The organism is Hyphococcus sp. D3-15 (assembly GCF_055809375.1).
Genome location: NZ_CM147910.1, coordinates 2,519,658 through 2,575,364, shown reverse-complemented (window position 1 = coordinate 2,575,364; position 55,707 = coordinate 2,519,658). Strand labels below are relative to the sequence as shown.

The 55,707-nt window shown below is 59.3% G+C and carries 52 protein-coding genes, 3 tRNA genes and 2 pseudogenes (2 of these 57 running past the window's edge); 35 read left to right on the top strand and 22 right to left on the bottom strand.

Annotated features, from left to right (window positions below):
- The 7 genes from AC0L8G_RS12710 to AC0L8G_RS12680 all read left to right on the top strand — a co-directional run.
- On the top strand, window positions 1-2,096 hold the 3' portion of the coding sequence (locus AC0L8G_RS12710; RefSeq protein WP_473384556.1) for a mechanosensitive ion channel domain-containing protein. 322 nt of this gene lie to the left of the window's left edge; only the last 2,096 of its 2,418 coding nucleotides appear in the window; its start codon lies off the left edge, out of view; it ends in the stop codon at window positions 2,094-2,096.
- 158 nt (window positions 2,097-2,254) lie between these two features.
- Complete coding sequence (locus tag AC0L8G_RS12705) at window positions 2,255-4,627, top strand: TonB-dependent receptor (protein ID WP_473384555.1); 2,373 nt, start codon at window positions 2,255-2,257, stop codon at window positions 4,625-4,627.
- A gap of 83 nt (window positions 4,628-4,710) precedes the next feature.
- Entirely contained in the window at window positions 4,711-5,136 is a 426-nt protein-coding gene (locus AC0L8G_RS12700) for an LIC_13387 family protein (RefSeq protein ID WP_473384554.1), read from the top strand.
- Window positions 5,137-5,150: 14 nt separating this feature from the next.
- Complete coding sequence (locus AC0L8G_RS12695; RefSeq protein WP_473384553.1) at window positions 5,151-5,831, top strand: fumarylacetoacetate hydrolase family protein; 681 nt, start codon at window positions 5,151-5,153, stop codon at window positions 5,829-5,831.
- Window positions 5,828-6,757, top strand: coding sequence for a DMT family transporter (locus AC0L8G_RS12690; protein WP_473384552.1), 930 nt, complete (start codon window positions 5,828-5,830; stop codon window positions 6,755-6,757). Before AC0L8G_RS12695 ends, AC0L8G_RS12690 begins: the two co-directional genes overlap by 4 nt.
- Before the next feature lie 3 nt (window positions 6,758-6,760).
- Window positions 6,761-7,231 carry a GAF domain-containing protein gene (locus AC0L8G_RS12685; RefSeq protein ID WP_473384551.1) on the top strand — a complete coding sequence of 157 codons (471 nt, stop codon included), beginning with the start codon at window positions 6,761-6,763 and terminating at the stop codon, window positions 7,229-7,231.
- 173 nt (window positions 7,232-7,404) lie between these two features.
- A complete protein-coding gene (locus AC0L8G_RS12680; RefSeq protein ID WP_473384550.1) occupies window positions 7,405-8,718 on the top strand; it encodes a serine hydrolase domain-containing protein in 1,314 nt (437 codons plus the stop codon).
- A gap of 6 nt (window positions 8,719-8,724) precedes the next feature.
- On the opposite strand, the gene AC0L8G_RS12675 is transcribed toward AC0L8G_RS12680, so the two are convergent.
- A complete protein-coding gene (locus AC0L8G_RS12675; RefSeq protein WP_473384549.1) occupies window positions 8,725-9,267 on the bottom strand; it encodes a PH domain-containing protein in 543 nt (180 codons plus the stop codon).
- A 189-nt stretch (window positions 9,268-9,456) separates the two neighbouring features.
- Here AC0L8G_RS12675 and ettA point away from each other — a divergent pair, with 189 nt between their 5' ends.
- Window positions 9,457-11,124: an energy-dependent translational throttle protein EttA gene (gene ettA, locus AC0L8G_RS12670; protein ID WP_473384548.1), complete on the top strand. Its 1,668-nt coding sequence runs from the start codon at window positions 9,457-9,459 to the stop codon at window positions 11,122-11,124.
- Between the two features lie 12 nt (window positions 11,125-11,136).
- Here the strand turns inward: ettA and AC0L8G_RS12665 are convergent, their stop codons facing one another.
- From AC0L8G_RS12665 to AC0L8G_RS12655, 3 genes are read right to left on the bottom strand one after another with little or no spacing between them, the layout of a single operon-like run.
- Window positions 11,137-11,709 carry a TadE/TadG family type IV pilus assembly protein gene (locus AC0L8G_RS12665; protein WP_473384547.1) on the bottom strand — a complete coding sequence of 191 codons (573 nt, stop codon included), beginning with the start codon at window positions 11,707-11,709 and terminating at the stop codon, window positions 11,137-11,139.
- A 9-nt stretch (window positions 11,710-11,718) separates the two neighbouring features.
- On the bottom strand, window positions 11,719-12,309 hold the full coding sequence (locus tag AC0L8G_RS12660; RefSeq protein ID WP_473384546.1) for a TadE/TadG family type IV pilus assembly protein: 591 nt from the start codon (window positions 12,307-12,309) through the stop codon (window positions 11,719-11,721).
- A gap of 8 nt (window positions 12,310-12,317) precedes the next feature.
- Window positions 12,318-14,402 (bottom strand): TadE/TadG family type IV pilus assembly protein, encoded by a 2,085-nt coding sequence (locus tag AC0L8G_RS12655; RefSeq protein WP_473384545.1) that lies wholly within the window; start codon window positions 14,400-14,402, stop codon window positions 12,318-12,320.
- A 335-nt stretch (window positions 14,403-14,737) separates the two neighbouring features.
- Here AC0L8G_RS12655 and AC0L8G_RS12650 point away from each other — a divergent pair, with 335 nt between their 5' ends.
- The 3 genes from AC0L8G_RS12650 (at window position 14,738) to AC0L8G_RS12640 (ending at window position 18,035) form a co-directional block, all read left to right on the top strand.
- Entirely contained in the window at window positions 14,738-16,018 is a 1,281-nt protein-coding gene (locus AC0L8G_RS12650) for a Xaa-Pro dipeptidase (protein ID WP_473384544.1), read from the top strand.
- 69 nt (window positions 16,019-16,087) lie between these two features.
- Entirely contained in the window at window positions 16,088-16,870 is a 783-nt protein-coding gene (locus AC0L8G_RS12645) for a glycine-rich domain-containing protein (RefSeq protein ID WP_473384543.1), read from the top strand.
- Window positions 16,871-17,027: 157 nt separating this feature from the next.
- Entirely contained in the window at window positions 17,028-18,035 is a 1,008-nt protein-coding gene (locus AC0L8G_RS12640) for a hypothetical protein (RefSeq protein ID WP_473384542.1), read from the top strand.
- Window positions 18,036-18,038: 3 nt separating this feature from the next.
- On the opposite strand, the gene AC0L8G_RS12635 is transcribed toward AC0L8G_RS12640, so the two are convergent.
- Window positions 18,039-19,088, bottom strand: a complete 1,050-nt coding sequence (locus AC0L8G_RS12635) for a methyltransferase domain-containing protein (protein ID WP_473384541.1) — start codon at window positions 19,086-19,088, stop codon at window positions 18,039-18,041.
- A 174-nt stretch (window positions 19,089-19,262) separates the two neighbouring features.
- Between AC0L8G_RS12635 and AC0L8G_RS12630 the strand changes: the two genes are divergently transcribed.
- The 5 genes and pseudogenes from AC0L8G_RS12630 to AC0L8G_RS12610 all read left to right on the top strand — a co-directional run bounded on the left by AC0L8G_RS12630 (window position 19,263) and on the right by AC0L8G_RS12610 (window position 26,466).
- A complete protein-coding gene (locus AC0L8G_RS12630) occupies window positions 19,263-20,201 on the top strand; it encodes an oxygenase MpaB family protein (protein ID WP_473384540.1) in 939 nt (312 codons plus the stop codon).
- A gap of 163 nt (window positions 20,202-20,364) precedes the next feature.
- On the top strand, window positions 20,365-23,034 hold the full coding sequence (locus AC0L8G_RS12625; protein WP_473384539.1) for a hybrid sensor histidine kinase/response regulator: 2,670 nt from the start codon (window positions 20,365-20,367) through the stop codon (window positions 23,032-23,034).
- 86 nt (window positions 23,035-23,120) lie between these two features.
- On the top strand, window positions 23,121-23,726 hold the full coding sequence (locus AC0L8G_RS12620; protein WP_473384538.1) for an isopropylmalate isomerase: 606 nt from the start codon (window positions 23,121-23,123) through the stop codon (window positions 23,724-23,726).
- Window positions 23,723-23,815 (top strand): annotated as a pseudogene (locus AC0L8G_RS12615) (hypothetical protein); the annotation flags it as partial. The gene AC0L8G_RS12620 and the pseudogene AC0L8G_RS12615, both read left to right, overlap by 4 nt.
- Window positions 23,816-23,919: 104 nt before the next feature.
- Window positions 23,920-26,466, top strand: a complete 2,547-nt coding sequence (locus AC0L8G_RS12610; protein WP_473384537.1) for an AIR synthase-related protein — start codon at window positions 23,920-23,922, stop codon at window positions 26,464-26,466.
- Between the two features lie 82 nt (window positions 26,467-26,548).
- On the opposite strand, the gene AC0L8G_RS12605 is transcribed toward AC0L8G_RS12610, so the two are convergent.
- Entirely contained in the window at window positions 26,549-27,262 is a 714-nt protein-coding gene (locus AC0L8G_RS12605) for a VPLPA-CTERM sorting domain-containing protein (RefSeq protein ID WP_473384536.1), read from the bottom strand.
- Window positions 27,263-27,457: 195 nt separating this feature from the next.
- Here AC0L8G_RS12605 and AC0L8G_RS12600 point away from each other — a divergent pair, with 195 nt between their 5' ends.
- Both AC0L8G_RS12600 and AC0L8G_RS12595 read left to right on the top strand, forming a co-directional pair.
- Window positions 27,458-28,975 (top strand): M1 family aminopeptidase/hydrolase, encoded by a 1,518-nt coding sequence (locus tag AC0L8G_RS12600; RefSeq protein WP_473384535.1) that lies wholly within the window; start codon window positions 27,458-27,460, stop codon window positions 28,973-28,975.
- On the top strand, window positions 28,947-29,408 hold the full coding sequence (locus AC0L8G_RS12595) for a leukotriene A4 hydrolase C-terminal domain-containing protein (RefSeq protein ID WP_473384534.1): 462 nt from the start codon (window positions 28,947-28,949) through the stop codon (window positions 29,406-29,408). Before AC0L8G_RS12600 ends, AC0L8G_RS12595 begins: the two co-directional genes overlap by 29 nt.
- Before the next feature lie 3 nt (window positions 29,409-29,411).
- Here AC0L8G_RS12595 and AC0L8G_RS12590 read toward each other — a convergent pair whose 3' ends face one another.
- Complete coding sequence (locus AC0L8G_RS12590) at window positions 29,412-30,503, bottom strand: strictosidine synthase family protein (RefSeq protein ID WP_473384533.1); 1,092 nt, start codon at window positions 30,501-30,503, stop codon at window positions 29,412-29,414.
- A 139-nt stretch (window positions 30,504-30,642) separates the two neighbouring features.
- Here AC0L8G_RS12590 and AC0L8G_RS12585 point away from each other — a divergent pair, with 139 nt between their 5' ends.
- Genes AC0L8G_RS12585 through grxD form a run of 3 tightly spaced genes read left to right on the top strand, consistent with a single transcriptional unit; the run spans window position 30,643 to window position 32,879 of the window.
- Complete coding sequence (locus AC0L8G_RS12585) at window positions 30,643-31,605, top strand: 2-hydroxyacid dehydrogenase (RefSeq protein ID WP_473384532.1); 963 nt, start codon at window positions 30,643-30,645, stop codon at window positions 31,603-31,605.
- 24 nt (window positions 31,606-31,629) lie between these two features.
- Window positions 31,630-32,520 (top strand): Rossmann-fold NAD(P)-binding domain-containing protein, encoded by an 891-nt coding sequence (locus AC0L8G_RS12580; protein WP_473384531.1) that lies wholly within the window; start codon window positions 31,630-31,632, stop codon window positions 32,518-32,520.
- Between the two features lie 29 nt (window positions 32,521-32,549).
- Complete coding sequence (grxD, locus tag AC0L8G_RS12575) at window positions 32,550-32,879, top strand: Grx4 family monothiol glutaredoxin (RefSeq protein ID WP_473384530.1); 330 nt, start codon at window positions 32,550-32,552, stop codon at window positions 32,877-32,879.
- Between the two features lie 13 nt (window positions 32,880-32,892).
- Here grxD and AC0L8G_RS12570 read toward each other — a convergent pair whose 3' ends face one another.
- The 3 genes from AC0L8G_RS12570 to AC0L8G_RS12560 are packed head-to-tail and all read right to left on the bottom strand — an operon-like array spanning window position 32,893 to window position 35,760.
- The gene (locus AC0L8G_RS12570) at window positions 32,893-33,093 is read right to left on the bottom strand and encodes a hypothetical protein (protein WP_473384529.1); all 201 of its coding nucleotides are present in this window, start codon (window positions 33,091-33,093) and stop codon (window positions 32,893-32,895) included.
- 57 nt (window positions 33,094-33,150) lie between these two features.
- Window positions 33,151-33,963: an arylamine N-acetyltransferase family protein gene (locus tag AC0L8G_RS12565; protein WP_473384528.1), complete on the bottom strand. Its 813-nt coding sequence runs from the start codon at window positions 33,961-33,963 to the stop codon at window positions 33,151-33,153.
- Between the two features lie 9 nt (window positions 33,964-33,972).
- Window positions 33,973-35,760, bottom strand: a complete 1,788-nt coding sequence (locus AC0L8G_RS12560; RefSeq protein ID WP_473384527.1) for a PHA/PHB synthase family protein — start codon at window positions 35,758-35,760, stop codon at window positions 33,973-33,975.
- Between the two features lie 255 nt (window positions 35,761-36,015).
- Here AC0L8G_RS12560 and AC0L8G_RS12555 point away from each other — a divergent pair, with 255 nt between their 5' ends.
- From AC0L8G_RS12555 to AC0L8G_RS12535, 5 genes and pseudogenes are all read left to right on the top strand, one after another.
- Window positions 36,016-36,447, top strand: coding sequence for a hypothetical protein (locus AC0L8G_RS12555; RefSeq protein ID WP_473384526.1), 432 nt, complete (start codon window positions 36,016-36,018; stop codon window positions 36,445-36,447).
- A gap of 21 nt (window positions 36,448-36,468) precedes the next feature.
- A complete protein-coding gene (gene glpX, locus AC0L8G_RS12550; RefSeq protein ID WP_473384525.1) occupies window positions 36,469-37,428 on the top strand; it encodes a class II fructose-bisphosphatase in 960 nt (319 codons plus the stop codon).
- 11 nt (window positions 37,429-37,439) lie between these two features.
- The gene (locus AC0L8G_RS12545) at window positions 37,440-37,694 is read left to right on the top strand and encodes a DUF3297 family protein (protein ID WP_473384524.1); all 255 of its coding nucleotides are present in this window, start codon (window positions 37,440-37,442) and stop codon (window positions 37,692-37,694) included.
- Between the two features lie 71 nt (window positions 37,695-37,765).
- A pseudogene (locus tag AC0L8G_RS12540) lies at window positions 37,766-37,945 on the top strand (Ada metal-binding domain-containing protein); the annotation flags it as partial.
- Window positions 37,946-38,023: 78 nt separating this feature from the next.
- The gene (locus tag AC0L8G_RS12535) at window positions 38,024-38,728 is read left to right on the top strand and encodes a 2OG-Fe(II) oxygenase (protein ID WP_473388864.1); all 705 of its coding nucleotides are present in this window, start codon (window positions 38,024-38,026) and stop codon (window positions 38,726-38,728) included.
- A 7-nt stretch (window positions 38,729-38,735) separates the two neighbouring features.
- Here AC0L8G_RS12535 and AC0L8G_RS12530 read toward each other — a convergent pair whose 3' ends face one another.
- Window positions 38,736-39,803, bottom strand: a complete 1,068-nt coding sequence (locus tag AC0L8G_RS12530; protein ID WP_473384523.1) for a hybrid sensor histidine kinase/response regulator — start codon at window positions 39,801-39,803, stop codon at window positions 38,736-38,738.
- A gap of 60 nt (window positions 39,804-39,863) precedes the next feature.
- The gene (locus tag AC0L8G_RS12525) at window positions 39,864-41,231 is read right to left on the bottom strand and encodes a sensor histidine kinase (RefSeq protein ID WP_473384522.1); all 1,368 of its coding nucleotides are present in this window, start codon (window positions 41,229-41,231) and stop codon (window positions 39,864-39,866) included.
- Between the two features lie 248 nt (window positions 41,232-41,479).
- Between AC0L8G_RS12525 and recJ the strand changes: the two genes are divergently transcribed.
- From recJ to AC0L8G_RS12500, 5 genes are all read left to right on the top strand, one after another.
- A complete protein-coding gene (recJ, locus tag AC0L8G_RS12520; RefSeq protein WP_473384521.1) occupies window positions 41,480-43,288 on the top strand; it encodes a single-stranded-DNA-specific exonuclease RecJ in 1,809 nt (602 codons plus the stop codon).
- A gap of 98 nt (window positions 43,289-43,386) precedes the next feature.
- A tRNA-Glu gene (locus tag AC0L8G_RS12515) sits at window positions 43,387-43,461 on the top strand.
- Window positions 43,462-43,633: 172 nt separating this feature from the next.
- Window positions 43,634-44,083 carry a YbjN domain-containing protein gene (locus AC0L8G_RS12510; RefSeq protein ID WP_473384520.1) on the top strand — a complete coding sequence of 150 codons (450 nt, stop codon included), beginning with the start codon at window positions 43,634-43,636 and terminating at the stop codon, window positions 44,081-44,083.
- A 201-nt stretch (window positions 44,084-44,284) separates the two neighbouring features.
- Window positions 44,285-44,830, top strand: a complete 546-nt coding sequence (locus tag AC0L8G_RS12505) for a cold-shock protein (RefSeq protein ID WP_473384519.1) — start codon at window positions 44,285-44,287, stop codon at window positions 44,828-44,830.
- A gap of 137 nt (window positions 44,831-44,967) precedes the next feature.
- Complete coding sequence (locus AC0L8G_RS12500; protein WP_473384518.1) at window positions 44,968-46,008, top strand: carbon-nitrogen hydrolase family protein; 1,041 nt, start codon at window positions 44,968-44,970, stop codon at window positions 46,006-46,008.
- 2 nt (window positions 46,009-46,010) lie between these two features.
- On the opposite strand, the gene AC0L8G_RS12495 is transcribed toward AC0L8G_RS12500, so the two are convergent.
- From AC0L8G_RS12495 to sseA, 7 genes are all read right to left on the bottom strand, one after another.
- Window positions 46,011-46,087, bottom strand: a tRNA-Arg gene (locus AC0L8G_RS12495).
- A gap of 100 nt (window positions 46,088-46,187) precedes the next feature.
- A complete protein-coding gene (locus tag AC0L8G_RS12490) occupies window positions 46,188-46,496 on the bottom strand; it encodes an ETC complex I subunit (RefSeq protein ID WP_473384517.1) in 309 nt (102 codons plus the stop codon).
- A gap of 32 nt (window positions 46,497-46,528) precedes the next feature.
- Window positions 46,529-46,605, bottom strand: a tRNA-Pro gene (locus tag AC0L8G_RS12485).
- An 82-nt stretch (window positions 46,606-46,687) separates the two neighbouring features.
- A complete protein-coding gene (locus tag AC0L8G_RS12480; protein WP_473384516.1) occupies window positions 46,688-47,005 on the bottom strand; it encodes a peptidase associated/transthyretin-like domain-containing protein in 318 nt (105 codons plus the stop codon).
- A 20-nt stretch (window positions 47,006-47,025) separates the two neighbouring features.
- A complete protein-coding gene (metC, locus tag AC0L8G_RS12475; protein ID WP_473384515.1) occupies window positions 47,026-48,189 on the bottom strand; it encodes a cystathionine beta-lyase in 1,164 nt (387 codons plus the stop codon).
- Window positions 48,190-48,230: 41 nt separating this feature from the next.
- Window positions 48,231-48,806, bottom strand: a complete 576-nt coding sequence (locus tag AC0L8G_RS12470) for a GNAT family N-acetyltransferase (protein WP_473384514.1) — start codon at window positions 48,804-48,806, stop codon at window positions 48,231-48,233.
- On the bottom strand, window positions 48,769-49,632 hold the full coding sequence (gene sseA, locus AC0L8G_RS12465) for a 3-mercaptopyruvate sulfurtransferase (protein WP_473384513.1): 864 nt from the start codon (window positions 49,630-49,632) through the stop codon (window positions 48,769-48,771). Before sseA ends, AC0L8G_RS12470 begins: the two co-directional genes overlap by 38 nt.
- A gap of 268 nt (window positions 49,633-49,900) precedes the next feature.
- On the opposite strand from sseA, the gene AC0L8G_RS12460 reads away from it, so the two are divergent.
- Together AC0L8G_RS12460 and AC0L8G_RS12455 are read left to right on the top strand one after the other, a co-directional pair.
- Window positions 49,901-50,113, top strand: a complete 213-nt coding sequence (locus tag AC0L8G_RS12460; RefSeq protein WP_473384512.1) for a type II toxin-antitoxin system RelE/ParE family toxin — start codon at window positions 49,901-49,903, stop codon at window positions 50,111-50,113.
- 29 nt (window positions 50,114-50,142) lie between these two features.
- Window positions 50,143-50,433 carry a HigA family addiction module antitoxin gene (locus AC0L8G_RS12455; RefSeq protein ID WP_473384511.1) on the top strand — a complete coding sequence of 97 codons (291 nt, stop codon included), beginning with the start codon at window positions 50,143-50,145 and terminating at the stop codon, window positions 50,431-50,433.
- A 14-nt stretch (window positions 50,434-50,447) separates the two neighbouring features.
- Here the strand turns inward: AC0L8G_RS12455 and AC0L8G_RS12450 are convergent, their stop codons facing one another.
- Together AC0L8G_RS12450 and mazG are read right to left on the bottom strand one after the other, a co-directional pair.
- Window positions 50,448-51,449 carry a cysteine synthase A gene (locus AC0L8G_RS12450; protein WP_473384510.1) on the bottom strand — a complete coding sequence of 334 codons (1,002 nt, stop codon included), beginning with the start codon at window positions 51,447-51,449 and terminating at the stop codon, window positions 50,448-50,450.
- A gap of 200 nt (window positions 51,450-51,649) precedes the next feature.
- Window positions 51,650-52,477 carry a nucleoside triphosphate pyrophosphohydrolase gene (mazG, locus tag AC0L8G_RS12445; protein ID WP_473384509.1) on the bottom strand — a complete coding sequence of 276 codons (828 nt, stop codon included), beginning with the start codon at window positions 52,475-52,477 and terminating at the stop codon, window positions 51,650-51,652.
- Between the two features lie 177 nt (window positions 52,478-52,654).
- Here mazG and AC0L8G_RS12440 point away from each other — a divergent pair, with 177 nt between their 5' ends.
- Together AC0L8G_RS12440 and AC0L8G_RS12435 are read left to right on the top strand one after the other, a co-directional pair.
- Complete coding sequence (locus AC0L8G_RS12440; RefSeq protein ID WP_473384508.1) at window positions 52,655-53,581, top strand: branched-chain amino acid transaminase; 927 nt, start codon at window positions 52,655-52,657, stop codon at window positions 53,579-53,581.
- Window positions 53,582-53,787: 206 nt separating this feature from the next.
- Window positions 53,788-54,801, top strand: a complete 1,014-nt coding sequence (locus tag AC0L8G_RS12435; RefSeq protein WP_473384507.1) for a hypothetical protein — start codon at window positions 53,788-53,790, stop codon at window positions 54,799-54,801.
- Between the two features lie 61 nt (window positions 54,802-54,862).
- Here the strand turns inward: AC0L8G_RS12435 and AC0L8G_RS12430 are convergent, their stop codons facing one another.
- A protein-coding gene (locus tag AC0L8G_RS12430) for an alkaline phosphatase family protein (protein WP_473384506.1) crosses the window boundary here: on the bottom strand, window positions 54,863-55,707 show its 3' portion. Its footprint extends 697 nt past the window's final position; the window shows 845 of its 1,542 coding nt (coding positions 698-1,542); the start codon falls outside the window, past its right edge — the gene reads right to left on this strand; its stop codon occupies window positions 54,863-54,865.

Below are 55,707 nucleotides of genomic sequence, written 5' to 3'. Positions count from 1 at the left end.
TCGTGGCCGAGCAGCGCGAACAGTTCACAACGGAACTGGCGCGGCTTACCGGCGTGAGAACCAGAGTTCTCGCCAATATCTACGAAGCCGGCGAATTGCTGACGAAATTATCCGGCGCGCAATTGGGCGCGCTTTATCGCTCGCTCGGCGAGCGCGGGGCGACGCCGCTTGATCCGGCGCAGTGGCGGGCGGCAAGCGCGTCTGCGGGCGCGGTATCGGGCCGGATTGGCAAATATTTTTCCGGCTGGGGCGACAAACGCAGCAGCGATGGTTCTCTCAGCCGCACGCTGATCATCATATTGGCGGCGCTTGTTCTGTCCTTGCTGATTTTCGGTCCGGTGAATCGCTGGGTCGCCAAGACCTTTTCGGCGGAGCTTGAAAAACGCAAACCCAATGCCTCACGGCGCGTCGTCGCGGCGGGGTTGAAAATGGCGGCGCGCACGGCGCCCGGCATTCTCGGCGGCCTGATCATTATCGAAACCCTGCGCGCCCAAGGCGTGCTGACCGATCAGGGTGAAACGGCGGCCCGGGCGTTCTGGATCGGCATTCTCTCCATCCTTCTGGTTTCCGGATTCACCACAGGGTTTTTCGCCCCTTCCTCGCCGCAATGGCGGATCGCGCCGATTGACGCCGGGCGCGGCCGGGCGGTGAGCCGGATCGCCATGGCGATCGCAATTGTATTTTCACTGAAGATGCTGCTCACCGCGATCGGCGTCGCCGCCAAGGCGGACGCCGCACTGATCAGCCTTGTGCAATCGCTTGGCGCCATCGCCATCGGCGCGGCGATCATCGCGCTTTGCCGCAGCCGCTTATGGCGCGTCGATGACAATGCGCAAGCGGGCGCGGGCTGGCGCATTTTCCGCCGGTGCGGGCGCGTTGTCGGGGGCGCGATCATTGTTGCCGCCTTGGCGGGCTACGGCCTGTTAGCGGATTTCGTCGCGACGCGGGTGGTGTTCCTGACCCTGGTTTTCGGGGTCGTCTGGCTGTTGCGCGCCATGCTGGCGGAATTCGCGCTGCGTTTTCGCGCCACCCTGAGCGGCGAGGGCGCGGAGGAAAACGAAACAGAGTCCGACAATTTCCGCTTCTGGTCGCGGCTGGTGATCAATCTGTGTCTGGCGATCATGATCCTGCCGGCGGTCCTGGTATTGTTCGGCGTTCCCGTCACCACGGTGCGCGATCTCGCCGGGCAGGCGCTGTTCGGCTTCAATATTGGCGGCGTGCATATTCCTTCGCTGGCGAAGCTGGTGTCTGCGGTTGTGGTTTTTGTCTTCATCATGGGCGCCACGAAGCTGGTGCAGGGCGGCATGCAGCGCGGGCCGCTGGCCCATTCCAGCGCCGATATCGGCGTTCAAAACTCGCTGATCACGCTGCTCGGCTATGCGGGCCTGATCATCGCGCTGTTCGCATCGATCTCCGCACTCGGCTTTGACCTCGGCAATCTGGCGCTGATCGCGGGCGCGCTTTCCGTCGGCATCGGTTTCGGCCTGCAATCCATAGTCAATAATTTCGTTTCAGGGCTCATCCTTTTGTTTGAGCGGCCGATCAAAGTTGGCGACTGGATCGTGACGACCTCCGGCGAAGGCACGGTCAAAAAAATCAGCGTCCGCTCGACGGAGATCGAGACCTTTGACCGGTCCTCCATCATTGTGCCGAATTCGGAGCTGATTTCCTCGACGGTCACCAACTGGACGCACAAGGACAAGATCGGACGCATTCGCGTGACGGTCGGCGTGGCCTATCATTCCGATCCGGACCAGGTGCGCGACATTCTTTTGAAATGCGCCGCCGATCATCCGCTGATCGTCGCCTATCCCGAACCCTTTGTAACCTGGACCGATTTCGGCGCCTCCTCACTCGATTTCGAACTTCGCGCATTCCTGAACGATATTTCGAAAGGGATATTGGTGCGCACTGATTTGCGTTTCGCCATCTTCAAGGCGTTCGCCGAAGCGGGCGTGGAAATTCCGTTCCCGCAGCAGGATGTCTATATCAAATCCTTGCCCGATGGCGCGGCGCATAAAATGACCGTTGGAAAACCGGACGGCGAAACCGCGCGGCGGACCATCGACGAGGCGGATCTCAGTTCCGAAAAATAATATGAACCGCTTTTGATATGGTTCTGGCGCCACACTGCGCCGGTTCCTGCTCATGCATGTGCGCCTTCATCAAAGCGCAACAGTTCTGTCACGCAGCCGTTTCAATTCACCCCTAGGGAATGCCGCATTGCAACATTTGTTCTGGGGACTTTTCCATTATGCACCGCGTGTTCCTTTGCTCTGCCGCCATCGCCGCCCTCATCACAGGGGCGAACGCCCAAACCAATGATGACCCGATCCGCGATGAAATCGTCGTCTATACGCAAAAGCGCGAGCAGTCGGTGCAGGATGTGCCGATCGCGGTCACGGCCTATAGCGAAGAGCAGCTAAAGCGCCTCGGCGTTCAGCAATTCGACGATCTGGCTGACTTCGTTCCGGGCCTTGAAGTGCAGGAGCAGAGCCCGAACAACCCCGGCTTCGTCATTCGCGGCATCACCTCGGACTCCGGCGCGGCGAATATCGAACCGCGCGTTTCGGTGTTTCAGGATGGCGTGTCGATCTCGCGGTCGCGCGGTTCCTTTGTGGAATTGTTCGATTCCTCCGTCGAAGTCGCGAAAGGCCCGCAATCGACCCTGTTCGGACGGTCGGCGCTGATTGGCGCCATCAATATCATTCAGAACAAGCCGACTTATGAGCTCGCTGCGGAAATTCGCGGCGGCTACGGCAATCTCGATTATCAGCTTGTCGACGGCTATGTGAACATTCCGCTGGCCCAGGATCTCGCGGCGTTTCGCGGTTCCTTTCGCTATAAAAAGCGCGACGGCTATGTCGAAAACGCCGCCGGCGGCGCTGACTTCAACGGCTTTGAACTTGCGGCGGTGCGCGCTGCATTGCGGTTTGATCCCACCGAAACCCTGCGCGCCGACGTGATTTTCAATTTCCAGAACGACAACAATAGCGGCACATCCTTCAAGTCCGGCACGTTCATTCCATCCGGCGGCGACATCGCGCCCTGGGCGCCGGCTGAGCTTAATACCTTTGGCGACTTCCTGCACGGCGAAGAGCTTGGGGTGGAGCGTCAGGTGTGGGGCTTCACCAGCCTCATCGACTGGGCGGTGTCTGATGCGGTGACGATCAATTCCGTGACCGGCTACAGAACATTCGACTCTGTTGAAGTGTTTGACCCGGATGGCTTTGCAACGCCGCTCTTCGTTTTCGCCGAAGATGCAACGGGCGACCAATTCAGCCAGGAAGTCCGGGTGCACTATGATGATGGCGGCCTTGTCAGCGGCTTTTTCGGCGCATCTTACTTCAGTGAAAATGGCGAGCAGAAAGTGCCGCTGCAATTCGATGAACGCGCCGTGCAGGCGCTGCTTGGCGGGTTCTTGTTCACCGACGTGCCCGGCGCGCCGCAGCCGACCCTGCCGATCGGACTTTTCCCTGACTTTAACGCAGATCCCTCATCGCCGCTTTTCTTGAGCCCGTTAAAGCCAATTCACGCGGAGCAGTTTTCGAATTTCGGCGAGACGGATGCGGTCGAACTCTTTGCGGATGTCACCTTACGCCCCACGGATCGGCTCGAGCTGATTTTCGGCGCGCGCTATTCGTCGGAAGACAAGCGCATCGGCTATAATGCGGGCCTCCTGAACGGGCCGAGCGCGCTCACCGGGGCAGGGCTGTTCATCGGCGCCTCGGCGTTCAACAATTTTGATACAGTCTATGTGGACGGCGATTTCGACGGCTTCACCTGGCGCGCAGTCGCCAGTTACGAAGTCAGCGATGAACTGAATGTCTACTTCAACTATGGCCGCGGCCGCCGCCCGGATGTGCTGGAATTCAATAACGACACGGCGAGCCTCGGCGTGAATGTGGATGAATTCGTCACCCTGCCGGCTGAGACCGTCGACTCCTATGAAGGCGGCTTGAAAGCGCGTCTCTTTGATGGGGCGCTTTCCGTCGACGCCTCCGGGTATTACTACGCCTACACGAATTTCCAGTCTTCAATCGTGACCGGCGCGGGCATGTTCGAGACGATCAATGCGGGCAGCGCCGACGCGATTGGCGCGGAGACGGCGATTGTCCTGCAACCGACCGAGTGGGCGCGGCTGTTCGGCACATATTCCTACAACAAGTCGCGCTTCGATGATGTGGGCGAGGACGGCGCGCCGCAAGCCTTTGCCGGCAACCAGTTCCGCTTGAGCCCGGATCATTCCTTTTCCGTGGGCGGCACGTTCTGGGCGGAAACGGCCTATGGGACATTCGCATTGACGCCGTCCTATGTTTATCGCTCGAAGATTTTCTTCGACGATAATAACGACCTACAATTCAACCCGCGCATTCCCGCCGGCTCGGCGCCGCTTCAGCCGATCGATTTCTTCCAGGATGAGTTCCAGGACGCCTACGGCATTTTCGATATGCGCCTGCGCTTTGACTCCGAAGATGATCGCTGGAGCGCCGAAGTCTTTGTCGAGAATCTGTTCGACAAGGAATACATCATCGACGCCGGGAATACGGGCGACGGGTTCGGCATTCCGACCTTCATCGCCGGCGCACCGCGCATCTTTGGCGGCTACCTGACGATCCGCTACTGATTGACGCGCCCGCCGCCATCGGGCGTTTGTGACGGCGGAGAAACAGCTTACCCTCCTTCCGGAAACGGGAGGAGGGTTCTTTTATGACAGCGCAATGGCTCACCGCGACGGGTGCGTTTCTGTTCCTGCTGCTCGGCGCCCTGCATTTGCGAATGACGGCGGCGGACCTTAAAAATCCAAGATACTTTACGCCGGCCAACAAGGAGCTGCTCCTCGAATTGCAGGCGACGCGGATCAGTTTTCGCAAGGACGTCAAGAATTTCTGGCTGTCCTATCTCGGCTTTCATTTCAGCCACAGCGTCGGCGTGATGTTCTACGCCTTGACGGTGCTCTATTGCGCCCTGGTCCGGCCGGATATCCTTAGCGATGTCGTGGTTCGCGTCGCCATTGTCGGCTTCGGCGCGTCTTACGTTCTGATGTCCCGGGCGTTCTGGTTCATTGTGCCGCTCGCCGGTTCCGCGCTGGGCGTAACGCTGATCGCTGTGGGCATGGCGATGCTTCACCCCTGATTTACGGTTTTCCCATGAATTATGTCATCGATCCTCCTGAGCAACCTTCCGTAAAAGTCGCGGGCGGCGGCCTGTTTCCGGTCCGGCGGATTTTCTGCATCGGCAGAAATTACGCAGATCATGTGCGCGAAATGGGCGGAGATCCGAAGGCCGATCCGCCGGTCTTCTTCACCAAGCCCGCAGACGCCGTCGTTCCCGATGGCGCCGTGGTTGCCTATGCTCAGGCGACGGATGACCTGCATTTTGAAGGCGAGCTGGTTGTCGCGCTGAAATCTGGCGGACAGAATCTCGATGGGCCTGCGGCGCGCGCTGCGATTTACGGCTATGCGGCGGGCTGCGATTTGACCCGCCGTGACCATCAGGCGAGGGCGAAGAAGGCCGGCGCGCCATGGGACACCGCCAAAGCGTTCGACCAGTCCGCGCCGCTTGGCGAAATAACGCCCGCTGGCGAGGTTGATCTTGCGGGGGCCAATCTCAAGACCATCGTCAATGGCGAGACGCGCCAGGACGCGCCGCTGGCCAATATGATCTGGTCGGTAGAAGACATCCTCGTCGCGCTGTCGCAGCAATTCGAATTGCGCGCCGGGGATCTTGTTTTCACCGGCACGCCCGAAGGCGTCGGCCCGGTGAGCCGCGGCGACGCCGTGGAAATCATCATCGGCCCGTGCCGTCTTCATTTCCGGATTGGCGCATGAGCGTCGCCTCATCGAATGCGAAATTTGCGATCAGCCCCAGAGTGCAGGGCCATCTCGCCGTTGCGCTCTACGCGCTCCTGATTTCCGCTTCATTTTTCATTGGCAAGCGCGCCGCGCCGCATATCGATCCGGCCGCGCTGAATGCTGTCCGCTATATGATCGCCATCCCCGTCATGGGCGCACTTGCTGTCATGTTCACGCCAGCGCCGGCGCGGCCGGATATCTGGAAGCCAAAGGCGGTCTGGCGGTTTCCGATCCTCGGCGGCCTGATGGCGTTCTACTTCATCTTGATGTTTGTCGCCCTGCGCCTGACGAGTTCCATTTCAACCGGCGCGGTGTTGACGCTCATGCCGCTGATGACGGCGATATTGAGTTATTTCATTCTGCGCCAGAAAGCGGGCGTCACCGTTCTCGGCAGTCTTACGCTGGCGGCGCTCGGCTCGGTCTGGGTGATCTTTCGCGGCGACATCAATGCGATCTTGTCCTTTGCGATCGGCAAGGGCGAGTTGATTTTTTTCGTCGCGGTTATCGCCCATGCGCTCCACAATCCGCTGGTCAAGCGGTTCAATCGTGGCGAGTCGACGATTGTATTTTCATTCTGGTCTGCGGTCGGCGCCGGGCTTTGTCTTTTAGTATTCGGCGCGCCGGCGCTTCTTTCGACGGATTGGGCGCATTTGCCGCCAATCGTCTGGCTCTGCATTGTCTATTTGGGAACAGCCACGACGGCAGGCGCATATTTTCTGCTGCAATTCGCGCTGCTTCGAATTCCGGCGGCGAAAGCGAACGCCTATATGCTGTTGACGCCGAGCTATGTGATCATACTTGAAGGTCTCGCCGGGTCCGGCTGGGTCAGCCTGCCGGTCATGGCTGGCGCGCTTGTGACCGTTCTCGGCCTTGCAATTCTTATTGCTTCGCCAGAAGTATAAAACATGAGCGCAGAATTCAAACAAAGCCGCTATAGCGAGGTCGCAAAGGAAATCGCCGCCGTCATCGAGGGCGAGACGAATCTCGTTGCGCGGATGGCCACGGTGTCAAACCTTCTCCACCATGCCTTTGATCACTATTTCTGGACCGGGTTTTACATGGTCGATCCGCAAAAGCCTGACGAGTTGGTGATCGGCCCCTATCAAGGGTCTATGGGCTGTTTGCGCATCGCTTTCGGCAGGGGCGTTTGCGGTGCGGCTGCGGCCACCCGCGAAACGCAACTGGTGCAGGATGTGCACGCCTTTCCGGGGCATATTGCCTGCGACGCGCGCTCGGAATCGGAAATCGTCGTGCCGGTCCTTGACGCTGCTGGCGCCCTGATCGCGGTGTTCGATGTGGACAGCGATAAAAAGGCGATGTTCGACGAGGTCGACCGCGAAAATCTCGAAGCCATCATGGCGGCCTCATTCAGCTAGGATCGCGTCGATAACGCCGGTAGCCCCACATGGGCTAGCCTAGCCAGCACATTCCATTGCGCAGTTTCGGCGCCTTTGCGTTCCCTCTATGTGCCGATAGTTCGTCAGGCGGTCTTGCAGCGGCGAGGCTAACGGGGCCAACATGGCGGCACAAAAAAATTGCGGAGGGGCCCATGACTGATTTGAAAACCACAAAACCCGTTCAGGCGTTATTTCTTGCGCTGGCTGGCGCTGTCGCGCTTGGCGCCTGCTCTCAGGAAATCGCCCGCTCTGCGCCAAAGCCGGTCATTGAGCGTGAGGCGATCTCCACGTCAGAGCTGGAGCGGATCGACACCATCCTTCAGTCGGAAGTCGATGCGGGCATTCGCGCGGGGTTCGTCGCGGCGGTCATGACGCGCGACGGCGTTGCGTACAAAAAAGCTTTTGGCAATGCCGGACCCGAAGGCGCCGCCGCCATGACAACCGATACGCGGTTCCGCATGGCGAGCATGACCAAACCTATCGTTTCGGTCGCCGCGATGCAGCTCGTCGATCGCGGCGTGATCCGGCTCAACGATCCGGTGTCGCGTTTCATTCCCGCCTATGGCGACCCGCAAGTCATTGTCGATCAAAGCCGCAAAGAAGACGGCACATTCGAAACGCGGCCCGCTGCGCGCGAGATCACCATTCACGATCTGCTGACCCATATGTCAGGTATCGGCTATGTTTTTTCCGCCGGATCGGATCTCGACAAGGCCTATCTTGAAGCGAACCTGCTGATTACGGAGGGCACGCTTGAAGAGCGCATCAACCTTATCGCCGCCCTGCCGCTCTATAACGATCCGGGCAAGGTCTGGAGCTACAGCTTCTCGACGGACGTGTTGGGCCGCGTGGTGGAAGCGGCGAGCGGCGTCTCGCTTGAGCGCTATCTGACCGACAACATCTTCACGCCGCTTGGCATGACCCGCACGGAATTCTTCCTGGATGAAAGCGACTTTGAAGGCCTTGCGACGGTCGTCGAATTCAATGAGGCCGGCGAAATGGTTCGCAGCGCCGCGGCCGCTCTCAGTTCTGCGGTGAATGACGAAGCCTTCGGCGTGGCGTCAGGCGGCGCCGGGCTTGTCTCCAATGTCGATGATTATTCACGGTTCATGCGCATGCTGCTGAATGGCGGTGAACTCGATGGCGCGCGCATTCTTGCGCCGGCGACCGTGCGGCTCATGATGCAGGACCATACGCCCATGGCGGCGCGCCCGGCGCCATGGCAGTCAAACGGCATGTCGTTTGGATTGGGCGGATATGTCGTGCTGGAGCCTGGCTATATGGGTTCCTATGCAGCGAAAGGCGATTGGGGATGGGGCGGCTATTGGGACACCCATTTCTTCGTCAATGCGGAAGAAAATCTTGGCGTCGTCCTGCTCGCGCAGACCCAGCCGTCTCCTTACATGCCGCCGTCGCGCGCGGAAGACCTCATGAAAGCGGTCGCCTATAGCGCGGTCAGGGATTAGCGCCGCCTAGTCGTCGTCATCAGAATTGATGCGTTTGCGGTCACGCTGATCATCGCGCAACGCCGACTTGGCGTTTTCGATGATCTTGCGCAGGCGGATCGGGTCGTCGAGATCGGGCAGGGTGATGACGCCGACGCCGGTGCCCCGGAGCACAAGCTTGCCATAGCTCAGCAAGCGGCCCCAGATGGATTGATGCAGGGTGATTTCCTCGATCTTGTTGAGGCTCACTTCCTGCGTGTTCCGGGAGATCAGCCCGGTCTTGTAAACGAAGCGATAGGTGGTGACGACGATCTCCGTCGTGATCAGGATGATGATGTGATTGACCAGGATCAGCGCCCCAGCGAGCGCGCCGATGCCGGCTGACACCCAGCCGACCTTCAATTGCTCAAACGGAACCTCGGCGGCGAACTGAATAAACAGGAAAAAGACGAGCGAGCCCGCGCCCAGCGCGAACCACATCATCGGGAAAAAACTATAGGTCCAGTTGAAATTGGCCCGGTGAATGACCTCTTCACCACCAGCCAAAGTCTTGTCTACGTAACCGGCCATAATGTTGTTTCCCCGTATTCATTCCGAACGACTTGTCCGGCGCTTGCCCGCTTGTTCAATACCATATAGGCGATGCGCCCCTGATCGAAAACGTTGCTTTGCGTTGAAATGACCCCATTTCGGGGATAAGACGCGGCGCTGTTCCCCTCTTGCAACGCAATAATCCTCTCAAGGAGCCCGGAAGCCCATATGTCGAAATACCAATATATCTACTTCATGTCCGGCCTGTCGAAGCAATTCACGGGCGGTAAAAAGATATTGGAAGACATACACTTACAGTTCTATCCCGATGCGAAAATCGGGGTCGTCGGGGTCAACGGATCGGGTAAATCGACGCTGTTGAAGATCATGGCCGGGGTCGACAAGGAATTTAACGGCGAGGCCTATTCCGCCGATGGGGCCAAGGTGGGCTATCTCGCGCAGGAGCCGGAGCTCGATAACTCGAAAAACGTCTTTGAAAACGTCATGGAGGGCGTCGGCGAGGTCAAAGCCAAGATTGACGCATTCAATGCGGTCTCCATGGAGCTGGGCGAGAATTACAGCGACGAATTGATGGAGAAGATGTCGGCGCTGCAGGAAGAGATCGACGCGGCGGATGGCTGGGACATCGATTCCAAAATCGAAATGGCGATGGAAGCGCTGCGCTGCCCGCCGGGCGACTGGCCGGTCGAAAAGCTCTCCGGCGGTGAAAAGCGCCGGGTGGCGCTGGCCCGCCTGCTATTGTCCAAGCCCGACCTTCTATTGCTGGACGAACCGACCAACCATCTCGACGCGGAATCCGTCGCCTGGCTTGAACATCACTTGCGCGAGTTTCCGGGCGCTGTCGTTCTGGTCACCCATGACCGCTATTTCCTCGACAATGTGACGGGCTGGATTCTCGAACTCGACCGGGGCAGGGGCATTCCGTTTGAAGGCAATTACTCGTCCTGGCTGGAGCAGAAGCGCAAACGCCTCGAGCAGGAAAAGCGCGAAGAAGGCAACCGGCAAAAATCCCTCGACCGGGAATCGGAATGGATCAAGGCGAGCCCGAAGGCCCGCCAGGCGAAATCCAAGGCGCGCATCAACGCCTATGACGAATTGCTCAACAAAGCCTCGAGTGAAGACATCAATACGGCGCAGATCCAGATCCCGCCGGGACCGCGTTTGGGCGGCGTCGTCATCGAGGCCGAAAATCTCAAAAAAGGGTTTGGCGACAAGCTGCTGTTTGACGGGCTGACCTTCAAATTGCCGCCGGGCGGCATTGTCGGCGTTGTCGGGCCGAACGGCGCCGGTAAAACGACATTGTTCCGTATGCTGACCGGGCAGGACACGCCGGATGAGGGCGCGTTGCGCGTCGGCGAAACCGTCAAGATGGGCTATGTGGATCAGTCCCGCGAAGAACTCGACGCCAATCACAATGTCTGGGAAGAGATTTCCGGCGGGCTCGACGTTATTCAGCTCGGCAAGCGGGAAATCCCGTCACGCGCCTATGTAGGCTGGTTCAACTTCAAGGGCGGCGATCAACAGAAAAAGGTCGGCAGTCTGTCCGGCGGTGAACGCAACCGGGTCCAGCTCGCCAAAATGCTGACGGAGGGGGCGAACCTTCTCCTGCTCGACGAACCGACCAACGATCTCGACGTTGATACGCTGCGCGAATTGGAGCGGGCGCTGGAAGACTTCGCCGGTTGCGCCGTCATCATCAGCCACGACCGCTGGTTCCTTGACCGTATCGCGACGCATATTCTCGCCTTTGAAGGCGACAGCCATGTGGAATGGTTCGAAGGAAACTTCGAGGACTATATGGAAGACAAAAAGCGCCGGCTTGGAGCCGACGCTGATGTGCCAAAGCGGATTAAATACAAGCCGCTGACGCGGTAATAGGGTGTCGCGTCAGGTTGTGCAGTCATTCTCGTCCTGACAAAGCTGCACGCGGTTCGTGATGCGCGGCCAGCGAATGGATTGACGGCTGAAGATCAGCGGTGAATTGATGAAGTGGCTCGTAATGCTTGGCACATAGGTGTAGACCATCTCGACGATGATCAGCGAACCGAATTCGCTCAGCACCTGATTGTCATCCAGATTCGTATAGTCCGCACCCGCGGCATATGGCGTGGACCCTTCATAGTCGCGGCTCCAATGCACAACCGGGTTGCCTTCGCCGTCAAGGATGACGCTGACAAGGCGCAATTGCATTCCCGATGGGTCGTTCGGCTCAACGATTGTCAGGACGCCTGCGAATAAATCATCCATATCGCTGACCAGCAGGAAGTCCGACTGTGCGGTCAGGTCGGCGAGGGTGTTGGCGGAAATCGCGACTTTCCGGTTCACCGTCATGGCGTTTGACGATTCCAAAAGTCCGAAAAAGATGATGACCATCACCGGCAACAGCATGGCGAATTCAACGGCGGCGATGCCGCTTGAACATTCGCGCCACCTGGCGAGTAGAAATTTAAAACGTTTCATCTTCTTCCCCTACTCTTCGCGATTGTTGAGTTCGTATGGCTCATTACGGAAAATCATGGTCGAGATCAGGCGCCGCTGATTGGTGCCCGGTTCCGACAGATTGATTCCGATCGCGGGGTTGATGGTCCGATAAATGTAACAGATGCGAATCCGCACAATAGCGAGTTCGCCGCCTGGCTCGAACGGGATCGCCGCAACTTCATCCGGCGGCGCATCGGCGCAGGTCGCCGGCGCGTTGTCGGCGCCAAGCTGGGCGAAGGAGGTGTAGTTGTTGACCTCGATGGTCAGCTTATTTTCGCATCCGCCAAACGCCTTGACCACGTCGCAGATCTGGTCGTGCAGAATATCCAGCTTGTCCTGGTTGTCGCCGCCCCAGCGCTGGACCTGACCGGTCTTGATCTGGCGCGCTGCTTCGCCGACTGCCGCGTCCACCACCGAGTTGGCGAAGAAAAACCAGCCCACTTCAAAAGTGGAGAACATCATCATCAGGAATAGCGGCGCGACAATCGCAAACTCAACTGCGGTCGAGCCTCGTTTGTCTGACGCAAGGCCGCACCGGCGTAGGATGCGGCTCTTGCTGTATCTTTTGAACAATACCATGTCGCGGCCTATTTACTGACGTGGAGGTCAACGAGGTCGGCTGCGATATCGCCGAACGCATCCTCAAGCTCGTCGCCATCCACAGCGTCATGGAAGTAGGGAGCCGTCGGTTTTGTCGCGCAAGACTTGAACATCGTGCGTGTCGATTCACTGTCCAGTCCGAACATGATTGTGTAGACGAGATAGCCCTCCGCTTTCATGCGATGGCAGATGCGAAGCAGCTTGTCGTCGAGCGTATCAAGGATTTCGCTTCGCGTATTGATGCCGCTGCCCATCCGCTCTTCCAGGCCAAAGCCGTATTGCGCATGGTCAGTTCTCCAGTGAGTTCTGTCGTCATTACCGATATCGTTTTCACCATCGGTCATGATCACGACGGCTTTTTGCCATTTCTCATAATCCGGGTCGCCTTCGCCGATGCCTTCGGTGAACGGGGCCGCTTTGGAAAGAACACGCCAGCCCCAGGCGGCGCCATGGGCGATATCCGTGTAACCTCTGGTCGACAGAGCGTCGACGTGATCCGCGATTTCCTGACGAACATTGGTCAGCGGCAGGATCGGATCCGGACATTCCAGTTCCGGGCCGCGCGAGTTGGAAAGGCTCGGGGTGAGGTCGTATTTGCCTTTATAGGTCGATGTCGCCGGATCCCACCAGCCGACATACGCCATGCGCATGAGATATTCCTGGCTGCCATAGCCGAAGTTCGAGGAGCTGAGCGGCGATGTCGAAACCGTCAAACCGCCAAGGAAATCCACAAAGCTGCTGTCGACAACATTGCCCTGCAGGACTTCGCGGAAGTAATGCACGATTTTCGCGTATTTTTCGAAGCGCGAGAATCCGTTCTCCGTGTAATATTCGTCGCGAATAAACGCACGGTTGCCGTAATTGTCTTCTTCAACATCCGGATTGTGACTGTTGTCGTCATCGGGATCGTCAAACATGTATCCGGCCCAGGGCGTGCCGTAGCTGGTCGTGCCGGAGCTTCCATAGACGCAGTTGCCATTGCCGCAATCGGCTTCGTCAGGAAGGAACACCGGAACCCATTTCAGGTTTGATGAATCGGTCAGCACAGAGTCCGATACAGAAAAACCCGGCGCATCATCAAACGCATCATAGTTGCGCATGTCCTGCGGATTGGTGCTCGAGTCATAGTCGGTTGGCGTATCCATGAAGGCGTTGATTTCCGCCATCGACGCAGTGCCGCCCGGCGGCACATCGAGTTCGTCAAGCGGGTAGGGGCGCGCTTCCACGCAACCACGCCAATTCAGGTTCGAGTGTGAATTATAGAGGTTAAAGTGGTTGACCTTGGTGTTCATATCAACCGCGCCGGTCTCATCCACATGGAAGAAGCGCTTGCCGTGATAATAGGCGGCGGCTGTAGTGTCGGCCCAGTCGCTGTTCCACCCTGACGAGCCACCGGCATTCACATAGGCATTGAAGGGAACCACGCCGATTTTGATGTTCGCGCTGGTGGGGTCCGAGCCATACATCACGTCCAGCAAGGTTTCGACGGCGTCTTTCAGGCTGTCGATCTTCTTTTCACCGCCAATCGACCAGTCCATGGAGCCGGTGACGTCGAGCACGAGGGCGAGCTCGACCCGTCCGGAACCTTTTTTGGTGATCTCGACGCATTTATCGATGTTGAGATTCTTGATCCCGGCGACGCCAAGCAGATAGGTGTCGATCTTGCCGGTGACGCAGGTGGAGACAACGGCGTCATCGCCCAGCGCGAAGACGATGTTCCAGCCTGGCTCAAGATTGCTTTCATAGTTGAAATTGGCTTCGAAGAATTTTCGTCCGTAGTCTTTCAGTTCCGCTTCGGTGAGATCCGGATCCGCGGCGGCAAGCTGCGCCAGCGCCAGCGAGGCGGCGTCCATGGATTCAACCATATCCGCGCGAACCGCGTTCCAGCGTGAGTAATCAACGGCGCCGCCTGCGAACAGGAACAACATTGTGGACATGAAGGCGAACAGAAAGACGATATTGCCGTCTCTGTTCCCTGCAAAACTTTTGATCGTCGGTTTGAGGCCGCGCGCCGCGCTCTTTAGCGAACTCACTTTGCCTTTATCGACTGCACTGGTGTTGTTACCCAACATAGGGAACTCCCCGCATTACTACTCATGCGGTTCACACAGTGCAGGGAACGGCGTTAAAGGGTGGTAAGGAAACGTAGTTAACTGCGAACAATATGTTAAAACAGCGAACCGCATTGGGGCGCTGGAAAATCACTGGTCTGCTTGCGCAATTTCCATTTCAAATAAAAACTCTGTGTTAACGCGGGCAGGAAAATTGATTCCCCGGCGAAAATTTTATCGATCTTCCAAGTTTTTTGGCGCCGATGCAGTGAAGTTTCCGTTTGCTGGGCCATTGACGCCAATCATGGTAAACGTGACCATCGCGATTATCGCCGTTGAACGGAGTTGAGGGGCTTATGATCAGATTATTGATGGCGCTGTCATGCGCGGTTTCGGCTGGCGCATCCGCCGCCGCTGCGCAGACGTTCTATGTGACGGCGGACCGGATGATCGACCCGGCTGCCGGCGCAGTGATCGAGAGCCCGGCGCTGATTATCGTCGACGGCGTTATCGAGCAGTCAGGCGTTGCTGCATCCTTGCCGGCGCCGGCGGGCGCCGAAAAGGTTGACCTTGCCGGCAAGACTTTGCTGCCCGGTCTTATCGACATGCACACCCATCTGACTGGCGACCCCACAAAGGGCGGCGGATATGCGGCTTTCGCTTACCCAAAGGAGCGGTCAGTGATCTGGGCTGTCGTGAACGCCGAGCGGACGTTGATGGCTGGTTTCACCACCGTGCGAAACACTGGCGCTGACGGCTATGAGACGATCGCCATTCGCGACGCCATTAATGAAGGCGAGGTCCCGGGGCCCCGGATGTTTGTTGCAGGCCCGCCGGTCGGCATTGTCGGGGGGCATTGTTCGGACAATAATTATCTGCCTCCTGAATATGAAGCTTCCGGCGAAGGCGTTGCGACAGGTCCGTGGGGCATGCGCGAGAAAGTCCGTCAGAACATCAAATACGGCGTCGACTTCATCAAGACTTGTTCAACGGGCGGGGTGTTTTCGAAAGGCACGCTGCTCGGCGCGCCGCAGGGCACGGTGGAAGAGCTCAAAGCGATTGTTGACGAAGCCCATATGCGCGGCATGAAGGTCGCCGCCCATGCCCATGGCAATATCGGCATCAAAAACGCCATCAAGGCGGGCGTCGATACGATCGAGCATGCGAGTTATCTCGACAGCGAGGCCATCAATATGGCCAAGCGCAATGGCGTCTATTTTTCAATGGACATCTACAACACCGAATACACGCTTTCAGAAGGCGAGAAGAACGGCGTATTACAGGAATCGCTGGACAAGGAACGCCAGGTCGGCGGCGTGCAGCGTGAAAGCTTTACCAAAGCGGTCAAGGCGGGCGCTAAAGTGGTCTTCGGCACGGATGCGGCGATCTTTCCGCATGGCGACAACGCCAAGCAGTTTTCACGCATGGTGCGGTTCGGCATGACCGAAATGCAGGCGATCCGTGCGGCGACGTCGCTTGCCGCTGAGGCGCTGGGCAAGGAAGGCGAGCTTGGCTGCGTGAGCGCCGGGTGCCGGGCTGATATCATTGCGGTGTCAGGCGATCCGCTGACGGAGGTGTCTGTTCTCGAATCCATCGGGTTTGTGATGAAGGACGGCGCAATTTACAAAAACCAGTAGGGCGCGCTGCGCCAATGAAGTGGCGCTATGTTCGGGTCAGTCAGATATTCGATGCAGGGGAGTGCAAAGATGTTGGATGAAATCCTGTGGGAGCGCATCTGCGCGGTGCGTTTTGACCAGCCGGGCGCTGAATTGTGTTTTTCTGACCGGCTTGCGAGAGACAATCGCTGGACTAAGAAATACGCCCGGCGCGTTGTCGAGGAGTATCGCCGTTTCGCCTATCTCGCTGTGAAGGCCGGCCATGAGGTCACGCCATCCGATGAAGTCGATCAGGCCTGGCATCTGCATCTGACCTATACCCGGCATTACTGGGGTGAGTTCTGCGATGCGCTTGGCGCGCCGTTCCATCACGGGCCGACGTCAGGCGGCGGCAAAGAGAATGATCGGTATAATGATAATTACGCCAGGACGTTTGAGTCCTACGCGCTTGCTTTTGGCGAGGCGCCGCCCGCCGATATCTGGCCGCCAGCGGAAATTCGGTTCGCCGCCGCGCCCTATATGGCCCGGCTCAACACTGCGGAAAATTTCGTCTTGCCCCGCTATATCGTGTTTCGCGCCGCCGCAGGGCTAAGCGGCGCGGCGATGTTGGCGGCGGCAATTGGCGCCGCTGCGGCTGCGACCGGGGTGAGCGACGTTTCGATCGTCGAAAAGCTTAAATCGCTGCCACCCATCGTCTGGATAGGCGTCGCCGTTATTTTTGTGGTGGTGGCGCTTCTGGTGAGGTTTGCCGGCGCTGGTTCGAAAGGCAAAGCGGCCGGAACCGGGTGCGGCGGGGGCGTTGGCGGGAGCGGCAAAGGCGGCGATGGAGATGGCGGGTGCGGCTCCGGCTGTGGCGGGGGATGCGGCGGATAGGAATGGCGCCTATATTTCAAGGCGTTGCCAATGAAACCAAATAATCGACCCAAGCATTGGCGCGGATTTTTCCGCTCGATATTTGCGTGTTTTGACTGAACATAATCGCTGAATCCGTGTTATTAACCATATAAGTGACTCGGATCGGAGGGGGATTATGACTTCAACATTGGTGCTCAAGGCTGGTTTCGCGACCGGTGCGGCGATGCTTGCGCTGTCTGTAAGCCCGGCGATGGCGGGACGTTGCGGCCATTCCTATCCGGTGGACGCGCCTGTAACCCTCGCCAAGGTCGCGCGCGCCTGCAATGTTTCGCTGGCCGCCCTGAAAGAAGCCAATCCCGGCGTTGATCCGTCCTATGTGACCCCCGGCGAACATCTGGCGGTGCCGGATGAAATTGATTCCGCAACCGACATTCCTTCTGGCGCGGCTGACGTCGCCATCGCCGATGACGGATATGGCAGCGCCCGTGTCTATCGCTATGTCGAATATACCGAACCTGCACATGCGCCGAAGGCGCCATCGGCCGTGTATGCGTCATCGTCTGCGTCACCCTATTTCGTCCGCACCAGCGCCTATGCGTCACCGCAGCCATTCCGGGATGATGCGAATTTGAGCTATCAGAAACTTTCCGCGGCGCGCATCCGCCATGCAGGCATTCCCATCGGTCCGTTGCTGCAACAGCAATCTGCTGATCCGAATGCCTTCGCGATCTCAACGGATGCTGACCTGCCGGCGGTGCTTTATGGCGAGCCGCTGTCGCCGCTGATGGAATGCTCGGTCCTGCGCCGTCAGGAAAACGGCAAGATCAAACAGGTGCGCGAGATTAAACCGATCTCGCAAGGGCGCGATCTTCCGGCTCATTGCGACGCCATTCAAACCATATCGACGAGCTCGGCGACGCCCGGAGCGGTGTTTTCCGGCTCGGCATATCAAGCGCTGCAGGTTCACAGCGACATGGCGGTGATGGAAGGCTATGTCAGCGCCGCCGATGCTGAATGCGTAACAGTGCAAACGGACAACGGGTCCGAAATGCGCGTCGGCGTTGATCTCGCGCCCGTCGAACTCCTCGGCAAATATGCGACGATCTGGGCTGAACAGACATCCTCAAAACGCTGTGGCGGTCTTGTGATGTCCCGCGCCGTTTACGTAGAGCGGTTGCGCTAGGGATCAGCAGCAACCGCCGCTGGTTGCGATTTCGGCAGAAGCCTGTCCGAATGGGGAGGCCGTCCCGCAGCCGGGAAATATCCCGTAATGCTCGGACCAGTCGCCGATAAATTCAAAATACGGCGCGAAGCGCGATTCATTCAGCATGCGGAATGTATTGCCGCATACGGGAAAAACCCGTCCCTTCTCGATGAGGTGATGATTGTCGAGGCTGAAAACCATTTCGCTATGGGGAACGCCGCCCCGATAAATCACCGCTTGTCCGTAATCTTCGCAGGCGGGCTCCAGCCCTTCGATCTTGAACAGCCGATAGGTGGCGGAATGAAAGACGGCCGGCGCCAGAAGGGTTTTCAAGGCGGCGTTGTTGATCGCCAATGGCCGGTCGGTGACCAGGCGCGGATCGGCGAAGCCCGCCTGTTTCGCCAGTGAGAGAAAGTCATTCCAATAGAGCGCGCCGCCAAGGCATTCACCCTGCGCCGCCGGATCATTGCGCAATTCCAGACCGAGACGGCGATCCGCGTAAACATCGGAGAAGTAAAACTCTCCGCCGGGCTTGAGCAAGTCGTGGGCGGCGCGGAACACGGCCGGTTTATCCTCCACGAGATTGATCACGCAGTTCGAGACAATCACATCGAAGGAGCCGGGCTCCAGATCGAGCGCGCCAAGGCGCTCGATGTCGCCTTCCAGAAAGCTGACATTGGCGTAGCCGAATTTGTCGGCGTGCCAGTCCTGATGGGTGCGGGCGACGGCGAGTTGTTCGGGCGTCATGTCGACGCCGATGACTTCGCCCTTGGGGCCGGCGAGCTGGGCGAGGGAATAGGCGTCCTGTCCCGAGCCGGAGCCTAGATCGAGTATGCGGGCGCCGCGCAAGGCCAGCGGCGCAATCAACCCGCAGCCATAATAGCGCGCCTTCACCTCCGGATGGATGTTGGCGAGCGTTTCGGTGAGATAGGCAGGCGCATCGTCGATCGTGCAACAGGCGTCTGTCATCAGATCCTGTGAACCCGACAGAACCTTGCCGTAATACTCTTTCACATTGTCCTGTGCGTTCATCGGGGCGCCCTTTGCTTCATTTCCTTCAGAGACCAATTCGCGCAAATCGGGCCGGGCTTCAATGGCAATCGGTGTTTCCCCCGCAAACGTGAAGCGCCATCACAGCGCCAGCGTAATGTCTTAATTCTGCTATGTTGGCGGGTATGATCACCGGGTAGCCAAAAGGGCGTGTAAATGTCTGTCTCTGCATTGAAGTCGACCCTGCGCCGGCGAGTCGAAGACCGGCTGGACAAAGCAGCGCAAAGCTATCTCGGCGACAAGGCGCTGGCGCGGATCGATTTCGCCGCGCCGCGCGGGGAGCTGGCGCTGAACGGGCCGGATTCGGTGTCCTGGCGCATCTTCAAAAATCCCGTGACCTTGTTTATTGGCGGCGTTGCGGCGGTCATCCTGGAACTGGCGGAGCCGCGCGTGCGCAGCGGGGTCTGGGAGAACACAAGCTTTCGCACCGATCCGGTCGGCAGGCTCAAGCGCACCGGTCTCGCCGCCATGGTGACGGTCTATGGCGCGAAAAGCGTCGCGGAAACGATGATCGCCAGGGTCAACGCCATGCATGCGCAAATCAGCGGCGCGACCGAATCCGGCGTCGCCTACAGGGCCGACGATCCCGACCTTCTCACCTGGGTGCAGGCGACGGCCGCATTCGGATTTCTTGAGGCGTATAGCGCTTATGCGGCGCCTTTGAGTGATGAAGACCGGGACGCCTATTACCGGGAAGCACAGGCGGCGGCGTTGCTATACGGCGCCGTCGACGCGCCGACATCCCTCACGGCCCAGCGGGAGATATTCGACCGCATGACGCCGCAGCTCGAAGCCTCCGCCGTCGTGTTTGAGTTTCTCAAAATCATGAAACTGGCGCCGGCCTTCCCGCAGCCGGCCCAGATCGCGCAACATTCTCTGGTTCGCGCGGCGGTCGAACTGACGCCGGCGCCCATCCGCGACATTCTGGGGCTTGGACCGAGCTATGGCTTGCGCCCGTTTGAAGGCCTTGTCGTGCGCCGCATGGGGCGCCGGGCCGACAGGCTGATTTTACGCTCCGGACCGGCGGCGCAGAGCTGCCGGCGTTTGGGCCTGCCGGAGGAATATCTTTACCGCCCAGCCGCGCAACCGCGCTGATCTCGCCGTTATTGGTTTCATTTGCAGCTATTTTATTAGCATCTTCAAAACATTCGAAGCGCATTCGCCTTGTTTTAGCGGGGATGCGGTCGCATCGGGGCGGAAAATTTCAGGCCCGGTTAATTTTTCGTCCCTAGTTTTTGACCTTCGAATGGGGAGAAAGATGCGGATTACGCAAAAGGTATCGCTTTCGCTGGGAGCGGCTTTTATCGCTGTCTGCGCGTTGCTGTGGGCGGCGCTGCAAATATCCGTTGCGCCGCGCTTTGTAGAATTCGAATTTGCGAAAGCATCCGACAATTTCGATCGCGCGCGCAACGTGCTCGAACGCGAATTGCAACAGCTCGAAGCCTATCGCCGCGACTATGGCGTGTGGGATGCGACATACGACTACGCCCGAGGCCACAATCCGGATTTTATCGAAAACGAATTGCCGCTGTCTTTGCTGGATGAGCTTGGCCTCAGCATCTATGTCTTCATGAGCGCGGACGGGACGTTGATAGACGGCGTTGCGTTTGACGAAACAACCGGCGAAAAGCTCGACATCAATGCGCTGGCGCCCATTCGTTTTGCCGATTGGCGATCCTTCCAGGCGCAACTGCCGCCAGATGAGGTGCGTCAGTCCGTGTATCAGTCATCGCGTGGGCTGATGCTCGCGGCCTATGCGCCGATTTCGCGCACTGACGGCTCTGGCGAGTATGTTGGCTATTTGCTGGCGGGGCGTCTCGTCACGCCGGAATTCCTTGAGCGATTGAGCAGCCAGACCCGCGTGGACATGAGCTTGTCGCCAGTGGATGACGATTTCGCGTATGCGGCGATTTCAGCAAAATCCGTGACGCGATTGGACGGGATTGTCGCCATCACTGAGCCGGTGCTGGGATTGGACCACAAGCCGACGGCACTGCTTATGGCGCGCACGCCGCGCGATATCACCGCCATCGGTCAGCGTACGTTGTTTTCGGCTTTCGCCTGGATCGCCGCCGTGATGTTGTTGTTCATCGGGATTGTCAGCGCGCTGGTGAAGCGCATTGCGGTCAAGCCGGTTGAGCGGCTGACCGAGATCATATCGGTGGCCAATGCGGAAACCACTGCGCCCGATACCGCGCTCGCCACGCGCAATGACGAGATCGGCGTTCTGTATGAGAGCTTCACGAAGCTCATCGGGCGCGTCGAGGAGCGCACAAATGAACTCGCCGAAGCGCTGAATACCGCTGAATCCGGAGAGCGCGCGAAAACCCAGTTCCTCGCCAATATGAGTCACGAAATCCGGACGCCGATGAATGGCGTGATGGGCATGGCGGATCTTTTGGCGACGACGAGCCTGACCGACACTCAAAAAACCTTTGTCGATGTGATCGTAAAGTCCGGCGATGCGCTGCTGACGATCATCAACGACATTCTCGACTTCTCCAAGCTCGACGCGGGAATGGCGTCCCTAAACCCGACGCCCTTTGTACTGGCCAGCATTGTTGAGGACGTGTCGACGCTTGTCGCCGCCCGCGCCAATGAAAAGGATGTTGAGATCGCCGTGCGGATCGATCCGAATCTCCCCGCAGCCTTTATGGGAGACGCCGGGCGGTTGCGTCAGATATTGATCAACCTCGCGGGCAATGCGGTGAAGTTCACCGACATGGGCTATGTTTTGATTGACGTATCGCCGGTCGGCGAAGCGGATGCGGAAAGAGTGGCGCTGAAATTCAGCGTCATCGATACGGGCATCGGCATTCCGGAAAACAAACGCGCCGAGATTTTTGAGAAATTCAGCCAGGCCGATGTGTCTATGACGCGGGCCTATGAAGGCACCGGGCTCGGACTGGCGATCGCAAAGGCGCTGGTTGAACTGATGGGCGGTGAGATCGGGGTCGAGAGCAAGCCCGGACATGGTTCGGTTTTCTGGTTTACCGTGGGCATGCCGATCTGCGCGCAGCTTGTGGAAGAAGAAGCTGAAAGCGTGCCGGACCAGATGGACGCCAAACTTCTGATTGTCGACGACAATGAGGTCAACCGGCGCATTCTGGAGGAGCAGGCTTCGGCATGGGGCTTCCCCTGCGTCGCCTGCGACAGCGGCGCGGCGGCGCTGGCGCTGCTCAACAAGGCGCAGGCCGCGGGCGATCCCTATGACGTGGTGATCATGGATTTCCAGATGCCCGGCATGAATGGGGCGCAGGCGGTGCAGCGCATACGCGCAGATGCGGCGATCGGGTCAACGCCGGTGATCTTGCTGACCTCTGTGGATCAGGCCAATGCCGGCGAACAATTCGCTGCGCTGGGCATTGGCGCGCATCTGACCAAGCCGGCGCGTTCCGGCGCCTTGCTGCGTGCGATTTCAGGCGTGGTCCAAAAGGCGCGGCAAGCAGTCGAGGACAAGTCAGAGCGAGCCGTATCCGATGCGTCGGCGGATGCCGCCCCGACGACTGATGACGCTTCAGCGCCCGTCGATGCGGGCGGCATCGATGTGCTCGTCGCCGAAGACAATGAAGTGAACCGGCTGGTGGTGATGCACATCCTCCAGTCCGAGGGACTATCCTTTGAAATGGCGGTCAATGGCCGCGAAGCGGTTGATCGCTACACCCAGCTCAACCCCAAGGTTATTTTGATGGATGTGTCGATGCCCGAAATGAACGGCTATGAGGCGACGGCGGCGATCCGCGCGCTGGAGGCCGAATCCGGCCGCCGCACCCCGATCATCGGGGTTACGGCGCATGCGGTGAAGGGCGACCGGGACCAGTGCATTGCGGCGGGCATGGATGACTATGTCTCCAAGCCGGTGTCGCCGCGCAAGCTCGGGGACAAAATCGCCGAATATCTCCGCCTCGCAGCGGCGGACGCCGCCTAGCCCCCTCAAGGCCACACGGCCTTCTGTTTGCCTCGGCGTTCTATCCGGCCTATTTGATCAGACGCGCAAAATGGGGCGGCGGGACAGTGCTTTTCGAGTGCATATCTTACCGGTGGTCGCCGGGAATCGGCGATCCGACCCTTGTCGGCTGGCTGACCGTGCTGGTCTATCTCGCTGCCGCCGGCTTCGCATTCTTGCGGGCCCGGGACGTTTTTGGCGCAGCGGGCGCCGTCGGCGGCGAACTCAAGGTTTTCTGGCTGGGGCTGGCGGTTTTGCTGGTGCTCATGGCGGTCAACAAACAGCTCGATCTGCAATCGGCCCTGACGGTCGCCGGACGCTGCCTCGCCGTTGAGCAGGGATGGTATCAGGCCCGCCGCGGCGTCCAGATCGCCTTCATGCTCACCCTGGCCGGACTGGGCCTCGCCGCCATCGCCGGGCTGTTATGGGTGATGCGCCGGCATTTGCGCTCGCACCGATTGGTGATAAGTGGCGCGGGTCTGTTACTGTTATTTGTCATGCTGCGCGCTTCAAGCTTTCACCATATGGACCTGTTCATCCACGCCCGCCTGTTCGGGGTGAAGATGAACTGGCTGTTCGAGCTTGGGGCGCTGGCCATGATCATCGCCGGATCGCGCCGCCCGCTGCAGGCTGGCGCGCGCCCGTCACCGCTTTCCAATCAGGACCTGTCATGACCGCCATTACGCCCGAAATCGTCGCCGACCATGGCCTGAAGGCTGAAGAATATGAACGCATCAAGACCCATATGGGCCGCGAGCCCAATCTGGTGGAGCTTGGCGTCTTTTCGGTCATGTGGTCCGAGCACTGCTCCTACAAATCCTCGCGGCGGCATCTGAAGAAGCTTCCCACTTCCGCGCCCTGGGTGATTTGCGGACCGGGGAGAATGCGGGCGTCATCGATATCGGGAATGACAAGGACGGCGTCCCGCTCGCCGCCATCTTCAAGATGGAAAGCCACAACCACCCGTCATTCATTGAGCCCTATCAGGGCGCGGCGACCGGCGTCGGCGGCATCATGCGCGATGTCTTCACCATGGGCGCGCGGCCGGTCGCGAACATGAATGCGCTTCGTTTCGGCGAATGGGATCATCCCAAAACCCGCCATCTTGTCGGCGGCGTCGTCGCCGGCATTGGCGGCTATGGCAATTGCATGGGCGTGCCGACCGTCGGCGGCGAAACCAATTTTCACGCTGGCTATAATGGCAACATCCTCGTCAATGCGATGACTGTCGGCGTCGCCGAGAAAGCCAAGATTTTCTATTCCGCGGCGCGCGGCGCCGGGAACCCTGTCGTCTATGTGGGGTCGAAAACCGGGCGCGACGGCATTCATGGCGCGACCATGGCGTCCGCCGAGTTTGACGATGCGTCGGAAGAAAAGCGTCCGACCGTACAGGTTGGCGATCCGTTTACGGAGAAATTGCTGCTCGAAGCATGCCTTGAACTGATGGCGTCCGACGCGATTATCGGCATTCAGGACATGGGCGCGGCAGGCCTCACCTCGTCATCGGTTGAAATGGCGGCGAAGGGCGGCGGCGGCTTCGAGCTTGATCTCGACCATGTGCCCCAGCGCGAAGAGAATATGACCGCCTATGAGATGATGCTGTCTGAATCTCAGGAACGCATGCTCATGGTGTTGAAGCCGGGCAGGGAAGACGCCGCCCGCGCTATCTTCGAAAAATGGGGCGTCGATTTCGCCGTGATCGGCGTGACGACGGATTCCGGGCGTCTGGTCATCAAGCATAAAGGCGAGACGGTCGCGGACATGCCAGTGCCGCCTTTGGCCGATGACGCGCCGAATTATGACCGCCCTTATACAACGCTTGAAAAACCGGCGGTGCTTGCCGACCCGATGCTCGCCTATCGCGAGGCGCTGGCGACCCTCAGATCGCCCGGCAAATCCGAAGAAGAGATGCGCACGATCGCCGACGCGCTGATCGCCGACCGGTTGGCCAATGCAGACCTAGTCGATGCGGTTGGCCTGACGATCACGCCGGGCGAGGCCCGGATTTATGCGCGTTCAAAACCCGATGGCGTAAAATTTGACGGCTTTGAAGAAGCCGCCCGCAATCTTGCTTCCAGCGGCGTGGTTGAAACCGCCGAAGTCGAACAGCGCGAAGAACAGCTCTCGCTGGCCGATGCGCCGGGTGGCGATACGCTGTTGACCGCAATGGCGAAGTTGATGTGCTCGCCGGATCTGTGTTCGCGCCGTTGGATCTGGGAGCAATATGATCACACGGTGATGGGCGACACGATTATTGCGCCGGGCGGCGATGCGGCGCTGGTGCGCGTGCATGACACCAATCGCGCGCTCGCCATCACCACCGATGTGACGCCGCGTTATGTTCAGGCCGACCCTCATGAGGGCGGCAAGCAAGCGGTGGCGGAAACCTATCGTAATATTTGCGCTGTCGGCGCCGCGCCGCTGGCCATCACCAATTGCCTCAATTTCGGCAATCCGGAACGGCCCGAAATCATGGCGCAGTTTGTCGGCGCGATTGAGGGCGTCGCGGAAGCCTGCGAAGCGCTCAACTATCCGGTGATCTCCGGCAATGTTTCGCTCTATAATGAAACCAACAGCGTCGCCATTCCGCCCACGCCGGCGATTGGCGGCGTCGGCGTGATCGAAGACGTCACCAAGGCGGTGCGCGTTGGCGGCGCCGAAGCAGGTGAAGAGCTGATCGCGGTAGGCGTTACGCGCGGCTGGCTGGGCCAATCGTTGTATCTCCGCGAATTGTTCGACATTACTGAAGGCGCGCCGCCGCCCGTCGATCTGGAACTGGAACGCAAAACCGGCGAATTGATCCGCAAGCTGATCGATGAAGGGCTGGTCACGGCCTGTCACGATGTCGCCGATGGCGGGCTTATCGTCGCCTCCGCGGAAATGGCGCTCGCCGCCGGGCGCGGCCTCAACCTGACGACGCCGGTCAAAGCGCGCAAAACCGCTTTCTGGTTTGGCGAGGATCAGGGGCGCTATCTGGTCGCCGCCGCGCCGGCCGCCGCTGACACGCTGTTGCTTAAAGCCGCAATGGCGGGCGTGCAGGCCTCGAAAATCGGCCGTTTTGGCGGACCTGATCTATTGCTCGATGGCAGGGATGCGCTCTCCCTGCTTGATTTATCTGATATTTTTGAATCTGCGCTGCCGGACTACATGAAGGGCCCGCATAAACAGGAGACTGCTGCAATGCCCATGGCTGGCGACGACATCAAAAAACTAATCCTAGAAGCGCTGCCCGATGCGGAGATCGAACTGGAAGACCTTGCGGGCGATAACGACCATTGGCGCGCGCGGATCATCTCCGCCGCCTTTAATGGCAAGTCGCGCGTCGCCCAGCATCAACTGGTCTATCGCGCCCTTAAAGGCCGCATGGGCGGCGAGCTACATGCGCTGGCGCTGGAGACTGAAGCGAAGGAATAGGCCGACCGGCTATTGGCCGATAAAAAACGGGCGCCCCGGAAAGAGGCGCCCGTTTTTCGTGGGTGGGTGTCAGTCTGGTGTGTTAGGCGCGTTTCTTGCGGCGGTTTGCGGCGCCAAGCCCTGCGAGCCCGGCCAGGAAGAGCGGCAAAGCGGCGGGCACCGGCACATCAGAGATGTCGCCGTTGAAGCTCATAATGCCGTATTGCAGGTGATCGAGTTCAATACCGGCCGATCCGCTGAAAATGTGGATCGCGCTGATGCCGATCGCCGAGATGACGCCGATAAACGTATCTTCCAGCACGTCCTGATCGTTGACGCCCGGACCGGCGACAGAGAACGGGCCGAAGACGCCTAGCGAAACGCCATTGGCGTCATAGGCGATGAATTGCACGTCATTAGCGCCGTCAGTCCAGACAACGCCCACATGCGTCGGCAAGGCGCCCAAAACCGTTTCATTAAACGTGAAAGTCACGCCCCCCGGTCCTGAGGGTGAGTACCATGAATTGCAGTTGACACACTGTCCGTCGACCGTTCCGTCATCTTCGTCGACGGAGTCGATGATGGTGCCGGAAAAGCCCGACAGCGTCGCGGTGTTTCCGGCGGAGGCGGTGACGCCCGGCGTGTTGAGCGCATTGTCTTCGAAGTCTTCCAGGTAGAAATACCCTGCGGAAAAATCGAGGCCGCTAAACGCGCTGTCTCCCTTTTCCTGATAGCTCGTTCCGCCCACATAGGCGGCCTTTGCTGCGCCTGCGCTTGCCATCAAGCACACTGCAGCAATGCATAGTATTTGTTTCATGTAGTCCCCCTTTTGCTGTTAAGCATAAGTAATAATAAGCTCAAAACTACTTTTCCACAACAAGTTACTTTTGCGCGAACCCTTTGAGGGCGTGCACGCAGGAGTCTGTGTGGCGCTATATGCGGCGCCCTGGCCTGTTGCGGGGAAGCCGGCGCCGCCATAGCATTCAAATCCAATCGTAAAGAGGTTTCGTTCATGACATTCGCCCGCGTTTTATTGCTCGCCGCGTCTGCGGCGGTCCTTGCTGCTTGCTCTGAGAAGACCACCAACGAAGACGGCGAGGAGGTGACATATGTCGCCGATGACGCCAGCGATGAAACGCCGGGCCTTGAAACCGAGGCGACCTGGGCGAGGCTGAGCGCGGCGGAGGCCCGCGACAAGTTCACCTACGCCAATTACGACGAGGTCTATGTCACCCATCTCGACCTCGATCTGGCGTTGGACTTCGAGGCCAGGACGCTTGCAGGGACCGCGACGCTGGACCTGCGGCGGCGCAAACGCGGCGCCAGCGTGCTGGTGCTCGATGCGAATGATCTTGCCGTCAATAGCGTCGAGGCCAGGGTGAATGGCGGCTGGGAGGCGACGACCTTCACCATGGGCGAGGATGACCCGGTCATGGGGTCGAAATTCGAGATCGCCTTGCCGGAAAACGCCGACAAGGTCCGCATCGATTATGTGACAAGCCCGCAGGCCGAAGGCGTTCAGTGGCTCGCGCCGGAGCAGACGGCGGGCAAGGAATATCCGTTCCTGTTCACGCAGTTTCAGTCCCTGAATGCGCGGACAATGATCCCCTTGCAGGATACGCCTGCGGTTCGCATTACCTATGATGCGCATATCACGACGCCGCCGGAACTGATCGCCATTATGAGCGCCCGTCAGGATGAGAGCGGCAAGGTCGACGGCGACTATTCGTTTAAAATGTCCCAGCCGATACCGTCATATCTGATCGCGCTGGCGGTCGGCGACATCGAGTTTCGCCCGATCAGCAAAAAGATCGGCGTCTATGCCGAAGACTATATTGTTGAGGCGTCCGCCGCGGAGTTCGAAGACACGCCGAAAATGATGAAGGCGATCGAGGCGCTATACGGGCCGTATCGCTGGGGGCGCTATGACTTGATTGTCCTGCCGCCAAGCTTTCCCTTTGGCGGGATGGAAAATCCGCGCCTTTCATTCATGACGCCGACGCTGATCGCGGGCGATAAAAGCCTGACCAATGTGGTGGCGCATGAGCTTGCTCACTCCTGGTCCGGCAATCTCATCACCAACGCCAACTGGCGCGACGCATGGCTGAATGAAGGCTTTACGAGCTATGTGGAAAACCGCGCGATGGAAGCGCTTTATGGCGTCGACCGTGCGGTGATGGAGCGTGCGCTCGACAAGAAATCGTTGATGGACGAAGTCGCCGAGGCGTCGAACCCGGCGCTGACGGCGTTGAAAATGCCTTCAGACCTCGCCCATCCCGACGATGCGTTCGGCGATGTTTCCTATGTAGGCGGGATGTTTTTCCTGAAGTTTCTGGAGACGCGATTTGGCCGGGAGACATTTGACGATTTCCTGAAGTCCTATTTCGATCACTATGCATTCCAGTCGATTACGACGGAGGATTTCCTCACCTATTTTGAGGACAATCTGTGGGCGGAAAATCCGGATGCCGTTACAAAGGAAGAAATCGACGCATGGGTTTATGCGCCGGGCTTTCCGGATCTCGATTGAAGATCCGCAGTCGGACGCTTTTGTGCGCGTGCAGTCACAGCTCGACGCCTGGCTTGGCGCCGGTGATGTAGGCGGGCTGGAGACAACCGCGTGGACAGCGCATGAATGGCTCTATTTCATTCGCGCGCTGCCGGACTCGATTACGACAGAGCAGATGGCGGCGCTGGATGAACGCTTTGGCTTGTCGGCGTCATCCAATGCGGAGATCGCCAGCGCCTGGTATCTGCGCGCAATCCCGGCGAATTACGAGCCGGCATTTGAACCGCTTGACGGCTTTTTGATGCGGGTCGGGCGCGGCAAATTCATTTATGCGCTGTATCGCAGCCTCGTCGAGCATGGCCGCCGCGACTGGGCGGCGGCGGTCTATCAGGCGGCGCGGCCGGGCTATCACCCGATTGCGCAACGCAAAATCGACGCGATTTTCGCCGAATAGAGATCAGGCGCCGCTGTCCGGTCCGCGAAGAAGAATTTCAAGCATCGGACAGACCATGACATGGCTGTCGAAAACGGCGCCGACGATCAGCGTATTGTCCCATGCGGCGCCGACGGACGAACCGTTGATTGCGCCATCAACATCGATGAACACGTCCGACCGGCGGCCGGTGCGCGGATCGATACGCACCACATGGGACGGCGCGATTGCATTTGGATCCTCGGCGTGGGCGACAAAGTCGAATATCTTTGTATGGCCGGCGACCCAGAGCGCGCCATCGGCGGCGACTTCGATATTGTCCGGCCCGGTATTGACGGGAAGCGTTTTGACCCGCTTCAGCGCGCCTGACGCAATGTCGCGGTCATAGACGCCGACACGGCGGCGCAACAGTTCGGCGATATATATGGTCGTTCCGTCCGCGGATTTGTTGACGCCATTGGCGTAGGTCAGGCCGCCCAGCACCGAGCGTCCAGTCTCGCCGTCGAAATAAACGACATCCGTGATCGGCAGCGCCAGATAGGCCTCAAGGGTTGAGCCGAGGCCGGTTTTGTAGCGCCGGTCATTGGTGGCGTAGAACTGGCGCGGACCCACTGCGACCAAATCATTGGGCGAGTGCATGGCGTCGAACGAGACGGATTCGATATGGGTCAGATCGCCGGCCTCGCCCACATCGAAAATCTCCACCAGTTCTTCGCCGCTTGGCGGATGATTGACGACGAAAAGGCGTTTTTGTCCGTCATTGCCGCGCCAAAGGCTGATCCCATGGGGAAGGAAATTCTCCATCGCCGGCGAGACGCGGCGCACCGTGTCCGAACCGTCGAGCGAAAGCGCGTAGATTCCGTTCAGCGGATTGACCCCTTTGGCGCTGGACTCATTGAACCAGGCGCGGCGGTCGGCGGCGGATATAAAAGCGATATTGAGCTCGGGATCGATGGTGACGTCTTCGGTTCCCGGCGCCACTTCTACATGGCGGCAGTCACCGACCAGCTTTGGTTCGAGATCAGCGAAGGCCCCGGATGCGGGGATGATGTTGTAAAGAAACCAGCCGGCGATAAGAAGGAAAAGAGCCGCAAGGCCCAGCCAGAAATACCGCATCGTCAATCGCCCTCGCTCAGCGCGTCTCGCCCGGGCAAAAAACTACCGCAGGGCGCGCGGCTGCGCCAGCGGCTTGGATTTTCCGCGCGATTGCGGGCATTCTGGCGCAGACAACACCCAGCAGGAGGGGTCACGCCAGATGACGGAAAAGCGAATCATTGCGACGCCGCGCCAATTGCCGGGTGCGCTCGCCGGCATGCTGCGGATGAAATATGAAGTGCGCGAGCCGAGCGATGGCGTCGCGGCGCCGGGCGAGTTTCCGGCGCTGGCGGCGGGCGCGGAGGCGGTGTTCGCCACCGCTTTTGACGAAATGGACGCCGCCTTTGTCCGCGATCTGCCCGAAAGCGTAAAATACATCGCCTCCATCGGCGTCGGCGTCGATCACATTGATCTCGACGCGGCGCGGGCGAGGGGGCTGCTCCTCTCGAACACGCCGGAGGTGACGACCCCATGCCTCGCCGACGCGACTATGGGGCTGATCATCGCCGCCTGCCGGCGCTTCCGCGAAGGCCTCGACATTGCGAAAACCGGCGAGGGGCGGGGCATGCTGACGCCGGAAAGCTGGGGCCAGCGCGTCACCGGGCGCACGCTCGGCATTGTCGGCATGGGCAATGTAGGCAAGGAAGTCGCCAAACGCGCGCAAGGGTTTGATCTCAACATCATCTATACGACGCCGCGTCCTTCGGCGGAGATAGACGCCGCTTACAATGCGCGCGCCGTGTCCATGGAGACGCTGTTCAAGGAAGCGGACATCATCAGTCTTCATTGCCCGTTGAAGGAAGAGACGCATCACCTGATCGACAAGACGGCGATTGAGCTGATGAAGCCATCTGCGGTTATCATCAATATTTCCCGCGGGCCGGTGATCGACGAACTGGCGCTGATTGAAGCGCTCAAAGCGCGCCGGATTTTCGCCGCCGGGCTGGATGTGTTCGAAACCGAGCCCGACCCAATCCGTGAGAAGCTTTATTCTCTGCCCAACGTCTTCTGCCTGCCCCATATCGCTTCCGCCACTTGGGAAAGCCGGTCCGCCATGGCCATGCGCGTGCTCGCTAATATTGACGCCTTCTTTGAAAATGGCGCCCCGCTTGACGTTGTATAGCGGCTTTCGGCAAAGCTTTTCAGAATGAATGAAAAACCGGTGCTTGTGGCCGGGGCGGGCGGCGCCTTGGGGCTGGAAATTGTGCGATGCTTGTGCGCGCAGGGGCAACCCGTCATCGCAAGTTACCGAACAGACCGGCAAGGCGTTGTCGGGGGCATAGAGGATGCGGGCGCGCGGGCCATGCGTCTCGACCTCGCGGATGAAGCCGCTGTCCGCAACATTCTGGCGGAGACAAGCGCGGCGATTTTCACGCCGATCCTGACAACGTCTGCACCCGCTGCGCAACTATTACGCCCGGATCAGCCAGCGGTGTTCTTCTCCAGCAACAATGTCGCTATCGATCCGCAGGCGGAGGTTTATGCGGCCCTGCGCAAAGCGGAAGAGGCTGCGCATGCTTGCGCGCCGCAAGCGGTCATTCTTCGCCCGACTATGATTTATGGCTATCCGGGCGACGGGAACCTGTCAAAACTGATGAGCGCGATGCGTAAAAGCCCGGTGACCCCGATCCCCGGCAGGGCAAAGGCGCTGCAACAGCCGATATATTTTCGCGACCTGGCCGCTATCGCGGTGCAGGCGCTGGGCGATGGCGCCTTGCGCGGCGGCGTTCGGGCCGCAGCCGGCCCTGAGAGCCTCTCCCTGCGCGCGCTATATCGCGAAGCCGCATCCGCCGCAGGCGCCCGGAGCCTGTTGGTCCCGGTTCCGGCCGGCATGCTGGCCGCCGTGCTGGCGCTCACTGAAAAGGCCGGGCTCAAGCTTCCTGTGCGCGCCGCACAGCTCGCCCGCGCCGGGCAGGACAAAACCCCGCAAGGGCCGGTTTTGCTTGGGCGAACGCCCTTGCCGGAAGGGCTGAGGGCGCTGTCCCACGCGCTCTACGCTGGCGGCGGCGCCCTTGACGCAGATGCGGCGGGCGCCTAGCTAAGCGGTCCCGGTTCAGGAGACAGTAGATGAGCGATATCCATAACGAGATCAAATCCAAGATCGACGGCAATCCCGTCATGCTGTTCATGAAGGGCACGCCGCAATTCCCGCAATGCGGGTTCTCATCAGTTGTGGTTCAGATTCTCGATCATCTCGGCGTCGACTATCAAACCGCCAATGTGCTTGAGTCCGACGACATTCGTCAGGGCATCAAGAGTTTTTCGGACTGGCCGACCATCCCGCAACTTTATGTGAAGGGTGAGTTTGTCGGCGGCTGCGACATTATCCGTGAAATGTTTGAGCAAGGCGAATTGCGCACCTTCCTTGAGGGCAAGGGCGTATCGCTCGCGGCGTAAGCCGGCTTTCTGATTATTTTGAGATTTTCGGCGACGCCTTGGCGGCGGCATCCGTTGTGATGCTTCTCGGCGCACGCATCAGGTCGGCTGAAAGCTGATCCTGTTCGGCGTCGCGCAAGCGCCGGAACAGCGCATCCGCACGCGCGCTGCGTGATTGCGAAGTCGTACCCAGTCGCAGGAATAACTCCTGCGTTGTGACGTCCATCCGGCTCATTATCGCCCCCGGCATTACCGTTTTGTCACAGAGTGATTCGGTATGGTTAATGAAAGGTTAAATTGCGGCGTTCGCGAACACTTCTTCATGGCGCGCGCAAATTTTCGGCCAGAGTGAAGCCGCTTGCGGCGTGTCGAGGTGGAATTCCTCCAGCAGCAGGCGGACATAAGCGTCCGCATCTTCGATCACATGCACATGCTTGTCGTCGGCGGTGAGGCGCTGAAACACCCGCCCGCGCAAGGAGAGGTGCTCGCTGTCCCGCCAGCGCTGGACTACGGCGTTCAACACGAAATTCGATTCCGGGTCAGTCTGCAGCCATGCGCAGCGTGATTCGAGCAAGGCTTCATCACGGACATCAAGATTGAAGTCGAAACTCGGTGCTGATCCGCGCGGGTCGTTCTGGTAGCGCCACCAACCGTCTTGATGTTGCTCCAGCGCGCAATTGAGAATGCCGTTGGCGAAGGCGCCCGGGCGCAACGGTGTCGGTTCGATCAGGCCATCGCCAAAGCCCGCATCCACGAGCCAGGGCTGATCGAGATGGACCACAAGGACCAGATGATTGCCGATCACCTCATCGCCGGCGAATTCGCGGATGACGGCGCCGGCGAGACGCGAGACTTTGAACCCGATTTCCTCCAGCGCCCAGCCAAGCAGCCCATTCATTTCATAGCACCAGCCGCCGCGTTTGCGCGTGACGATCTTGTCAAAGGCGGCTTGCGGCGCCCGGCTTACCGGCACGCTGAGCTGTACGTCGAGATTTTCATAGGGGATCGAGGTCGCATGCGCGTAGTGAACCGCCTTCAGGCCCGCCTCATCCGCGCTGGGGACGCGGCTCAATCCGATGCGGTCGAGATACGCCTGAAGTTCCATAAGCGCGGGCTAGGCCTTCACCTTCACATAGCTGCCCGGCGCATTCTCGATAATGTCGAGGCCGCCATCGCCGGGTTGGCGCGCATCCGTCTCTCCCGGGCTCACCCGCTTCAGCCATTCAATCCAATAGGGCCACCAGGAGCCGGCATGGCGTTCGGCGCCTTGCTTCCACTCTTCAAGCGTCTTCGGCAATTGCGGGTTGGTTGAGTGATGGTATTTGTGCTTGCTCGGGTGATTGACGACGCCGGCGATATGGCCGGAACCGGCCAGCATATACTCGACCTTTTTATTGTCGCCGGACGCAAACAACCGTGCGGTTCTGTAAACCGAATTATGCGGCGCGATGTGATCTGTTTCGCCAGCCTGCATGAAGATCGGAATGGTCACCTTGCTGAGATCGAGCTTCTCATTGTCCATCACCATCTCACCCCTGGCGAGGCGGTTCTTTTGATAGAACTCTCGCAGGTAAAACATGTGAACATTTTTCGGCATGCGCGTCGCATCTGAATTCCAGAACAGCAAATCAAAGCGCGCCGCGTCTTTGCCTTTCAGATAATTGTCGATCACGAACGACCAGATCAGATCGTTAGAGCGCAGCATGTTGAAAGTGGTCGCCATGGCGCGGCCCTCCAGCACGCCGCCCGCCGCATCCATTTGCTTCTCGATGGCTTCGAGCTGCTCGTCATCGACGAACAACAACAAGTCGCCGGACTCCTTGAAATCCGCCTGCGCGGTGAAAAAGGTCGCGGAATTAACGCGTTTATCGTGCTTTTGCGCCATCAGCGCCAGGGCGGTCGACAGCATGGTTCCGCCGATGCAATAGCCGATCGTATCGGCTTTCTTTTCACCGGTTGCTTCCTTGACCGCGTCGAGCGCCTCGAAAAGACCTTCGGTGATATAGTCCTCGAAGGTTTTGCTTTTCAGATCCGGACCCGGATTAACCCAGCTCATGACGAAAACGGTTCGCCCCTGATCAACCAGCCAATGGATGAAGGAGTTTTGCGGCTGCAGATCGAGAATATAGAATTTGTTGATCCAGGGCGGCACGATCAGCATCGGCGTTTTCGCGACTTTTTCCGTTGTCGGCGAATATTGAATGAGCTGGAAAATATCGTTCTGGAAAACCACCTTGCCCGGCGTCGTTGCGATATTCTCGCCGAGCTTGAAGAAATTCAGATCCGCCTGACGGATCGCCAGTTCGCCATGACCGCGATCGATATCTTCAAGCAGGTTTTTAAGGCCCTTTAGAAGATTTTCGCCTTTCGACTCGATGGTCGCTTCAATCACTTCGGGATTGAGCATGGCGAAGTTCGACGGTGCAAAGGCGTCGATGAACTGGCGGGTGAAGAACTCGGCTTTCTTCTTTTCGTGTTCGTCTTCGAAAGGCACTTCCGAGATCGTCGTTTCGAGCCAGCGCGCGAAAATGAGATAGGACTGCATCACGAAGTCCAGCATGGGATTGTCTTTCCATGCGGGATGCACGAACCGCTTGTCGCCCTCATTTGGGGCGATGGCGGGCGCTACTTCTTCGCCGGACATGCGCTGGGACATGGTCGCCATCAGCTTGGCGTATTCGCTCCACAGCACGAATTGACGCTGCATCACGAGACCGGGGTCAATCGACAGACCCTTCAGCATCTCCTGACAGGCCTCGCCGACATTCATCGGGTCGGCGGGAATCGAACCGGTCAGCCGGCGCATATCCTGATTGCGGACGACGAATTCGCGGATCACTTCCTGCGAGCGGCCGCTGACTTCGGTGAGATATTCCGAAAGCGCGTCAAAATCCTGGTACAAGGAGCGGTCGGGCGGCGGGACCGGTTTTTTCGGCGGCGCCTTGGCCGAGGGCTTTTCAGACGCCTCGGCGCCCTTTGCAGCAGCCTGCTCAGGCTTTTTTCGCCTTTTTGGTCTTCTTGGCCGGGGTTTTCTTGTCGGATGGTTGTTTCACTTGCACCAAATGCCCGGTTAAGGGTTAAAGAAGCCGTCTCGCCCTTATAGGATGGCCGCGTGTCTGGTGTAAAACAGTCTCCTTGGTTCCGGTGCTGCGTCTTTATGACCGCAGGACTTCTGGCCACCCAGGGTTGCGCGAATTCCGATCTGATCCGCTTCGCGCCGCCGGGGATCGTTAAGTATGAGGATATCGCCAGCCAGAAGCCGCAAAATCCGGCTGTGGCCGAGCGGATATCCGAACGGAGAGCGGATAAGGGCGCGGGCCGGTTTCCGGACCTCTCCAAAGAGCCCGGCCGTGATGAGAGGCCCAAATCGCTCCCATCGGAACAAGTAGACGCCGAAATAGACGCGCTGGTTGACCTGCGCGAAGGGTTGGACGAAGAGGTCGGCGCAGACCGCGAAGCCGCTGATGCCGAACTGGCCGGCGATTTGCAGGCAGAGCGCGAAGCGCTGAAAGCGCGGGTGGAGCGCGATAGCACCGATGCGTCGCGTGAACGTCGCGAAAAGCTAGAGCCGCCAGCTGAAACGAAGTGACAGGTAAACGGAAAGAACAACATGCCCGCAGACGAAAATCTTCTGGATCGCGTATTGACCATGGAAGTCGGCCGCTGCACGGAGGCGGCCGCTATCGCTGCTTCGACCATGATCGGTCGCGGCGATAAGGAAGGCGCCGATCAGGCAGCCGTCACGGCGCTGCGCGATGCATTCAACAAGCTTCATATTGACGGCACGGTGGTCATCGGCGAGGGCGAACGCGACGAGGCGCCGATGCTCTATATCGGCGAGAAAGTTGGCCTCGGCGACGGCCCGAAGATCGACATTGCGCTGGATCCGCTGGAAGGCACGACGCTGACCGCCAAAGCGATGTCGAATGCGCTGGCAGTCGTTGCGATGGCGCAGGGCGGCACGCTGCTGCACGCGCCGGACGTTTACATGGACAAGATCGCCTGCGGTCCCGGCTATCCTGAAGGCGTGATCGATCTCGATGCGTCGGTGGAAGACAATATCGCCGCGCTCGCCAAGGCGAAGAATGTCGGCACCGACGATATCACGCTTTGCATTCTCGACCGCGAGCGCCACGACCACCTGATCAAGGGCGCGCGCAAAATGGGCTCACGGGTGTTTTTGATTTCCGATGGCGATGTCGCCGGCGTGTTCCATACAACCGAACCGTCGACCGGCATTGACCTTTATGTGGGTCAGGGCGGCGCGCCGGAAGGCGTTCTCGCCGCCGCTGCGCTGCGCTGTGTCGGCGGCCAGATGCAGGGCCGCCTGCATTTCCGTAATGACGAAGAACGCGGCCGCGCCGAGCGTATCGGCATCACCGATCTCGACCGTAAATACGGGCTGATGGATCTCGCCTCGGGCGATGTGATCTTCGCCGCGACCGGCGTCACCAACGGCACCATGCTTGACGGGGTCAAATGGGAGAAGGGCCATGTTTCGACGCATACCGTGGTCATGCGCTCGAAAACCGGCACGATCCGTTACATCAATGCGCGCACGCGTCGCTAGGAGCGGCTGACATGTCCGAAAAAAACACGCCCGAACTCCCCGACCGCCTCAGCGTCAATCCGAAAAGCTCGTTCTATAATGAAGAGCTTCTTCAGCACGATGTGGGCATCCGCTTTAACGGCGCGGAAAAGACCAATGTCGAAGAATATTGCGTCTCTGAAGGCTGGATCAAAGTCGCGGCGGGCAAAAGCCTCGACCGCAAGGGCAACCCCTTGACCATCAAGCTCAAGGGCGCTGTCGAGCCTTTCATCAAACAACGCAGCTAAACCCCGCAAGAAACGGGCGGCGCGCAGGCGCTCGCTGCGGTTATGCTGGCGGCCTCAAAAGGGAGGCCGCCATGGCAGCATCGTTGCGCCTAGTTGAACCGCAAACCAATCTCGACGACATCCGCTGGGAGGCGGTGGCGCGCCGCGACACCGGCGCTGATGGCGCATTCTGGAGCTGCGTCAAAACCACCGGCGTTTACTGCCTGCCATCCTGCGCGGGCAGGCCATTGCGCAAGAATGTCATCTTCGCCGCGACGCGCGCGGAGGCGAGGGCGGCGGGCTTTCGCCCGTGTAAACGGTGTCACCCTGACCGGTTCGTCTCCGGCGAGCTGGCAACCCGCATTGACGCCATCGACTGGAACACAGCGCAAGGCGACTTGAACAAGAATGGCTGGGCGCCTCTCGGCCGCCTGCTGAGCGACGATGAATGCGCCGCGCTGATCGACGACTATGAGTGCGACGAGCGCTATCGCTCGACAGTGATCATGCGCCGTCACGGATTCGGCGAAGGCGAATACCGGTATTTCGCTGATCCTGCGCCGGAAATGATTTCGACTTTGCGTTCGCGGCTCTACGAAAAACTGGCGCCGCTGGCGAATGAGTGGTCCTCCGTTCTGAAGAAGGAGCACCGCGCCTATCCGCGCGATCATGGCGCTTATCGCCGCCTCTGCGCATCCGTCGGGCAGTCCCGTCCGACGCCGCTGATCCTGAAATATGGTCCCGGCGATTATAACCGCCTGCATCAGGATCTTTATGGCGGTGAAGTGTTTCCTATTCAGATCGCGATTTTGCTGTCACAGCCGGGGCGCGATTTTGACGGCGGCGAATTCGTCATGACCGAACAAACGCCGAGGCGACAGTCGCGCGCGATGATTGCGTCAATGGAAAAAGGCGACGCCATCGCCTTCGCGGTCAATGAAAGGCCGGTGCAGGGCGCGCAACGCACCTATCGCGTGAAGATGCGTCACGGTGTTAGCGAGGTGAAACGCGGCGCGCGCTATTGCCTCGGCGTCATTTTTCACGACGCCGCATAAGCGCGCGTCAAGCCACGGCGCGGGCGGAATCCACTTTCGGGCGCTTGAAGATCAGCGTCGTGGTCACGCCGCCTGCAGCGCCGGCGCCCATTGTAAAGGCGCCGCCATTGGCTTCGGCGATGGCGCGCACCAGCGCCAGCCCCATGCCGACGCCTTCATGCTGGCGGGTAGAGCTTTGGTCCGCCTGCTGAAAGGGCCGTCCGGCGCGGTCGATGACTTCCTGCGGCGCGCCGGCGCCAGTATCGGAGATGCGGACCGCCGTTTTTTCCTGATCGCATTTAATGACGACGCTGACATGACCGCCCTCAACATTGAACTTCAGGGCGTTGGACAGAAGCTCGCGAATGGCGAGACTGGCCTCGTCGCTATTGGCGAGGACATCCGCCTTCAAGCGCAGGGAATCGACGGAGATCGTCACGGCGCGCAATTTTGCGGATTTCCGTTGCTTGGCGACTTCGGCGTTGACGAGCGCCACAATATCCGTGGTTTCATCGCCGGCCGACCCGCTGAGGGAGCGCAGTCTCGTAAATTCCAGAATGCGATTGACGATGGTCAGCACTTTTTCGCCGCTGCCGCGAATATGCTTCAGGAACTCGATTGAGTTATCGGTTCCGGCCAGCCCCTTGTCCTCTTCGAGCACGCGGGCGAAGCCGATGATGTGATTTAGCGGCGTCCGGAGTTCGTGATTCATCATTGAGAGAAACGCGTCGCGCACTTCATCGCTGCGATCCGGCTCCATCAGCGTTTCGGGAATTTCGCGGTCGGACGCCTGGAAGGCGTGCTCGTCGAGCGCCTGTTTCAGTGCGGCTTTCAACGCATCATTGTCGCAAGGTTTGCGCAGGAAGCGCATGACGCCGCCTTCATTTACCGCAGCGACCGCCGTTTCCTGGTCCGCATTTCCGGTCAGCATAAGCCGGCGGATAGCAGGCGCGCGCGCTTTTACGGCCTTTAGCAGTTCGATGCCGTTCATCACCGGCATTTGCATGTCGGCGACAATGACCGCGATGTCCGGCTCCTGGTCGATCAGCTCAAGCGCTTCGGGACCGCCGCCTGCGGTCAGAATGTCGAAATCCATCGACAGGCGCCGGCGCAGCGCGGAGATCAGTTTCGGTTCGTCGTCGACGAGGAGAACTTTTTAGGCCGCGATGTCATTATTAGGCTCCGTGTCTGCGTTCTTCTGCGCGCGCGTCAGCGGCAGTTCGATCAGGAAAGTGGTGGCGTAGTTTTCTTTTTCATAAAGGCCGAGCTTGCCGCCATGACCGGTGACGACGCAGTCCTTGGCGAGAGCAAGACCTTGACCCGTACCTTTGCCGACGGGCTTGGTCGTAAAGAATGGATCGTAGATTTTTTCCTTGAGCGATTGCGGCACGCCGCATCCGGTATCGCTCAGATAAATCTCCACACTGGCGTCGCCGGCTCTGGTTTCGATTTCGATTTTGCCACGCCCCTTTTTCGCTTCATCGATAGCATCGATGGCGTTGAGGACGAGATTGAGAATAACTTGCTGGAGTTGACCCTTGCGGCAGCGCACGCGCGGCAGATCGGGATCGAGTTTCAGCTCCACATCGGCGACGTTTTTGCGGCGGTTGCGGCAAATCGCGATGACATTGGCGATGATGGCGTTGAGGTCGACTTCATCCTTATCGTCCGTACCGGGATGGGCGAATTCCTTCATCAGGAGAACAATGTCGCGCACCTGTTTGATGCCGTCACGAGACTCGCTGAGCGCCGCATTGATTTCGCCGATCAGATTACCGAGATTGATCTGACCGTTGAAATCTTCGACCGCTTTTACTTCCGCTTCAAACAATCCGGCATCCACAGCTGCGGCCTTCAGCGTGTCATAGTGGCGATAGGATTTGTGAATGTTCCGCAGCGCATCTTCCAGATAATCCAGATTGTCGCCGATAAACTGGATAGGCGTGTTGATCTCATGCGAAATGCCGGCGGACAACGCGCCAATGGCTTCGAGGCGGCGTGCCTCGTCCATTTGCTGCTCCATCACTTTGCGTTTGTCATTGGCGCTGAGGCGCCGGGTGATGTCGTGGAAGAAGAGCAGATAGCGGATATTGTCGCCGATCGGCCCCACATGGCCGCGGATTTCAACCGGAAAGGTTTCACCGCTATGGCGGCAGGCGCGGCGGTTCTCGATAAAGAACGGACCGTTGGGCCGCTTTTTAAGATCGGCGCTGAGACCGGGCAGGAAGTCGTCAATTGAACGGTCGAGAAAATCTTTGTCGCTGCGTCCGAGGATGCGCTGCGCCGACGCGTTGCCGCCATGAATGCTGAAATCTTCAAAACAGGTGATGATCATGTCGGGCGCGACCATCATGATTTCGGACAGCAATGCGTTGACGGAGCGGAATTTCGTCGCCGACCGTTCCAGCTCCTCCGACTTGGTGGTGAGTTCCCGGGTCCGCTTTTCCAGAAGGTCTTCGGCCGCCTTGCGGGCGGTTTTCTCGCGCTCGACGATGCGGGCGAGGGATTGTAGCTCATCAAGCATGGAATTTTGCATCCGGCGCTCTCATTGTCTAAAAGCACCGGAAAATCAGCGCTTTGCCTGGGATTGGCGGGCCGCAACAGTTGCCCCGTGATCAGCTAACAACCATAAGTTGAGAATCTGCTTAATTTTCAGGCCAACAAGGTTAGCGAAATGCTTGGGCGCGGGCGCTTTTCCGCAAGGAATGCGCGATTTTCGGGCTTGGAAAACTTAACCACCGGTAACCGGCAGATCACCGCTCATTGCCTGTCATGAACGTAAACACCGCCATGTCGAGTTTCGCCGCCGCTTTGCCGCTCATTGATTTGCCCGCCATGGGGGCGAGCGCATCGGGGCGGCGCTGGCGCTTGCGAGACGCGGATGCAGAACAAGCCGCCGCGATCGCCAGCGATCACGCGATTGAGCCGGTATTGGCGCGCATCCTCGCCGCCAGGGGCGTCTCGTCGGATGCAGTCGACGCGTATCTTTCGCCGTCCCTGCGTGATGCGATGCCCGATCCGTTTGTCATGCAGGATATGGAAAAAGCCGCAGCGCGCCTCGCCAGAGCCGTGCAGGATGGCGAGACCATCGGGGTGTTCGGCGATTATGACGTGGACGGAACGACGGCGTCCGCTCTCCTGAAATTATATTTCGACCAGATCGACGCGAAGTCGCTGATCTATCTGCCGGACCGGATCATGGAAGGCTACGGGCCATCGGTGGACGCGTTTCGCGCGCTGCATCGTGACGGCGCGGACTTGATCGTCACGGTGGATTGCGGCGCGGCGGCGCATGAACCGGTCGAAGAAGCGGCGAAGGACGGCGTCGATATTGTCGTCTTCGACCATCACCAGATGAGCGGGCCGCCGCCGGAAGGCGCCGCGGCCGTCGTCAATCCGAACCGGCCCGACGATGTTTCCGGGCTTGGCGGGCTTTCTGCGGCAGGCGTCGTCTTTATGGGGCTGGTCGCGCTCAATCGCGCATTGCGGGAAGCCGGATTTTTCAAAGACCGTCGCGAGCCGAACCTGCTGGGGCTGCTCGATCTCGCAGCTTTGGGGCTGGTCTGCGACGTCATGCCGATTACAGGGCTGACGCGGGTGATCGTGGCGCAGGGGCTGAAAGTCCTTGGCGGCGAGGGCAATCCCGGATTGAAAGCGCTCGGCGCGCGCGCCGGTATGAAGGGGCCGCCCTCAACCTACCATCTCGGGTTCCTGATCGGGCCGCGCATCAACGCCGCCGGGCGGATCGGCCATGCGCGCCTCGCCTTTGAACTGATGACCACGCCGGATGCGGAAAAGCGCCAAACGCTGGTGGAGCGCCTGCATGTCCTCAATGCGGAACGCCAGGAAATCGAAGCGCAAGTCCAGGCGGAGGCCTTGCGCGACATCGAGATCAATCAGCGCCATGCAGATGACGTGATCGTTACGGCGGGCGAGGGATGGCATCCAGGCGTCGTCGGCATCGTCGCAGGGCGGCTGAAAGAAGTTTACGACCGGCCCGTGATCGTGATCGGCAATGATGACGGAACCGGCAAGGGGTCGGGCCGGTCGATCACCGGGGTCGATCTCGGTTCGGCCGTGAGCGCTGCGCGCGAAGCCGGCTTGCTGGTCGCCGGCGGCGGTCACGCCATGGCCGCGGGCCTGACGGTCGAGGCGGGGCGCATTAACGCGTTTCGCCAGATGATGAATGAAAAGCTCGGCAGATCGGTGGTCGCCGCGCGCGCCAATCGCACCCTCGATATCGACGCCGTGGTCGGGCCGAGCGCCGTGTCGAAGCGATTCGCCGATCTCGTCGCAACCGCTGGCCCCTATGGTCCCGGCAATCCCGAGCCGTCCTTTGCGCTGATCGACTGCCGGGCGGAATATGTGAAAACCGTCGGCAAGGACCACCTGTCCTTGATGCTGGTGAGCGAGACCGGCGAGACCGCCCGAGCCATTGCGTTTCGCGCCGAAGGCGGCGCGCTTGGCGAGATTCTGCGCTCTGGCGGGCGCATCCATGTTTCCGGGAAGATTCGCGCCGATGACTGGCGCGGCGGCGATGCGGGACAACTGCAAATCTCCGACGCAGCGCTGGCGCTTTAGCGGCTGGCGAAAAATTCACCGGAGCGCCCCGAGAGGGCTTGCAAGGGGATGGGGAGGCGCCTATACAGCGCTTCCGCCGCTTTGCGGCTAACCAGTGTGGGCCCTTCGTCTATCGGTTAGGACGTCAGGTTTTCAACCTGAAAAGAGGGGTTCGACTCCCCTAGGGCCTACCATTTTCCCTCCGAAATGGTCTGGTTTGACCCGCACACCCGGACCGCAGAGCGCCAAAATCTCACATTTCACGCCCGCGCCAGCCCGCCAGGGTGGCACTCCAGCGTTGATTTCAGGACGATTTTGACGTCTATTAAGGTTCGTTAACCGCGTTCGGACGGAGGGGTTGTGTCCATGAGGGGAATACTCGCACTAGCAGCTGCATTCATCGTCATATGCGCGCCGGTCTCGGCGTTTGCGGCGAAGGTCTCGAAAGCCGAGATCGAAGAGAAACTCGCAGCACAAGGCTACTCCGTTCAGGATGTGGGCCCCAACACCATCTTCGTGCGCGTCGCCGACTACGACATCCGCATCGACATTATGGGTCCCGACGGCGACATCTCTTACCGCACCTGGCTCTTTGAAGTGGATTCAAGCGATGTCAGCTACAAGGTGCTCAATCAGTTTAATAACGATGTGAAATTTGGCCGCGTCTATATTGATGATGACGGCGACGTAACGCTGCAGATGGACCGCAATGGCGCGGGCGGCGCAAATATCGAAAACATTGAATCTGATTTCGATGTCTTCTTGATGCTGATCAGTTCATTCATGGATCACCTCGAGTCACAGATTGTGGCGTGAGCGGATGATCTGGCGTTTCGGCGCCTGTCGCTTTCGTAATGTTATCTAATAACCAGCGACACAACTGCACCGCGAAAAAAATCGGATAGCAAACTAAATTAGTGCATTTTTTGCGCGAAGGCATTAGTGTTTTCTCGCGGGCGGATTATAGTAAACAAAAAGAACCTAAGTTTAGGGCGCGACAGGGGTACCAAGAGCATCATGGACGAGCGGTTTGATCCATCGCGCGGGGAGGACGAAACGTCCGGCGCTGACGAAGAACGGTTTACCATCAAGGGCGTCGTCAAGTGGTTTGATCCGGCGAAGGGCTACGGCTTTATCATCACCGATGACGCCGAGGGCGATATTCTAATTCACTCAACCTGTCTGAAAGCCGCCGGCATGACCACGGCGCGCGAAGGCGCGACAGTCGAATGCGAAGTTGTTCGCCGCGAAAAAGGACTGCAGGCGTCAAAGCTGCTGACGATTGACGATTCCACGGCCGCCGCATTGGCGCCGACGGAGCCAATCCTGAACCAGACGCCAGCAGGTGATTTCATGCGGGCCACGGTGAAATGGTTCAATCGCGCAAAAGGCTATGGTTTTTTGACACGCGGCGACGGCACGGAAGACATCTTTGTGCATATGGAGACATTGCGCCGTCATGGTCTTGGCGAATTGCAGCAGGGCGCGCGGGTGCAGGTGTCCTTTGCGAAAGGCTCAAAGGGTCTTCTCGCCATTGAAGTGAAGCCCGACCTCGAAAACTAGGCTCTTCTTCCTTACACAGATTATAGCGCAGCCGTGCGTTGACTGAGAGCGCATAGTAACTGCGCCCCGGCGAATTCAATTTGCCTTTCCGGTTTTGGCGAAACATACTCGCTGAAAGCAAGTTGAAAGGGCTGGGTGTGGGAGACGTTTATCCGAAAATCAAAGTTGCGGCGTTTCATGTGGCGTCGCCCTTTCTTGACCGTGACGCCTGCGTCGAAAAATGCTGCAAGCTGATTGGCGAAGCGGCGGCGCAGGGCGCGAAGCTTATTGTCTTTCCCGAAACCTTCATTCCCGGATATCCGTTCTGGATCTGGACACACACGCCCGCGACCGGCGGCGAGTTTTTCTTTGAGCTTTTCGCCAACAGCGTGGAGGTCGGCAGCGATGCGACGCACGCTATCGGCGAGGCGGCGCGCAAGGCGGGCGCCTATGTGGCGGTTGGCGTTTCAGAACGCGATGGCGGCACGCTGTACAACACGATGCTGTTTTTCGACGACAATGGCGATATTGTCGGCCGCCACCGCAAATTACAGCCGACCTGCGTCGAGCGCACCGTATGGGGCCGCGGCGACGGATCGGGGTTGCGCGTCATTGAAACGCCCTTTGCAAAACTTGGCGGCCTGATCTGCTGGGAGCATTCGATGGATCTCGCGCGCTATGCGCTGACCAGCCAGGGCGAGCAGATACACATCGCCATGTGGCCGGCGGGCTCGGCGCTCAGCCATGATCCAAGTTCCGGCGTGTTCGACGATCTGTCCGAAGCGGCGGCGCGCCATCATGCGGCGGCGGGGCAATGTTTCGTCATCAATGTTCAATCGCGCATCGACAAAGCAACGCTCGAGCGTCTCGGGTTCACCGACAAGCCGGAAATGATGCGCGAGGGCGGCGGATGGAGCGCCATCATCGGTCCCTTTGGAAACATCATTGAGGGACCGCATCGCGATGAAGAGAAAATGCTTATCGCGGAGCTCGACCTCGCGGACATTGTGCATTTCAAATATGTCTCGGATTCGGCGGGCCATTATGCGCGGCCTGATGTGTTGCGGCTGGCCGTCGATTATCGGGCGAAATCGATCACCGCGCCGTTCGAGGACGGGCCAGCGGCGACGCCCGCAGGCGGCAGCGACTGGCCGCTGCGTAGCGATGATGAAAAGGCTGACGGTGAAAGCGAGCGGTGAAATGGCGACCCCGGCAGGATTCGAACCTGCGACCATCGGCTTAGAAGGCCGGTGCTCTATCCAGCTGAGCTACGGGGCCGGACTGTCAGCACTATAGACTGACGCCGTGCAAAAATCTTGACCACATCCTGATTGAAATTTTCGGAGTGCTGAAAAACGCAGCGCATCGCGAATGCGCGCTAATGCGTCCAGGGCTTGCGGCGATGAAAGGAGAAATTGTCCGAATAGGCCTTGGGCTGGGAAACCACTTCATGGGGCGCATCGATTCGGAAAGGAAGCGCATGGCGCTCCGCATAGGCGACCGCGTCATCCTGGCTGTCGAATGTCAGTCTGACCTGTCCGGCGGCGGTTTCATCTGCGCTGGTCCAGCCCATTAGCGGATCAATCCGTCTGGCGGCCTCCGCCTCGAATTCCAGGATCCAGCGGGCGGTTTTGGCCTTGCCCGATTGCATGGCGGTTTTCGCCGGTCTGTAGATGCGCGCGAACATGTACGCTTCCCGCTGTTGCTTCGTCTGCCGAATGGTCGGGGCGGCAAGATTCGAACTTGCGGCCCTCTGGTCCCAAACCAGATGCGCTACCAGGCTGCGCTACGCCCCGCCAACGGCTTCAAAGCGGCTCTGATCCTTCATCTCGGCGCGGATGTAAAGCCTTTTAGGGCGAACCGACATGATTTCAGTGGTTAATTCAGGTCCGGCAGGGCCTCGGCGTCGACCCCGTCGCTGGCGGCGGCCAGTTCCATCGGGATGACCACTTCATTTCGGCTGGGGCTCAGCATGTAGGACTTTGAGACGAAACCGGCCTTGGCGAGGCGCATCCGGCGGGGTTCGTCGAGTTTGACCCGGCAGGGGGTCTCGCATTCGCCGACACCCTCAATGGTCAGCAGCGCCCCGGGCGGGTCTGTCACCACATTGACGGTGCCCGCGCCGCCGCCGATCAAACTATCCGTGACGCAACCGCTGGCGAGCAATGTCGCCGCCAATATCGCCGAAATCCGCATACGCTCTCCCATGGCGGGCCTTACTTCCGGGCGGCCGCCAGCGCCATAAAAGCGCGTTCCAGATCGATTTTCAAATCCTCGATATCTTCCAGCCCGGCATGGAAGCGCAGCACCGGGCCATCCTCCTTCCATTGTGTCGCCGAGCGGTAGTTTTCCGGTTTCACATGCAGGACGAGGCTCTCATAGCCGCCCCAGGAAAAACCAATGCCGAACAGCTTGAAGGCGTTGAAAAACGTCTTGAGCGCGGGCAGGGGCGCCGGCTTCAAGACCGCGCCGAACAGGCCGGACGCGCCGGTGAAATCGCGCTTCCAGACACCGTGGCCCGGGCAGGATTTCTGCGCCGGGTGGAGGATGCGGTCGACCTCGTCACGCTTCTTCAGCCATTTGATGATTTCATTGGCGTTTTCTTCATGCCGGTCGAGCCGCGTCGACAGGGTGCGCATGCCGCGCAGCGCCAGATAGGCGTCATCCGCCGAGACATTCGAGCCGAGCTGCAAAAGCGCGTAATAGATTTTCCTGGCGGTCTGTTCGTCGGCGGAGGTGAGCGTGCCGACCAGGCAATCGGAATGGCCGACCAGATATTTCGTCGCCGCCTGAACGGAGACATCAGCGCCGAGCGCGAGGGGCTTGCAGAAATATCCGGCGCCCCAGGTGTTGTCGACAATCAGCTTGGCGCCATAGGCATGGGCGACATTCGCCAGCATTGGCAGGTCTTGCACTTCGAAGGTCAGCGAGCCAGGCGACTCCGCGAAGATGACTTTCGTGTTTGGCTGTATCAGCGCGGTGATCTCCGCTTCCGAGGCGACCGGATCGTAAAACGTCGTTTCAACGCCAAAGCGTTTAAGAAAATTCAGACAGAACTTTCGGGTCGGATCATAGGCGGTGTCGGTCATCAGCACATGATCGCCGGCGGCGACAAAGGCGAGCAACGCGGCGGTGCAGGCCTGCAATCCCGATGGCGCGAGGCGCGTTTCAAACCCGCCCTCAAGCGCGGTCACCGCTTCTTCAAACGCCCGGTGCGTCGGCGTGCCGAGCCGGCCATAGGTGATCGATTTGGCCCCTTCCAGATAATCGTCATAGGTCGGGAAGAGATAGGTGGAGGCCCGTTCTACCGGCGTGTTGACGGGATGGGCGGGACGCTGATGCGGGCGGCCAGCAACGGTGAGTTTGGTATTGTCTTTCATGAGGTTTTTCTAGCTGAAGTCGGGCTTCGCTTGAAGGCGCTTTAGCGGCTCGCCGGCGGAATTCGCTCCACCAGGCCGGAGCTGCGGTCGACCACTGAAAAGCCGAGCTTTTGATAAAGCGGCAGGGCGGCGGGATGGTCCAGCGTGCAAGTCTCTAGCAGCAGCTTTTGCGGCGCGCGCGACCAGGCGAGATCGAGCACATTGGTCAGAAAGAACCGGCCCAGTCCTTTGCCGGTAAAGCCCGGCGCAAGGCCGAAAAACTTCAACTCATGGATCTCTGCATTGCGTGCATCGATTTCCGCCATGCCCGCCGGCGCGCCGCCCGCATAAAGAACATAAAGATAGACATCCTCATGCTGGATGATGGACGCCAGTTCGTCATCGGAAAGCTTGCGGCGGCTCACCCAATTATAAGGCGCGCCCACAAGGTCGTAGAGATAGCGGTAAAAATGCACGGGCGGGTTGGCGACGCGCATCAGCGCCAGCTGGTGCTTCTCCGCGAGCGACGGAACCGCCGTCAGGGACGGCCGCGTAGTCTGCTCCAGATAGGTGATGGTGACCGGAATCCGGTCGACGCTGTCAGGCGTCAGCGATAACGGGGAATATTTTGTCGTCATGGCGTTCGTCGCCCCATTCCGTCCAGGAGCCGTCATAGACCGCCGCATTTGTCGCGCCGATGGTCTCCAATGCCAGGAATAGTATCGCAGCTGTAACGCCTGATCCACAGCTCGTAATGACGCGGGTTTGCGGCCCGGTTCCGGTACTGACCCCGGTATTGGCGAATATCAGCTCCAGCTCCTCGCGCGGGCGCAAAGCCCCGTCTTCATTGAGCAAGAGGCCGAAGGGAAGGCAGGTCGCGCCCGGCATATGCCCGGCCCGCAGCCCGGCTCTGAGCTCAGCGGCCTTGCCGGAGAACCGCTCCGCCGAGCGCGCATCGAGGACAATGGCGCCCTCGCGCAACGCCGCGCGCACATCATCGGCATCGGCGCAAAGCGCGGGAACGGGCGAGGCGGTGTAAGTCGTCTGTACCGGGACGGTTTTGTCTGCCGTGACCGGGTGTTTTTGCTTAAGCCATCTCGGCAAGCCGCCATCCAGCACGGCGACCTGTTTGTGCCCCATGGCGCGAAAGGTCCACCAGACCCGCGCCGCAGACATAAGGCCTTTTTCGTCATAGATCACAACGCGGTCGCGATCTGAAATGCCGAGCGCGCCCATGGCGGCTTCGAACTGCGCCGGCGAGGGCAGCATATGAGGCAGGTCGGTCGACTTGTCGGCGATGGCGTCTATGTCGAAAAACACCGCGCCGGGAATATGCTGCGCGTTGTAATTGTCGATCGCATCGCCATTGCCCGGCATGCGCCAGGACCCGTCGATGATTTTCAGATCCGTCTCACCGAGATGCCCGGCGAGCCAGTCCGTGGATACAAGCGCTCCGATTGTCATGACGGCCTGTTTGCTGCGAATTGAATGGCGGGACCATACAGGCATCGCCGGTCATGTCATAGCTCTCCCATGGGTCTGACTGTTCGCCATTTTCGCAATGGCGCGCGCCCGGCGCGGCCCGCAGGAAGGGCGGCTGTTTGCGTATCATCTCATGATACAAAAGCCTTGAAATGTGTATCATACTATGATACATGGAAGGGTGATCAGATCTTTAAAAGGCCGTCTCGCTGAAGGCATTGCCGCGAATAGGCGCCCAAAGCGCTTTCCGATGGATGTCTTTGATCGCGCGAAGAACAAGCTTGCGATGATCGATGCGGCGGCGGTTCTGGACGATTTGCGCGTGCCGCCGGGTAACCGGCTGGAAGCGCTGAAAGGCGACCGAGCTGGCCAGCATTCGGTCAGGATCAACGATCAATGGCGCGTCTGCTTTATCTGGCGGGACGGCGCCGCCGAGGACGTGGAGATTGTCGATTATCATTGATGATCGGCGGTATTAGAAAGGCGAACCGTATGACAAAGCTTAAATTCGCAGTTCATCCCGGACGGATATTGCGCGATGAATTCCTTTCTCCGCTTGGTCTTTCGGCTGGAGCGCTCGCATCCCATGTCGGTGTGCCGCGTACACGCATAGAACGGTTGGTAAGTGAGCAAACGTCCATGACTGTTGATACGGCTATGCGCCTTGCTGCCGCCTTTGGAACGACACCGAATTTCTGGGTGAATTTGCAAACCGCTTACGACCTCGCACAGGCCAATGCAAAAGACTTTCGCGGCATTGAGCTGGTGGAGATGGCGGGCTAGCCCGCGTAGGCGCCTTAGCTCAGCCAGGGCGGCGTCGGCAGGCCTTTTTCCTTCAGGAATGCCGGATTGTAGAGCTTGGAGGCGTAGCGATGGCCGTAGTCGCAGAGAATGGTCACGATGGTGTGGCCGGGACCGAGTTCTTTCGCCAGCGTCATCGCGCCGGCGATGTTGATGCCGGAAGACCCGCCAAGGCAGAGGCCTTCTTCGGTCACCAGCTTGAACAGGACGTTCAGCATATCCGCATCATTGATGCGGTAGCCATCGTCGATCGGCGCGCCTTCGAGATTGGCGGTGATGCGGCCCTGACCGATGCCTTCGGTGATTGAGCCGCCTTCGGTTTCTTCTTTGCCAAACTTGATCAGGGAATAAATTTTTGAACCGCCCGGATCGCTGACGGCGGTTTTGATGTTCTTGTTGCGCTCTTTCAGCGCCATGGATATCCCGGCCAGCGTGCCGCCAGTGCCGACCGCGCAAGTGAAGCCGTCCACCTTGCCGCCGGTCTGTTCCCAGATTTCCGGGCCTGTAGTCGCGACGTGAAAATCGCGATTGGCGACATTGTCGAACTGGTTCGCCCAGACCGCGCCATTGGGCTCGCTCTCCGCCAGTTCTTCGGCGAGGCGGCGCGAATAGTGAACATAGTTGTTCGGGTTGGCGTAGGGGACCGCGTCCACTTCAATCAGCTCGGCGCCATGAATGCGCAGGGCGATTTTTTTCTCTTCACTCTGGGTGCGGGGAATAACGATCTTGGTTTTATAGCCGAGCGCCGCGCCGACCATGGCGAGACCGATGCCGGTATTGCCCGCTGTGCCCTCGACAATGACGCCGCCGGGTTTCAACGCGCCGCTTTTCTCCGCGTCGCGAATGATGCCGAGCGCCGCGCGGTCTTTCACCGACTGGCCCGGGTTCAAAAACTCCGCCTTGCCGAGAATGGTGCAGCCGGTCTCCTCCGACGCGCGCTTCAGTTTGATCAGCGGCGTGTTTCCGATGAGGTCGAGCATTTCTTGTGGGGCGGTCATGGTCAGGCGAACTCCGGGCGTTGAAAAAAATCTCTATAGAACAGCTTCGGCCAAAATGCGCGGTCCTCGCGACAGTTTGAACCCAGTATTTCTAACAAGGCTTGTGAGAAATTGTGGTGCGCTGCAGGAATGGTTGCATATAGCCCGCCCCACCGTTCATCCCCGCCTTCAGGGGGTTAAGCGGGGTATAAATGCAAGCTCTATTTTTTTTGCTTTTCAAGCGCCTTCGCTTCATCCCAGACCGCTTCCATCGCATCGAGCGAGGCATCGGCGAGGCTTTCGCCGCGCGCCGCAAATGTCTTTTCGATATGCTTGAAGCGGCGGATGAATTTTTCATTGGCCCGGCGCAGCGCGCTTTCCGGGTCGATGTCGAGATGGCGTGAAAGATTGGCCAGCACGAAGAGAAGATCGCCGAACTCTTCTTCAATGTGGTCCGTGTCGCCTTCGTCCATCGCTTCATTCAGTTCTTCGGTTTCCTCCGCGATCTTGTCGAGGACCGAGCGCGCATCGGGCCAGTCGAAGCCAACGCGGCCGGCCCGCTTTTGCAGCTTCACCGCGCGGGTGAGGCCGGGCAGGCCGGCGGGCACGTCATCGAGCAATCCGTCCGCGCCTTTCGCCTTGCGTTCTTCGGCCTTCTGAACTTCCCAAGCATTGGTCTGTTCTTCCGCAGACCGCATTTCCACATCGCCGAATACATGGGGGTGCCTGCGGATCATTTTGTCGGCGATGGTTTGCGCGACATCGCCAAAGGTGAAGAGGCCTTGCTCCTTCGCCATCTGCGCATGGAAAACCGACTGAAAGAGAAGATCGCCCAATTCTTCTTTCAACGCCGCCATGTCGTCCTTCTCGATAGCGTCGGCGACCTCATAGGCTTCCTCGACCGTGTAAGGAGCGATGGAGCGGAAATTCTGCTCCAGATCCCACGGGCAGCCGCCCTCCGGGGCGCGCAGACGCGCCATTACGTCGAGCAAGGCGTCGATTTTGCGGGCGTCCTCGGACGGATTATGGGCGAAAGCTGCATCATTCATGGGCGGGACTCTCCGGTCTGACTACAAGCTGGGCGAAATCTGCTCCACTCGCCCGGATTAGAGAACATTCCCGCCAAACACCACCTTCTACTCGTCCGAATGTCCGACAACGCTTGCATTTGACGCGAGGCTCAGCCATTCAAAGTTCCGTTCAAACCAACAGAAGGAACGACCCTCATGCCTATCCAGGAAGCCAAATATATCTGGCGCAACGGTAAAATGATCCCCTGGGCCGAGGCGACAACCCACGTAATGACCCATGGTCTCCATTACGGGACCTCGGTGTTCGAAGGGATGCGCGCCTACAACACAAAGCATAAGGGCGTGGTGGTGTTCCGGAACCGCGAACATGTTGAGCGGCTGTTCTTTTCCGCGCGCGTCTATCGCATCGACATTACGAAATACTCCGTCGAAGAGATTATGGGCGTGTGCCGCGACATTGTCCGCGAAAATGAACTCGACAGCGCCTATATCCGTCCCATCGCCTATCTCGGCTATGGTGAAATGGGTCCGGCCTCGTTTGACGCGCCGTCCGATCTTGCGGTCGCGGCGTTTCCCTGGGGCGCCTATCTCGGCGCCGAGGGTCTTAAAAACGGCATCGATGTGGCGTTCTCAAGCTGGCGGCGTAATGCGCCGGGCACTACGCCTTCCGGCGTGAAAGCGGGCGGCAATTATTTGTCGAGCCGTCTCGTGTCGCAGGAAGCCAAGCTCGCCGGTTTCGCCGAAGGTCTGGGCCTCGCCCATGACGGCACGGTCAGCGAAGGCGCGGGCGAAAATATCTTCATCGTCCTGAACGGCAAGATCTACACGCCGACGACAGCGTCTTCGATCCTGTCCGGCATTACCCGCGACACAGTGATCACGCTGGCGAGAAAAGCCGGTTACGAAGTGATCGAACAATCGATCCCGCGCGAAATGCTCTATGCGGCGGATGAAGTCTTCCTCACCGGCACGGCCGCGGAAATCACGCCGGTGCGCACGATTGACCGGCTGACCGTGGGCAAGGGCAATCGTCCGGCCACGTCGCAAATCCAGGATATGTTCTTCGGCCTGTTCTCCGGCGAGACCGAAGACGAATGGGGCTGGCTCGACCCAGTGGCTTAAGTCCTGAAACCAGGCCAGGAATTTGGAACGGCGGATGCGCCCGGCGCGTCCGCCGTTTTTGTCTTGTTCTTCTTTTTCGGCGCTCTGCAAACCGCCGGATCCCATGGGTCGATCGCCCAAACAAAGTTATTGCGCGGCGAAAATCTATAGCTAATTTTCTTTCCCTTGGCGGCGGGTGTTCGCACGGCCTAAGGGAGATAAAGGACATGATTGCTTCTGTTCGTTCGGCCTGCGTTGCGTGTGTGTTTTTCCTGTTCTGGGGCGCTGCGTCGGCTTCCGCCGAGTCCGCATATTTTCTGAAGCAAATGCCCGCATCTGAAGAGATCGACGCGGCGTTTCCCCTGGAGGGGCGCGACCCTGTTGACGCCGCAGCGCGCAGGGCGGCAGCGTATAAGCTAGTTGGAATCGTCATCGCCAAGAGCGAAGGCCGGAACGGCGCGCCGTCAAACCTGTCCGCTGCAGAGTTCGATATCTATCGCGCCTATAGCGATCAAGGCCCAGCCGACGTGCGCGTAGCTATGGGATGGCCCGCCGTTTTCTGCAATGGCGACAAGGACTGCGAACGCTTCGATTCTCTCGTCCTCGATTATGTCTGGCGCGACAAAAGGAAAGCGGAGGTTTTTGGTTCCGAATTTCGCAACAAATTGTTTTCCGGAAAGGAAGCTCTGTTGCCGGACAATTTGCGCTACTCCAAGCAAAAGCGCGACGCGGATACCGGTGTGGCGGTGATGACGCTACTCGCCGGACTTGCCGTCGGATTGTTTGCAGCATCGCCCTGGGCGAAGGCGCGGGAAGGCGTCATCAAATCTCTCGGATCAGGCATCACCAAAAGCAGCGGCGGCCTGACCTACAATGCCCGCAACCATCTGAACATTGGCGACAAGCGGCTTGGAACAACCATAACTTCCATGCGTTTAGATGACGCGCTTACTCATGCGATGAACCTTGGCGCGCCAGTCAGAATTGGCGTTGGCTGGAGTTTCTGGCGAAACTGGGCGCTTTGCGTCAAAGGGCCGACCGAGACTGTGCGCGAGCCGTTTCTGTCTTTTGTCATCCAGACTTTCGCGGTGACGCCCATTCTCGGCTGTGTCGGCCTTGTTGCAGCGGCGATCCTCGGCGCGGCCGTTGGCTCCGGCCATGTTTCAGTGTTTGCGATGAGTTTTGTCGCAGCCTACACGGTCGGTCTGGTGCTGAAAAATATGCTGGCCTGGCGCGCGTAAACTTATTTTCCGCCCGAAGCCGCATGGCCGGTTCGGGCGGAAGACTTGCAAATGCAGCAAGTTATTCGTCTGTCAGTTGCGGATCGAAGCGCAGCGCATCCATTATCACATGGTAGATATAATTCTGCTCGACAACGCCGGTGAAGAGATAGGCGTCGGGGCCTGACGCATAGATCGTCACATCCTGGCCGCCATGAGTTTCCGAGCCCAGCGGCACCAGCGATTGCTGTTGAAAGTCGACATTTTCGACATCCGCATCACTCAGCAGCGGTCGGCCGTCTTTTGGCGAACCTTCCTTGCCGAAAACCGCACCCGGCCCGTTGGCGTAGCCCAAGGTGGTGTAGGGTTTGCCGTCACGCGCCTTTGAGGTGTGGTCGGCATCGCCGCCGCCGAATTTGACGAGGCCGAGAATGTCGTTGCCCTTTTGCTGATAGCCAGCAAAGCTCAGCGTATGGCCGTGATCGGCCGTGGCGATGATCAGCGTATCGTCGGCGCTGGTCATCTCGCGCGCGGCGGCGACTGCTTGTGAATATTCCTGCGCATCGGTGAGCGCCCGGGCGGCGTTGCCGCCATGATGGGCGTGATCGACACGGCCCGCCTCAACCACCAGCACAAAGCCGTTTTCATTGCGCGAGAGGATTTCAATCGCCTTGCGGGTCATCTCCTCAAGCGACGGCTCGCCCGCTTTGTCCTCGGCGCGGTCCGCCTCGTAGCGCATATGCGACATTTCAAAAAGACCGAGCACGCGCGGGTCGCTAGCTGGATCAATCGCATCGAACTGCGCCTTGTTCCAGACAAAGGCGTGATGGTCTGACTTCGAAACCCATTCCGCCGTCAGATTGCGGCCATCCTTGCGCCCGCCTTTACGGCCTTCATTTTCGGGATCATTGGCGTCGGCGGGCATGA

Excerpts from the sequence above, each read along its gene's own strand:
- AC0L8G_RS12440 (WP_473384508.1), top strand. The coding sequence starts at position 52,655 with ATGCCTATCCAGGAAGCCAAATATATCTGGCGCAACGGTAAAATGATC.
- AC0L8G_RS12525 (WP_473384522.1), bottom strand. The coding sequence starts at position 41,231 with ATGCTTGATGAGCTACAATCCCTCGCCCGCATCGTCGAGCGCGAGAAA.
- sseA (WP_473384513.1), bottom strand. The coding sequence starts at position 49,632 with ATGACAATCGGAGCGCTTGTATCCACGGACTGGCTCGCCGGGCATCTC.
- metC (WP_473384515.1), bottom strand. The coding sequence starts at position 48,189 with ATGAAAGACAATACCAAACTCACCGTTGCTGGCCGCCCGCATCAGCGT.
- AC0L8G_RS12590 (WP_473384533.1), bottom strand. The coding sequence starts at position 30,503 with ATGCGGTATTTCTGGCTGGGCCTTGCGGCTCTTTTCCTTCTTATCGCC.
- AC0L8G_RS12505 (WP_473384519.1), top strand. The coding sequence starts at position 44,285 with ATGGACGAGCGGTTTGATCCATCGCGCGGGGAGGACGAAACGTCCGGC.
- mazG (WP_473384509.1), bottom strand. The coding sequence starts at position 52,477 with ATGAATGATGCAGCTTTCGCCCATAATCCGTCCGAGGACGCCCGCAAA.
- AC0L8G_RS12660 (WP_473384546.1), bottom strand. The coding sequence starts at position 12,309 with ATGGTATTGTTCAAAAGATACAGCAAGAGCCGCATCCTACGCCGGTGC.
- AC0L8G_RS12565 (WP_473384528.1), bottom strand. The coding sequence starts at position 33,963 with ATGGAACTTCAGGCGTATCTCGACCGCATCGGATTGAGCCGCGTCCCC.
- AC0L8G_RS12700 (WP_473384554.1), top strand. The coding sequence starts at position 4,711 with ATGACAGCGCAATGGCTCACCGCGACGGGTGCGTTTCTGTTCCTGCTG.
- AC0L8G_RS12435 (WP_473384507.1), top strand. The coding sequence starts at position 53,788 with ATGATTGCTTCTGTTCGTTCGGCCTGCGTTGCGTGTGTGTTTTTCCTG.
- AC0L8G_RS12570 (WP_473384529.1), bottom strand. The coding sequence starts at position 33,093 with ATGAGCCGGATGGACGTCACAACGCAGGAGTTATTCCTGCGACTGGGT.
- grxD (WP_473384530.1), top strand. The coding sequence starts at position 32,550 with ATGAGCGATATCCATAACGAGATCAAATCCAAGATCGACGGCAATCCC.
- AC0L8G_RS12530 (WP_473384523.1), bottom strand. The coding sequence starts at position 39,803 with ATGGATTTCGACATTCTGACCGCAGGCGGCGGTCCCGAAGCGCTTGAG.
- AC0L8G_RS12545 (WP_473384524.1), top strand. The coding sequence starts at position 37,440 with ATGTCCGAAAAAAACACGCCCGAACTCCCCGACCGCCTCAGCGTCAAT.
- AC0L8G_RS12635 (WP_473384541.1), bottom strand. The coding sequence starts at position 19,088 with ATGAACGCACAGGACAATGTGAAAGAGTATTACGGCAAGGTTCTGTCG.
- AC0L8G_RS12665 (WP_473384547.1), bottom strand. The coding sequence starts at position 11,709 with ATGAAACGTTTTAAATTTCTACTCGCCAGGTGGCGCGAATGTTCAAGC.
- AC0L8G_RS12685 (WP_473384551.1), top strand. The coding sequence starts at position 6,761 with ATGAGCGCAGAATTCAAACAAAGCCGCTATAGCGAGGTCGCAAAGGAA.
- AC0L8G_RS12645 (WP_473384543.1), top strand. The coding sequence starts at position 16,088 with ATGTTGGATGAAATCCTGTGGGAGCGCATCTGCGCGGTGCGTTTTGAC.
- ettA (WP_473384548.1), top strand. The coding sequence starts at position 9,457 with ATGTCGAAATACCAATATATCTACTTCATGTCCGGCCTGTCGAAGCAA.
- AC0L8G_RS12580 (WP_473384531.1), top strand. The coding sequence starts at position 31,630 with ATGAATGAAAAACCGGTGCTTGTGGCCGGGGCGGGCGGCGCCTTGGGG.
- AC0L8G_RS12690 (WP_473384552.1), top strand. The coding sequence starts at position 5,828 with ATGAGCGTCGCCTCATCGAATGCGAAATTTGCGATCAGCCCCAGAGTG.
- AC0L8G_RS12675 (WP_473384549.1), bottom strand. The coding sequence starts at position 9,267 with ATGGCCGGTTACGTAGACAAGACTTTGGCTGGTGGTGAAGAGGTCATT.
- AC0L8G_RS12705 (WP_473384555.1), top strand. The coding sequence starts at position 2,255 with ATGCACCGCGTGTTCCTTTGCTCTGCCGCCATCGCCGCCCTCATCACA.
- AC0L8G_RS12640 (WP_473384542.1), top strand. The coding sequence starts at position 17,028 with ATGACTTCAACATTGGTGCTCAAGGCTGGTTTCGCGACCGGTGCGGCG.
- AC0L8G_RS12585 (WP_473384532.1), top strand. The coding sequence starts at position 30,643 with ATGACGGAAAAGCGAATCATTGCGACGCCGCGCCAATTGCCGGGTGCG.
- AC0L8G_RS12650 (WP_473384544.1), top strand. The coding sequence starts at position 14,738 with ATGATCAGATTATTGATGGCGCTGTCATGCGCGGTTTCGGCTGGCGCA.
- recJ (WP_473384521.1), top strand. The coding sequence starts at position 41,480 with ATGAACGTAAACACCGCCATGTCGAGTTTCGCCGCCGCTTTGCCGCTC.
- AC0L8G_RS12655 (WP_473384545.1), bottom strand. The coding sequence starts at position 14,402 with ATGTTGGGTAACAACACCAGTGCAGTCGATAAAGGCAAAGTGAGTTCG.
- AC0L8G_RS12480 (WP_473384516.1), bottom strand. The coding sequence starts at position 47,005 with ATGCGGATTTCGGCGATATTGGCGGCGACATTGCTCGCCAGCGGTTGC.
- AC0L8G_RS12600 (WP_473384535.1), top strand. The coding sequence starts at position 27,458 with ATGACATTCGCCCGCGTTTTATTGCTCGCCGCGTCTGCGGCGGTCCTT.
- AC0L8G_RS12680 (WP_473384550.1), top strand. The coding sequence starts at position 7,405 with ATGACTGATTTGAAAACCACAAAACCCGTTCAGGCGTTATTTCTTGCG.
- AC0L8G_RS12490 (WP_473384517.1), bottom strand. The coding sequence starts at position 46,496 with ATGTTCGCGCGCATCTACAGACCGGCGAAAACCGCCATGCAATCGGGC.
- AC0L8G_RS12605 (WP_473384536.1), bottom strand. The coding sequence starts at position 27,262 with ATGAAACAAATACTATGCATTGCTGCAGTGTGCTTGATGGCAAGCGCA.
- AC0L8G_RS12470 (WP_473384514.1), bottom strand. The coding sequence starts at position 48,806 with ATGACGACAAAATATTCCCCGTTATCGCTGACGCCTGACAGCGTCGAC.
- AC0L8G_RS12695 (WP_473384553.1), top strand. The coding sequence starts at position 5,151 with ATGAATTATGTCATCGATCCTCCTGAGCAACCTTCCGTAAAAGTCGCG.
- AC0L8G_RS12460 (WP_473384512.1), top strand. The coding sequence starts at position 49,901 with ATGGATGTCTTTGATCGCGCGAAGAACAAGCTTGCGATGATCGATGCG.
- AC0L8G_RS12625 (WP_473384539.1), top strand. The coding sequence starts at position 20,365 with ATGCGGATTACGCAAAAGGTATCGCTTTCGCTGGGAGCGGCTTTTATC.
- AC0L8G_RS12555 (WP_473384526.1), top strand. The coding sequence starts at position 36,016 with ATGACCGCAGGACTTCTGGCCACCCAGGGTTGCGCGAATTCCGATCTG.
- AC0L8G_RS12595 (WP_473384534.1), top strand. The coding sequence starts at position 28,947 with ATGCGCCGGGCTTTCCGGATCTCGATTGAAGATCCGCAGTCGGACGCT.
- AC0L8G_RS12630 (WP_473384540.1), top strand. The coding sequence starts at position 19,263 with ATGTCTGTCTCTGCATTGAAGTCGACCCTGCGCCGGCGAGTCGAAGAC.
- AC0L8G_RS12455 (WP_473384511.1), top strand. The coding sequence starts at position 50,143 with ATGACAAAGCTTAAATTCGCAGTTCATCCCGGACGGATATTGCGCGAT.
- glpX (WP_473384525.1), top strand. The coding sequence starts at position 36,469 with ATGCCCGCAGACGAAAATCTTCTGGATCGCGTATTGACCATGGAAGTC.
- AC0L8G_RS12510 (WP_473384520.1), top strand. The coding sequence starts at position 43,634 with ATGAGGGGAATACTCGCACTAGCAGCTGCATTCATCGTCATATGCGCG.
- AC0L8G_RS12450 (WP_473384510.1), bottom strand. The coding sequence starts at position 51,449 with ATGACCGCCCCACAAGAAATGCTCGACCTCATCGGAAACACGCCGCTG.